Source organism: Pseudomonas sp. HT11, assembly GCF_044875395.1.
GTDB lineage: Bacteria > Pseudomonadota > Gammaproteobacteria > Pseudomonadales > Pseudomonadaceae > Aquipseudomonas.
This window is the reverse complement of sequence record NZ_CP173217.1, coordinates 5,475,486-5,531,410: the sequence shown is the minus strand read 5'-3', so window position 1 is coordinate 5,531,410 and position 55,925 is coordinate 5,475,486. Positions and strand designations below refer to the sequence as shown.

54 protein-coding genes (2 of these 54 cut by a window edge) are annotated in these 55,925 nt (G+C 61.9%); 28 read left to right on the top strand and 26 right to left on the bottom strand.

The features are described 5' to 3' along the window. On the top strand, positions 1–254 hold the final stretch of the coding sequence (locus ABWL43_RS25570) for an LON peptidase substrate-binding domain-containing protein (protein WP_145162492.1). The gene continues 340 nt to the left of window position 1, outside the view; the window shows 254 of its 594 coding nt (coding positions 341–594); the start codon falls outside the window, past its left edge; the stop codon is at positions 252–254. Here ABWL43_RS25570 and ABWL43_RS25565 read toward each other — a convergent pair. Together ABWL43_RS25565 and ABWL43_RS25560 are read right to left on the bottom strand one after the other, a co-directional pair. Continuing rightward, complete coding sequence (locus ABWL43_RS25565; protein ID WP_242201779.1) at positions 248–1,564, bottom strand: bifunctional DedA family/phosphatase PAP2 family protein; 1,317 nt, start codon at positions 1,562–1,564, stop codon at positions 248–250. The genes ABWL43_RS25570 and ABWL43_RS25565 overlap by 7 nt on opposite strands. 178 nt (positions 1,565–1,742) lie before the next feature. Beyond that, positions 1,743–2,426, bottom strand: a complete 684-nt coding sequence (locus ABWL43_RS25560; protein ID WP_404485200.1) for a DNA-3-methyladenine glycosylase — start codon at positions 2,424–2,426, stop codon at positions 1,743–1,745. A 174-nt stretch (positions 2,427–2,600) separates the two neighbouring features. Between ABWL43_RS25560 and ABWL43_RS25555 the strand changes: the two genes are divergently transcribed. The 13 genes from ABWL43_RS25555 (at position 2,601) to ABWL43_RS25495 (ending at position 15,122) form a co-directional block, all read left to right on the top strand. After that, positions 2,601–3,866, top strand: a complete 1,266-nt coding sequence (locus tag ABWL43_RS25555; protein WP_404485197.1) for a glutamate-5-semialdehyde dehydrogenase — start codon at positions 2,601–2,603, stop codon at positions 3,864–3,866. Continuing rightward, a complete protein-coding gene (gene nadD / locus ABWL43_RS25550) occupies positions 3,866–4,510 on the top strand; it encodes a nicotinate-nucleotide adenylyltransferase (protein ID WP_106579377.1) in 645 nt (214 codons plus the stop codon). Before ABWL43_RS25555 ends, nadD begins: the two co-directional genes overlap by 1 nt. 69 nt (positions 4,511–4,579) lie before the next feature. Continuing rightward, complete coding sequence (gene rsfS / locus ABWL43_RS25545) at positions 4,580–5,074, top strand: ribosome silencing factor (protein WP_003215432.1); 495 nt, start codon at positions 4,580–4,582, stop codon at positions 5,072–5,074. Between the two features lie 9 nt (positions 5,075–5,083). Next, positions 5,084–5,551, top strand: coding sequence for a 23S rRNA (pseudouridine(1915)-N(3))-methyltransferase RlmH (gene rlmH / locus ABWL43_RS25540; RefSeq protein ID WP_262208874.1), 468 nt, complete (start codon positions 5,084–5,086; stop codon positions 5,549–5,551). A 15-nt stretch (positions 5,552–5,566) separates the two neighbouring features. Then, positions 5,567–7,465, top strand: a complete 1,899-nt coding sequence (gene mrdA, locus ABWL43_RS25535; protein WP_404485193.1) for a penicillin-binding protein 2 — start codon at positions 5,567–5,569, stop codon at positions 7,463–7,465. 31 nt (positions 7,466–7,496) lie between these two features. Beyond that, complete coding sequence (gene rodA / locus ABWL43_RS25530) at positions 7,497–8,600, top strand: rod shape-determining protein RodA (RefSeq protein WP_057703348.1); 1,104 nt, start codon at positions 7,497–7,499, stop codon at positions 8,598–8,600. 17 nt (positions 8,601–8,617) lie between these two features. Next, positions 8,618–9,628, top strand: a complete 1,011-nt coding sequence (mltB, locus tag ABWL43_RS25525; protein WP_124418530.1) for a lytic murein transglycosylase B — start codon at positions 8,618–8,620, stop codon at positions 9,626–9,628. Beyond that, entirely contained in the window at positions 9,628–10,638 is a 1,011-nt protein-coding gene (locus ABWL43_RS25520; RefSeq protein ID WP_145162474.1) for a septal ring lytic transglycosylase RlpA family protein, read from the top strand. The genes mltB and ABWL43_RS25520 overlap by 1 nt, the downstream gene beginning before the upstream one ends. 178 nt (positions 10,639–10,816) lie before the next feature. Beyond that, entirely contained in the window at positions 10,817–11,974 is a 1,158-nt protein-coding gene (locus ABWL43_RS25515) for a D-alanyl-D-alanine carboxypeptidase family protein (RefSeq protein WP_106579372.1), read from the top strand. Between the two features lie 85 nt (positions 11,975–12,059). Next, positions 12,060–12,341: a DUF493 domain-containing protein gene (locus ABWL43_RS25510; protein ID WP_017136054.1), complete on the top strand. Its 282-nt coding sequence runs from the start codon at positions 12,060–12,062 to the stop codon at positions 12,339–12,341. Further along, positions 12,341–12,988, top strand: coding sequence for a lipoyl(octanoyl) transferase LipB (gene lipB, locus ABWL43_RS25505; RefSeq protein ID WP_106579371.1), 648 nt, complete (start codon positions 12,341–12,343; stop codon positions 12,986–12,988). Before ABWL43_RS25510 ends, lipB begins: the two co-directional genes overlap by 1 nt. A gap of 2 nt (positions 12,989–12,990) precedes the next feature. After that, complete coding sequence (gene lipA, locus ABWL43_RS25500; RefSeq protein WP_090401916.1) at positions 12,991–14,010, top strand: lipoyl synthase; 1,020 nt, start codon at positions 12,991–12,993, stop codon at positions 14,008–14,010. Positions 14,011–14,189: 179 nt separating this feature from the next. Next, positions 14,190–15,122, top strand: coding sequence for an LD-carboxypeptidase (locus ABWL43_RS25495; protein ID WP_404485187.1), 933 nt, complete (start codon positions 14,190–14,192; stop codon positions 15,120–15,122). A 176-nt stretch (positions 15,123–15,298) separates the two neighbouring features. On the opposite strand, the gene ABWL43_RS25490 is transcribed toward ABWL43_RS25495, so the two are convergent. The 5 genes from ABWL43_RS25490 to leuS all read right to left on the bottom strand — a co-directional run bounded on the left by ABWL43_RS25490 (position 15,299) and on the right by leuS (position 21,446). Continuing rightward, positions 15,299–16,624, bottom strand: coding sequence for a lytic murein transglycosylase (locus tag ABWL43_RS25490; RefSeq protein WP_262208881.1), 1,326 nt, complete (start codon positions 16,622–16,624; stop codon positions 15,299–15,301). 61 nt (positions 16,625–16,685) lie between these two features. Continuing rightward, positions 16,686–16,850, bottom strand: a complete 165-nt coding sequence (gene arfA, locus ABWL43_RS25485) for an alternative ribosome rescue factor ArfA (protein ID WP_003176285.1) — start codon at positions 16,848–16,850, stop codon at positions 16,686–16,688. 218 nt (positions 16,851–17,068) lie between these two features. Then, entirely contained in the window at positions 17,069–18,106 is a 1,038-nt protein-coding gene (holA, locus tag ABWL43_RS25480) for a DNA polymerase III subunit delta (RefSeq protein ID WP_145162463.1), read from the bottom strand. A gap of 39 nt (positions 18,107–18,145) precedes the next feature. Beyond that, on the bottom strand, positions 18,146–18,751 hold the full coding sequence (gene lptE / locus ABWL43_RS25475; protein WP_145162460.1) for an LPS assembly lipoprotein LptE: 606 nt from the start codon (positions 18,749–18,751) through the stop codon (positions 18,146–18,148). Positions 18,752–18,839: 88 nt separating this feature from the next. Then, entirely contained in the window at positions 18,840–21,446 is a 2,607-nt protein-coding gene (leuS, locus tag ABWL43_RS25470) for a leucine--tRNA ligase (RefSeq protein ID WP_145162457.1), read from the bottom strand. 262 nt (positions 21,447–21,708) lie between these two features. Between leuS and ABWL43_RS25465 the strand changes: the two genes are divergently transcribed. Together ABWL43_RS25465 and ABWL43_RS25460 are read left to right on the top strand one after the other, a co-directional pair. Continuing rightward, positions 21,709–22,020: a hypothetical protein gene (locus ABWL43_RS25465; protein WP_145162454.1), complete on the top strand. Its 312-nt coding sequence runs from the start codon at positions 21,709–21,711 to the stop codon at positions 22,018–22,020. Between the two features lie 97 nt (positions 22,021–22,117). Beyond that, entirely contained in the window at positions 22,118–22,879 is a 762-nt protein-coding gene (locus ABWL43_RS25460; protein ID WP_404485181.1) for a YdcF family protein, read from the top strand. A gap of 154 nt (positions 22,880–23,033) precedes the next feature. Here ABWL43_RS25460 and lnt read toward each other — a convergent pair whose 3' ends face one another. The 5 genes from lnt to miaB all read right to left on the bottom strand — a co-directional run bounded on the left by lnt (position 23,034) and on the right by miaB (position 28,459). Then, on the bottom strand, positions 23,034–24,557 hold the full coding sequence (gene lnt, locus ABWL43_RS25455; protein ID WP_404485179.1) for an apolipoprotein N-acyltransferase: 1,524 nt from the start codon (positions 24,555–24,557) through the stop codon (positions 23,034–23,036). An 8-nt stretch (positions 24,558–24,565) separates the two neighbouring features. After that, positions 24,566–25,405: an HlyC/CorC family transporter gene (locus tag ABWL43_RS25450; protein WP_015373027.1), complete on the bottom strand. Its 840-nt coding sequence runs from the start codon at positions 25,403–25,405 to the stop codon at positions 24,566–24,568. A 27-nt stretch (positions 25,406–25,432) separates the two neighbouring features. Further along, complete coding sequence (gene ybeY, locus ABWL43_RS25445; RefSeq protein WP_404485175.1) at positions 25,433–25,906, bottom strand: rRNA maturation RNase YbeY; 474 nt, start codon at positions 25,904–25,906, stop codon at positions 25,433–25,435. Beyond that, positions 25,899–26,900 (bottom strand): PhoH family protein, encoded by a 1,002-nt coding sequence (locus ABWL43_RS25440; RefSeq protein ID WP_145162438.1) that lies wholly within the window; start codon positions 26,898–26,900, stop codon positions 25,899–25,901. The genes ybeY and ABWL43_RS25440 overlap by 8 nt, the downstream gene beginning before the upstream one ends. Before the next feature lie 230 nt (positions 26,901–27,130). Beyond that, a complete protein-coding gene (miaB, locus tag ABWL43_RS25435; protein WP_404485172.1) occupies positions 27,131–28,459 on the bottom strand; it encodes a tRNA (N6-isopentenyl adenosine(37)-C2)-methylthiotransferase MiaB in 1,329 nt (442 codons plus the stop codon). Positions 28,460–28,590: 131 nt separating this feature from the next. Between miaB and ABWL43_RS25430 the strand changes: the two genes are divergently transcribed. Continuing rightward, on the top strand, positions 28,591–28,917 hold the full coding sequence (locus tag ABWL43_RS25430; protein WP_003194436.1) for a DUF1820 family protein: 327 nt from the start codon (positions 28,591–28,593) through the stop codon (positions 28,915–28,917). 128 nt (positions 28,918–29,045) lie between these two features. Here the strand turns inward: ABWL43_RS25430 and ABWL43_RS25425 are convergent, their stop codons facing one another. From ABWL43_RS25425 to ABWL43_RS25410, 4 genes are all read right to left on the bottom strand, one after another. After that, positions 29,046–29,600 carry a tetratricopeptide repeat protein gene (locus ABWL43_RS25425; protein ID WP_145162432.1) on the bottom strand — a complete coding sequence of 185 codons (555 nt, stop codon included), beginning with the start codon at positions 29,598–29,600 and terminating at the stop codon, positions 29,046–29,048. A gap of 225 nt (positions 29,601–29,825) precedes the next feature. Then, positions 29,826–31,109, bottom strand: a complete 1,284-nt coding sequence (gene hemL / locus ABWL43_RS25420; RefSeq protein WP_106579359.1) for a glutamate-1-semialdehyde 2,1-aminomutase — start codon at positions 31,107–31,109, stop codon at positions 29,826–29,828. An 11-nt stretch (positions 31,110–31,120) separates the two neighbouring features. Next, positions 31,121–31,750, bottom strand: a complete 630-nt coding sequence (thiE, locus tag ABWL43_RS25415) for a thiamine phosphate synthase (protein WP_404485167.1) — start codon at positions 31,748–31,750, stop codon at positions 31,121–31,123. 19 nt (positions 31,751–31,769) lie between these two features. Next, positions 31,770–32,567 (bottom strand): hydroxymethylpyrimidine/phosphomethylpyrimidine kinase, encoded by a 798-nt coding sequence (locus ABWL43_RS25410; protein WP_404485164.1) that lies wholly within the window; start codon positions 32,565–32,567, stop codon positions 31,770–31,772. A 286-nt stretch (positions 32,568–32,853) separates the two neighbouring features. Here ABWL43_RS25410 and ABWL43_RS25405 point away from each other — a divergent pair, with 286 nt between their 5' ends. The 4 genes from ABWL43_RS25405 (at position 32,854) to ABWL43_RS25390 (ending at position 39,338) form a co-directional block, all read left to right on the top strand. After that, positions 32,854–35,232, top strand: coding sequence for a 7TM diverse intracellular signaling domain-containing protein (locus ABWL43_RS25405; protein WP_404485161.1), 2,379 nt, complete (start codon positions 32,854–32,856; stop codon positions 35,230–35,232). 89 nt (positions 35,233–35,321) lie between these two features. Further along, positions 35,322–36,971 (top strand): acyl-CoA dehydrogenase family protein, encoded by a 1,650-nt coding sequence (locus ABWL43_RS25400; RefSeq protein WP_404485158.1) that lies wholly within the window; start codon positions 35,322–35,324, stop codon positions 36,969–36,971. Between the two features lie 186 nt (positions 36,972–37,157). Further along, the gene (amn, locus tag ABWL43_RS25395) at positions 37,158–38,630 is read left to right on the top strand and encodes an AMP nucleosidase (RefSeq protein WP_178119700.1); all 1,473 of its coding nucleotides are present in this window, start codon (positions 37,158–37,160) and stop codon (positions 38,628–38,630) included. Between the two features lie 72 nt (positions 38,631–38,702). Then, a complete protein-coding gene (locus ABWL43_RS25390) occupies positions 38,703–39,338 on the top strand; it encodes a pseudouridine synthase (protein WP_404485155.1) in 636 nt (211 codons plus the stop codon). Here the strand turns inward: ABWL43_RS25390 and ABWL43_RS25385 are convergent. Next, positions 39,333–39,542, bottom strand: a complete 210-nt coding sequence (locus tag ABWL43_RS25385; protein WP_007975837.1) for a DUF2788 domain-containing protein — start codon at positions 39,540–39,542, stop codon at positions 39,333–39,335. The genes ABWL43_RS25390 and ABWL43_RS25385 overlap by 6 nt on opposite strands. Before the next feature lie 195 nt (positions 39,543–39,737). Further along, complete coding sequence (locus tag ABWL43_RS25380) at positions 39,738–40,217, bottom strand: Lrp/AsnC family transcriptional regulator (RefSeq protein ID WP_003194418.1); 480 nt, start codon at positions 40,215–40,217, stop codon at positions 39,738–39,740. A 442-nt stretch (positions 40,218–40,659) separates the two neighbouring features. Here ABWL43_RS25380 and ABWL43_RS25375 point away from each other — a divergent pair, with 442 nt between their 5' ends. After that, positions 40,660–41,754: a DUF6515 family protein gene (locus ABWL43_RS25375; protein WP_404485151.1), complete on the top strand. Its 1,095-nt coding sequence runs from the start codon at positions 40,660–40,662 to the stop codon at positions 41,752–41,754. Here ABWL43_RS25375 and ABWL43_RS25370 read toward each other — a convergent pair. Both ABWL43_RS25370 and ABWL43_RS25365 read right to left on the bottom strand, forming a co-directional pair. Continuing rightward, positions 41,751–42,644 carry a cation diffusion facilitator family transporter gene (locus tag ABWL43_RS25370; protein ID WP_404485148.1) on the bottom strand — a complete coding sequence of 298 codons (894 nt, stop codon included), beginning with the start codon at positions 42,642–42,644 and terminating at the stop codon, positions 41,751–41,753. The two genes, ABWL43_RS25375 and ABWL43_RS25370, sit on opposite strands and share 4 nt — an antisense overlap. Before the next feature lie 15 nt (positions 42,645–42,659). Further along, positions 42,660–43,079, bottom strand: coding sequence for a polyribonucleotide nucleotidyltransferase (locus ABWL43_RS25365; RefSeq protein WP_106579351.1), 420 nt, complete (start codon positions 43,077–43,079; stop codon positions 42,660–42,662). Positions 43,080–43,333: 254 nt separating this feature from the next. On the opposite strand from ABWL43_RS25365, the gene hrpB reads away from it, so the two are divergent. Beyond that, a complete protein-coding gene (gene hrpB / locus ABWL43_RS25360) occupies positions 43,334–45,841 on the top strand; it encodes an ATP-dependent helicase HrpB (RefSeq protein WP_404485145.1) in 2,508 nt (835 codons plus the stop codon). Between the two features lie 153 nt (positions 45,842–45,994). Here hrpB and ABWL43_RS25355 read toward each other — a convergent pair whose 3' ends face one another. After that, positions 45,995–47,083 (bottom strand): endonuclease/exonuclease/phosphatase family protein, encoded by a 1,089-nt coding sequence (locus tag ABWL43_RS25355; RefSeq protein ID WP_404485144.1) that lies wholly within the window; start codon positions 47,081–47,083, stop codon positions 45,995–45,997. A gap of 39 nt (positions 47,084–47,122) precedes the next feature. Further along, entirely contained in the window at positions 47,123–47,782 is a 660-nt protein-coding gene (locus tag ABWL43_RS25350) for a YciC family protein (protein ID WP_242201810.1), read from the bottom strand. 180 nt (positions 47,783–47,962) lie between these two features. On the opposite strand from ABWL43_RS25350, the gene ABWL43_RS25345 reads away from it, so the two are divergent. The 3 genes from ABWL43_RS25345 to ABWL43_RS25335 all read left to right on the top strand — a co-directional run bounded on the left by ABWL43_RS25345 (position 47,963) and on the right by ABWL43_RS25335 (position 49,976). Beyond that, complete coding sequence (locus tag ABWL43_RS25345; protein ID WP_404485140.1) at positions 47,963–48,730, top strand: DUF2076 domain-containing protein; 768 nt, start codon at positions 47,963–47,965, stop codon at positions 48,728–48,730. Positions 48,731–48,858: 128 nt separating this feature from the next. Then, positions 48,859–49,335, top strand: a complete 477-nt coding sequence (locus ABWL43_RS25340) for an NYN domain-containing protein (RefSeq protein ID WP_119740929.1) — start codon at positions 48,859–48,861, stop codon at positions 49,333–49,335. A 29-nt stretch (positions 49,336–49,364) separates the two neighbouring features. Beyond that, positions 49,365–49,976 carry a PolC-type DNA polymerase III gene (locus tag ABWL43_RS25335; protein ID WP_145162310.1) on the top strand — a complete coding sequence of 204 codons (612 nt, stop codon included), beginning with the start codon at positions 49,365–49,367 and terminating at the stop codon, positions 49,974–49,976. Positions 49,977–50,250: 274 nt separating this feature from the next. Here ABWL43_RS25335 and ABWL43_RS25330 read toward each other — a convergent pair whose 3' ends face one another. Together ABWL43_RS25330 and ABWL43_RS25325 are read right to left on the bottom strand one after the other, a co-directional pair. Further along, positions 50,251–50,559 carry a DUF3077 domain-containing protein gene (locus tag ABWL43_RS25330; protein WP_262206746.1) on the bottom strand — a complete coding sequence of 103 codons (309 nt, stop codon included), beginning with the start codon at positions 50,557–50,559 and terminating at the stop codon, positions 50,251–50,253. 331 nt (positions 50,560–50,890) lie between these two features. Beyond that, complete coding sequence (locus ABWL43_RS25325; protein WP_145162303.1) at positions 50,891–51,343, bottom strand: Lrp/AsnC family transcriptional regulator; 453 nt, start codon at positions 51,341–51,343, stop codon at positions 50,891–50,893. 160 nt (positions 51,344–51,503) lie between these two features. Here ABWL43_RS25325 and yedA point away from each other — a divergent pair, with 160 nt between their 5' ends. Further along, positions 51,504–52,400 (top strand): drug/metabolite exporter YedA, encoded by an 897-nt coding sequence (gene yedA / locus ABWL43_RS25320; protein ID WP_242200337.1) that lies wholly within the window; start codon positions 51,504–51,506, stop codon positions 52,398–52,400. Between the two features lie 48 nt (positions 52,401–52,448). Further along, entirely contained in the window at positions 52,449–53,786 is a 1,338-nt protein-coding gene (locus tag ABWL43_RS25315) for a DEAD/DEAH box helicase (RefSeq protein WP_404485135.1), read from the top strand. 122 nt (positions 53,787–53,908) lie between these two features. On the opposite strand, the gene ABWL43_RS25310 is transcribed toward ABWL43_RS25315, so the two are convergent. Both ABWL43_RS25310 and ABWL43_RS25305 read right to left on the bottom strand, forming a co-directional pair. After that, positions 53,909–55,135: a TIGR03862 family flavoprotein gene (locus tag ABWL43_RS25310; protein ID WP_404485132.1), complete on the bottom strand. Its 1,227-nt coding sequence runs from the start codon at positions 55,133–55,135 to the stop codon at positions 53,909–53,911. Positions 55,136–55,305: 170 nt separating this feature from the next. After that, a protein-coding gene (locus ABWL43_RS25305) for a histone deacetylase (protein ID WP_262206741.1) crosses the window boundary here: on the bottom strand, positions 55,306–55,925 show its 3' portion. It continues 301 nt past the right edge of the window; only the last 620 of its 921 coding nucleotides appear in the window; its start codon lies off the right edge, out of view; its stop codon occupies positions 55,306–55,308.

The following is a 55,925-nucleotide window of genomic DNA, read 5'->3' as shown; positions in this document are numbered from 1 at the left end:
ATCAACCGCTGGAAGAAGAAGACGCCGACCTGCTGGCATTGCTCCAGGCGCTGGCTGAGCATCCGATGGTTGCCTCGCTGGACATGGGCACCCACGCCGATGGCCAGCAAGCCTTGGGTAACCAGCTGGCCTATCTGCTGCCGTTCACCGAGGCCGACAAGATCGACCTGCTGCAACTCGACGACCCGCAGCAACGCCTGGATGCCATCCAGATGTTGCTCGACGAGTTGCAGGGCGAGCTCTTCACTCAGTAGGCGTAGCGCAGCAGGGCGTGCGGGGTGCCGGTCAGGGCGATAAAACTCATGAGCGCCACCAGCACCGGCAGCAGCAGCCACCAGGTCTTGCGCGGCATGGCCGGCAGCGGGCTTTGATACTGGGTGACGGTCAGGCTGAACGCACACACCGTCATCGCCAGCAACGTGCCGGCCAGGATGTCCGTGGGCCAATGCGCGCCGAGATAGACGCGCGACAGCGCAATGAAGGCCGCCGGAATACAGCCCAGCAGCATCCAGGTCAGGCGCAATCTTGTGGGTTGGCCGCGACCGGCCAGTACCGCCAGCGCCAGGAAAAACGCAAATGCGCCGGAGGCGTGGCCGCTGGGCATGCTGAAACTGGTCAGCGGGTCGGTGAGAATTTCCGGCCGGCCACGGGCGAAAAACAGCTTGGTGCCGGTGTTGATCACCGCCGCGCCGGCCAGCGTCGCGCCGACGAACACCGCATGACGCCACTGCCGCGCCAGCAGCAACAAACCGGTGAAGATGGCGCTGGCGACAAACATCTTCCTGAACTCACCCAGCTGGGTAATCCGCACCATCACCTCGTCCAGCCATGGGCTACGGTGTTCCTGCACCAGTGCGCTCAACCCTTGATCAAAGTCATTGAGGTGCGGGTAGCCAATGAACAGGGCGATCAACAGCGTCAGGCTGGCGCAACCCATCCACAAGGTGGCGCGACGATGGCCGCGCAGGCTGCTGTTCAAGCTCAGGCCCAGCAGCACCGCCAGGCAGGCCGCGACGATACCTGCCTGCGGCCAGAAAGCGGCTGGCAGTGGCAGGCGAAAGGCCGCGCCGGTGGCCCAGCCCGGCAGCAGATAGGCCACCGACCAGCCGGCCGCCGCCAACACGCTCACGGCGGCAAAGCGCGGGAAGGGCATGTCGCACATCCCGGCCACCATAGGCAGCATCGGGCGCAACGGGCCGATGAAACGTCCTACCAACAGGCTGGCGATGCCGTACTTGTGGAAGTAGGTTTCTGCGCCGTTCATCCATTCAGGATGGTGGCGCAGGCCGGGCAAGCGTCGGATGTTCTGATGGAAATGTCGGCCCAGGTAGTAGGAAACCCCGTCGCCCAGCAAGCCGCCGAGGAAACCCAGCAACAGGGTTTCACTCAAGGACAGCGCGCCACTGCCGGCGAGCGCCGCAATGGCAAACAGCAGCACAGTGCCCGGCACGATCAGCCCGGCGATGGCCAGGCATTCCACGCACGCGACGATAAACACCGCGACGGCCAGCCATTGCGGGTTCAGGGTCAGCCAGCCGGTAATGCTATCGAGCCATTGGCCCATACAATCAACTCCATATCTGTATTGCGAAACCTGAGACAGTGAAGATCAACTGTGGGAGCGGGCTTGCCTGCGATGGCGGCCTCAAGACGACCATAGAGTCGCCTGGGCCACCGCTATCGCAGGCAAGCCAGCTCCCACATTGGAATTGCTGTGCTGCGGGTTTCTACGTTCAATCAATTCAAACCAAAAAGTAATCGCGGCCTTCGACCTGGCCCCGGCGCAGCGGGTTCCGGGTGCAATAAGGCGCATAGCCGGCATCGACGAAGCGGTACATCAAATGTTCATCGCGCCCGCTGGGGATGCCCAGGCGCGTGGTCTGGATGATCTGCGACGGCGCCTGGCCGACGTCTTCAACGTAGAGCAGTTCCTGGTCAAAACGCTTGGCATCCCACATCGGCACTTTCAATCCCAAGGCTTTGCACAGCAGCGTCTGGCCCGCACAGAGTTTCTGCGCGGGGCGAGGGTGGCCGTTGGCGTCGGGGTTGTTGAGCAGCATCTGCGCCAGACTCGCCGGGCCGGAGATCTCATCGACCCACGGATACGCCGATTTGATCAGCACGGCATTGCCTGGGCCCTGGGCGCTGAAGTTCAGCGAATCGCCGCCACGGGCGTAGTACATGTAGATGTGCCCGCCATCCAGAAACAAAGCCTTACGCTTTTCTGTGTAGCCGAGCGACGCGTGACTGCCTTTTTCGGCCACGTAATAGGCTTCGGTTTCAATAATTCGCGCTGAAAGCCAGATATCGCCCACGCGGTGGCGTATGACTTTTCCGAGTAATTCGCGCGCGAGTAGTTGCGCGTCGCGGTCGAAGAAGCTGTCGGGCAGGGCGCTGGCGGGGAGCAGAGGGGCAAAACTGGACATGGCGATCAGGGTTAATGCGGCTAAATGTGACGGAATAATAACAACTCCCACCTTAATTACCGCTGAACCCCAAGTTTTTACAGTTCATTTCGACCATCCGCCCCTCACCGCTGTCAGTCGGGCGGCGTCACAGCTATAATCTGCCGCTTTCCTCTTTGCCAAGACTCCCTGACCATGACTGAGTCCGTTCTTGACTACATGACCCGCCTGGGTCGCGCTGCCCGGCAGGCCTCGCGGTTGATCGCCCGTGCGAGCACTGCGCAGAAGAACCGTGCCCTGTTGGCCGCCGCCGATGCTCTGGATGCTTCGCGCTCCGAGCTGGCCGCCGCCAATGAACTGGATCTGGCCAATGGCCGCGCCAATGGCCTGGAGCCAGCCCTGCTCGACCGCCTGGCGCTGACCCCGGCGCGTATCGACGACATGATCGAAGGCCTGCGTCAGGTGGCCAAGCTGCCTGACCCCATCGGTGAAATCCGCGACATGCGTTACCTGCCGTCCGGTATCCAGGTCGGCAAAATGCGCGTGCCCCTGGGCGTGATCGGCATCATCTATGAGTCGCGCCCGAACGTGACCATCGACGCCGCGAGCCTGTGCCTCAAGTCGGGCAACGCTACGATCCTGCGTGGCGGTTCCGAGGCGATTAATTCCAACCGCGCCATCGCCACCTGCATTCAGCAGGGCCTGGCCGTGGCCGAGTTGCCGGCTGAAGTGGTGCAAGTGGTGGAAACCACCGACCGCGCCGCCGTTGGCGCGCTGATCACCATGCCGGAATTTGTCGACGTGATCGTGCCGCGCGGTGGCAAGAGCCTGATCGAGCGCGTGAGCCGCGATGCGAAAGTGCCAGTCATCAAGCACCTGGACGGCGTGTGCCACGTGTACATCGACATCGCCGCCGACATCGACAAGGCGATCCGCATCGCCGACAACGCCAAGACCCACCGCTATGCCCCGTGCAACACCATGGAAACCCTGCTGGTGCACGTCGGCATTGCCGATCGCGTGCTGCCGCCGCTGGCTGCCATCTACCGTGACAAGGGCGTGGAACTGCGCGGTTGTGAGCGTACCCGTGCGCTGTTGGGCGCGGACGTGATCGAGGCGACAGAGCAGGACTGGTACACCGAATACACGGCGCCGATCCTGTCGATCCGCATCGTCGACGACCTGGACCAGGCCATCGAGCACATCAATAAATACGGCTCCAAGCACACCGATGCCATTGTTTCCGAGCATTTCAGCGATGCCCGGCGTTTCCTCAACGAAGTGGATTCCGCTTCGGTGATGGTCAACGCCTCGACGCGTTTTGCCGACGGCTTCGAATATGGCCTGGGGGCGGAAATCGGCATCTCCACCGACAAACTCCACGCACGCGGCCCGGTTGGCCTTGAAGGCCTGACCAGCGAGAAGTACGTGGTGTTCGGCGACGGTCACGTGCGCACTTGATGGCTAAACGCATCGGGCTGCTCGGCGGTACCTTCGACCCCGTGCACATCGGCCATTTGCGCAGTGCCCTGGAAGTGGCGGACGCCCTCGCGCTGGATGAGCTGCGGGTGATGCCCAACGCGCGGCCGCCGCATCGCGATACGCCACAGGTATCACCGCAACAACGCCTGGAGATGGTGCGCCTGGCGGTAGACGGCATTGCGCCGCTGGTGGTGGACGACCACGAGCTCAAGCGCGATAAACCGTCCTACACTGTCGATACCCTGGAACTGATGCGTGCCGAGTTGGCCGCAGACGACCAGTTGTTTCTGCTTTTGGGCTGGGACGCATTTTGCGGCCTGCCCTCTTGGCATCGCTGGGAGGAACTCCTCCAGCATTGCCACATCCTGGTTTTGCAACGCCCGGATGCCGACAGCGAACCGCCGGATGCCTTGCGCAACCTGCTGGCCGCGCGGTCGGTAAGTGACCCCTTGGCCCTGACCGGGCCAAACGGGAATATTGCATTCGTCTGGCAGACCCCGCTTGCGGTGTCCGCCACCCAGATCCGTCAACTGCTGGCCAGCGGGAAGTCGGTACGTTTCCTGGTGCCTGACGCGGTCCTGGCCTACATCGATGCGCACGGGCTTTACCGTGCGTCGAACTGAAAAGGCGCGTTTGATCGCACGCACAGTCGTGCAGCAAGCGCCCGAACATACGAGCAAAACGAGTTTTATATGACGAACAAAGACGTAAGCAAAGTTAAGCGCAAAGGCACTTTCAAAAGCGCCCCGCTGCCAGTTGAAGCGCACACCGGCCCTGAGCTGGCTGGCGAAGAGCTGGTAAAAGTGGCCGTTGCCGCTCTGGAAGACGTGAAGGCACAGGACATCCAGGTTCTGGACGTGCGCGACAAGCAGAGCATCACCGATTTCATGATCATCGCCACCGGTACCTCCAACCGCCAGATCGGCGCGATGCTCGACAAGGTTCGCGAAGCCGTCAAAGCCCAAGGCGTGAAGCCGCTGGGTGAAGAAGGCAAGGGCGACAGCGACTGGGTGCTGCTGGATATGGACGACGTGATCGTTCACATGATGACGTCTAACGCCCGTCAGTTCTACGACCTGGAGCGTCTGTGGAAAGGCGCCGAGCAGAGCCGTGCCGCTGATGGCAAGCACCACAGCCCGGAAGTGGGCCACGCGCACTTCGACAAGCTCAACAAAGACCAGGAATAAGGAACGGCTGTGCGCCTGCGTCTGATCGCTGTCGGTTCACGCATGCCCAAGTGGGTGGAAGAAGGTTGGCACGAATATGCCAAGCGTCTGCCCGCTGAGCTGTCGCTGGAACTGGTGGAAATACCGCTCAACACCCGGGGCAAGAATGCCGACGTGGCGCGCTTTATCCGTCAGGAAGGCGAAGCCATGCTGGCCAAGGTCGGCCCCAACGAGCGCATCGTCACCCTCGAGGTGCACGGCAAACCCTGGAGCACCGAGCAATTGGCGGTGGAGCTGGATCGCTGGCGCCTGGATTCGCGCACGGTCAACTTCATGGTCGGCGGCCCCGAAGGGCTGGCGCCGGAAGTCTGTGCGCGGGCGGAGCAGCGCTGGTCGCTGTCAGCGCTGACGCTGCCGCACCCGTTGGTAAGGATTCTGATCGGTGAACAGCTGTATCGCGCCTGGACAGTTCTGTCCGGGCACCCTTACCACAAATAATCTGCGCCCCTGCCGATGACCCAGCCGATCCGCATCAAGGACCACGAGAAAGACGCACGTCTGGTACGCGCGCGGGTCGTGTTCGGCGCCTTTCTGGTGGTGGGGCTGATCGGTGTGCTGATTGCGCGCCTGTATTTCCTGCAGGTGACCCAGTACGACTATCACTCCACGCTGTCGGAAAATAACCGGGTGCATGTGCAGCCGATTCCGCCGACCCGTGGGCTGATTTTCGACCGCAATGGCGTGGTGGTGGCCGATAACCGGCCCAGCTTCAGCCTGAGCATGACCCGCGAGCGTTCCGGTGACTGGCAGCAAATCCTCGACGTGATCGTCGAGGTGCTGCAGCTGACGCCGGAGGACCGGGTGATCTTCGAAAAACGCATGAAGCAGGGGCGCCGGCCATTCGAGCCGGTGCCGATCCTGTTCGAGCTGACCGAAGAGCAGATCGCGCGAATCGCCGTGAACCAGTTCCGCCTGCCCGGTGTGGAAGTGGTGGCGCAGTTGGTGCGGCATTACCCGCAAGGGCCGCACTTTGCCCACTCCGTCGGTTACATGGGGCGCATCAACGAGAAAGAGCTGAAAAGCCTCGATCCGGTGAATTACAGCGGCACCCACCATATTGGTAAAACCGGCATCGAGCGTTTCTACGAGCCGGAACTGCATGGCCAGGTGGGTTACGAGGAAGTCGAGACCAACGCCCGCGGCCGCGTGCTGCGCGTGCTCAAGCGCACCGACCCGGTGCCGGGCAAAGACATCGTGTTGAGCCTGGACATCAAGTTGCAGGAAGCGGCCGAAATGGCCCTCGGCGGCCGTCGTGGTGCCGTGGTGGCACTGGACCCGAGAACCGGCGAAGTGCTGGCGATGGTCAGTCAGCCAAGCTTCGACCCCAACCTGTTCGTCACCGGCATCAGCTTCAAGGCCTACGCCGAGCTGCGTGATTCCATCGACCGACCGCTGTTCAACCGCGTGCTGCGCGGGCTGTATCCGCCGGGCTCGACCATCAAGCCGGCGGTGGCGATTGCCGGCCTGGATTCGGGCGTGGTCACCGCGTCAAGCCGTGTGTTCGACCCGGGCTACTACATGCTGCCCAACTACGATCACAAATACCGTAACTGGAACCGCACCGGTGACGGCTATGTCGACCTGGACACCGCGATCATGCGCTCCAACGACACCTATTTTTACGACCTGGCCCACAAGCTGGGCATCGACCGGCTGTCTGCCTACATGGGCAAGTTTGGCCTGGGTCAGAAAGTCTCCCTGGACATGTTCGAAGAATCCCCCGGCCTGATGCCGTCGCGGGAGTGGAAGCGCGCAACCCGTCGCCAGGCCTGGTTCCCGGGCGAAACCCTGATTCTTGGTATCGGCCAGGGTTACATGCAGGCAACGCCCTTGCAGCTGGCGCAGGCCACGGCGCTGGTTGCCAACAAAGGCATCTGGAACCGTCCGCACCTGGCCAAGACCATCGAAGGCGAGAAGCCTGTGGATGAAAACCCGATTCCCGACATCGTGCTGCGTGACCCGTCCGACTGGACCAAGGTCAACCACGGCATGCAGCAAGTGATGCACGGCGCCCGGGGCACCGCGCGCAAAGCGGCGGCCGGCGCGCAATACCGCATCGCCGGCAAGAGTGGTACCGCGCAGGTGGTCGCGATCAAGCAGGGCGAGAAATACGACCGCTCCAAGGTTCAGGAACGCCACCGCGACCACGCCTTGTTCGTCGGTTTTGCCCCGGCAGACGACCCGAAAATCGTCGTGGCGGTGATGGTCGAAAACGGCGAGTCCGGCTCCGGCGTGGCTGCGCCCGTGGTGCGCCAGATCATGGACGCCTGGCTGTTGGCCGACGACGGCCGGCTCAAGCCCGAATATGGCGGCCCCCCTTCAAGCACCGAGGTTACGGCCCGTGAAGAGTAATTTTGACCGCATCCTCTCCAGCGAGGATGTGATGCGTCGCCGCGCGACGTTATTGCAGCGCATGCACATTGATGGCCCGTTGCTGATCCTGCTGCTGACCTTGGCGGCCGGCAGCCTGTTCGTGCTGTATTCGGCCAGCGGCAAGAACTGGGACCTGCTGATCAAGCAGGCGTCGTCGTTCGGCCTGGGCCTGTTGTCGATGGTGGTGATCGCCCAGCTCGAACCGCGTTTCATGGCGCGCTGGGTGCCGCTTGGTTATGTCGCTGGCGTATTGCTGCTGGTGGTGGTGGACGTGATGGGCCACAACGCCATGGGCGCGACGCGCTGGATCAACATTCCAGGGGTGATTCGCTTCCAGCCGTCGGAATTCATGAAGATTTTGATGCCGGCAACCATCGCCTGGTATTTGTCCAAGCGCACCTTGCCGCCGCAGCTCAAGCACGTGGGCATCAGCCTGATCTTGATTGGCGTGCCGTTCATCCTGATCGTGCGCCAGCCCGACCTCGGCACTTCGCTGCTGATCCTCGCGGGTGGCGCGTTCGTGCTGTTTATGGGCGGCTTGCGCTGGCGCTGGATCCTCAGCGTGCTCGCGGCCGCCATCCCCGTGGCCGTGGCCATGTGGTTCTTCTTTATGCACGACTACCAGAAGCAGCGGATCCTGACGTTCCTCGACCCGGAGAGTGACCCGCTGGGCACTGGCTGGAACATCATCCAGTCCAAGGCCGCCATCGGTTCCGGCGGAGTATTTGGTAAGGGCTGGTTACTGGGCACTCAGTCGCATCTGGACTTTTTGCCCGAAAGCCACACCGACTTCATCATTGCCGTGATGGGCGAAGAGTTCGGCCTGGTAGGCATTTGCGCGCTGTTGCTGATTTATTTGCTGTTGATTGGTCGCGGGCTGGTGATCACCGCGCAGGCGCAGACGCTGTTCGGCAAACTGCTCGCCGGCAGCCTGACCATGACTTTTTTTGTTTACGTTTTCGTCAACATCGGTATGGTCAGTGGCCTGCTGCCGGTGGTTGGGGTGCCGTTGCCGTTCATTAGCTACGGCGGAACTTCGCTGGTGACATTGCTGTCAGCGTTTGGGGTTTTGATGTCGATTCACACGCATCGCAAGTGGATCGCACAGGTTTGAATAAGGTGAAGATGTCAATGCAAGTAATGCGCGGCTGGGCGACTCGGCATGCGTCCTGGATGAGCCTGATTGGGCTGCTGGGCGCGACGCAAGAGGCGCAGGCCGGTGACTACGATGGCTCACCCCAGGTCGCCGAATTTGTCGGTGAAATGACCCGCGACTACGGTTTCGCCGGTGAACAGCTGATGGGCGTGTTCCGCGAAGCCCAGCGCAAGCAGGCGATCCTTGATGCGATCTCGCGTCCCGCCGAGCGCGTGAAACAGTGGAAAGAATACCGCCCGATGTTCCTCACCGACGCCCGCGTGGCGCGGGGTGTGGACTTCTGGCGCCAGCATGAAGCCGCGCTGGCCCGCGCCGAGCAGGAGTACGGCGTGCCGGCCCAGGTTATCGTCGCGATCATCGGCATTGAAACCTTTTACGGGCGTAATACCGGCAGTTACCGGGTGATCGACGCCTTATCTACCCTGGGCTTCGATTACCCGCCGCGCGCCGAGTTCTTCCGCAAGGAGCTGCGCGAATTCCTGCTGCTGGCCCGCGAAGAACAAGTCGACCCGCTGACCCTCAAGGGCTCCTACGCCGGTGCGATGGGCTTGCCGCAGTTCATGCCGAGCAGCTTCCGTGCTTACGCGGTGGATTTCGACGGCGACGGCCACATCAATATCTGGAGCAATCCGGATGACGCCATTGGCAGCGTGGCCAGCTACTTCAAGCGCCATGGCTGGGTGTCCGGCGAGCCGGTGGTGATCCGTGCCGATGTCACCGGGGAGCGCGCCGACGAAGGTTTGACCCAGGGAATCGAGCCGGTCAAGACCGTCGGGGAGTTGCGAGCCCTGGGCTGGTCGAGTCAGAATGCGCCACGCGACGATATGCCGGTGACGGCGTTCCGCCTGGAAGGCGAAAACGGCCCGGAATACTGGATGGGCCTGAAGAATTTTTACGCAATCACGCGTTATAACCGCAGTGTGATGTACGCCATGGCCGTGCATCAGCTGTCAGACATGCTGGTCCAAGCACGGGGCAACAAGTAATGCGGGCATCGCCGTTCAATAAACCGCTCAAGCTGGTGGCGTTTGCCGCGTTGTCCTTGCTGGTTGTCAGTTGCTCTTCCACCACCACCAAAAGCCGCGCGCCGGCGCAGAAGAGCGGTGGCGGTATCGTCCGCGCCCAGCCGGGCCTGGACATCAACCGCGCGCACAAAGACGGCGCGCCGTGGTGGGATGTCGACGTGTCGAAAATCCCGGATGCCACGCCGACCCTGCACACCGGGCCTTACAAGGCCAACCCGTATACCGTGTTGGGCAAGAATTACTTCCCGCTGCAGGATTCCAAGACCTACGTCCAATCGGGCACGGCGTCCTGGTACGGCACCAAGTTCCATGGCCAGAACACCGCCAACGGCGAAGTGTATGACCTGTACGGCATGAGCGCGGCCCACAAGACCCTGCCGCTGCCCAGCTACGTACGCGTGACCAACCTGGACAACAACCGCACGGTGATCCTGCGGGTCAACGACCGTGGGCCGTTCTATTCGGACCGGATCATCGACTTGTCCTACGCCGCCGCGAAGAAACTCGGTTACGCCGAAATCGGCACCGCGCGCGTCAAAGTCGAAGGCATCGACCCGGCGCAGTACTGGGCCCAGCGTGGCAAACCGGCGCCGTTGATGCTCAACGAGCCGCAAACGCCACAGCCGCAAGTGACCGCGTCAACCGGCAAGATCGAACAGTGGACACCGCCACCGGCGCAGCACGCACCGGACACGGTGGTCGTGCCGCACGCAGCACCGGGCGCTTCCACGGTGGGCGGTCAGTACCTGCAGGTCGGCGCTTTCGCCAACCCCGATGCGGCAGAACTGTTAAGGTCCAAGCTGAGCAGCATGGTCAATGCGCCGGTTTTCATCAGCTCCATCGTGCGTAACCAGCAGACCCTGCACCGTGTGCGCATGGGGCCAATTGGTTCGCCAAGTGAAGTGGCGCAAGTACAGAACAGCGTGCGCCTGGCCAACCTGGGGCAACCCAGCGTGGTCACCGCCGAATAAGAAAGATTGATGGCTCAGGCGCGTGCGCGGGTCTGGGCCCTGGTTGTTGGCTCGTTGAACAATAAAAACCCAGGGGCAAGGGGTGAGCGGGCAACCGAACACGTGACAGTCTGGCAGCGGGCTGTCTGAATAGTTTTGCCCGCGAGGGCAAGTTTCCATAAGCAATTTCGAGAGACGGATGAACATCACCACCTTAGCCAAACGCACGTGCCTGCTTCTTTCGCTGATCATCACCCCGGCCGCCTGGGCGGTTGAAATGGTGCCGGCTTCCCCGCAACTGGCCGCCAAGGCCTGGGTCCTCATGGATGCCGCCAGCGGCAACGTGCTGGTCGAGAACAACGGTGACCAGCGCCTGCCTCCCGCGAGCCTGACCAAGCTGATGACGGCGTACATCGCGACCCTGGAAATCCGTCGCGGCCAGATCGGCGAAAACGACCCGGTTACCGTCAGCGAAAACGCCTGGCGTACCGGCGGTTCGCGGATGTTCATCAAGGTGGGTTCGCAGGTGACTGTCAGCGACCTGCTGCACGGCATCATCATCCAGTCCGGTAACGACGCCAGCGTGGCCTTGTCCGAGCACATCGCCGGCAGCGAAGACGCCTTTGCCGACATGATGAACAAGACGGCCGGCGACCTGGGCATGACCAACAGCCACTTCATGAACCCGACCGGTCTGCCGAACCCGGAGCACTACTCGTCGGCTCACGACATGGCGCTGCTGGCGCGCGCGATCATCCGCGTCGACCCGGTGCACTACGCGATCTACTCCCAGAAGGAGTTCTTCTGGAACAACATCAAGCAGCCTAACCGCAACCTGCTGCTGTGGCGCGACAAGACTGTCGATGGCCTGAAAACCGGCCACACCGACGAAGCCGGCTACTGCATGGTGTCGTCTGCTGTACGTGACGGCCAGCGCCTGATCGCCGTGGTCTTCGGTACTAACAGCGAGCAGGCCCGTGCGGCCGAGACGCAAAAGCTGCTGACCTACGGTTTCCGCTTCTTCGAAACCCAGACCTTCTACCAGAAGGGTGCTGAGCTGGCTCAAGCCCCGGTATGGAAAGGCGCTACCCACCAAGTCAAAGCCGGCCTGGCTGATGACCTGACGTTGACCATGCCTAAAGGCCAGCTGAAAAAGCTCGCTGCCAGCATGACCATGAACCCGCAATTGGTTGCGCCAATCGCCAAGGGTGACGTTATCGGTAAAGTCGAAGTGAAGCTGGACGACAAGGTGGTGCACAGCGCCGACCTGATCGCGCTGGACGCCGTCGACGAAGGTGGTATCTTCCGCCGCGTGTGGGATAGCATCCGTCTATTCTTCTACAGCTTGTTCAACTGATAAGTGTGCACCTGCAAAGCCCCGCGTCGACCTGACGCGGGGCTTTGCCCGTCGCCACGGCTTACGCTTACGAGGCCGTTACGCCATGACCGATAAAGAAGTAGAAGTAAAGGCGCCAAAGATCGAATTCCCTAACGTGGACTATCCCGTCAAGGTGATCAGCGATACGGGGGTGGGCAACAAAGACAAGATTCTGGAGATCGTGCGTAAACACGCGACGATCAACGACAACCGTGTGGACGAGCGTTTGAGCTCCAACGGCAAGTACACCACGATCCAGTTGCACATCGTTGCGACCGGTCAAGACCAGCTCTACGACATCAACAGCGAACTGCGGGCCACCGGCTTCGTGCACATGGTGCTGTGATGTCTCAGGTCCTGGGCTTTCGCGAGCTCGGCCAGATGGCCTACGAGCCGGTCTGGCATGCCATGCAGCGCTTCACCAACGAGCGCGGCAGCTCGGCCCCGGATGAAATCTGGCTGGTGGAACACCCGCCGGTATTCACCCAGGGCCAGGCTGGCAAGGCCGAGCATCTGCTGCTGCCGGGGGATATTCCGGTGGTGCAGGTCGACCGAGGTGGTCAAGTGACTTACCATGGGCCGGGTCAGCTTGTTGCTTATCTCTTGCTGGACGTGCGCAAGCTGGGTTTTGGCGTACGTGACCTGGTGAGCCGCATGGAAGCTTGCCTGATCGAGCTGTTGGCCAGTTACGGCGTGAGCGCCGCGGCCAAGCCCGATGCACCCGGTGTGTATGTGGACGGCGCGAAAATCGCCTCCCTCGGTTTACGGATCCGCCACGGTTGTTCCTTTCATGGCCTGGCCTTGAACGTGGACATGGACCTGGCGCCATTCGGGCGCATCAACCCGTGCGGTTATGCAGGGTTGGCGATGACCCAACTGAGCGATCACGCCACACCGATTAAATTTGCCGAGGTAAGTGCCCGGCTGCGTGCGCAGCTCGTCAAACACCTCGACTATGCTGAGCAGACGACCCTTACGGGCGGAATCGACTGATTATGACTACTGATGCAGTGCAAACCATGATCCCGACGCTGGACATCACCGAGCGTCCGGCCCCGCGTGCCAAGGTGGAAGCCGGCGTCAAGCTGCGCGGCGCCGAGAAGGTTGCACGCATCCCGGTCAAGATCATCCCGACCACCGAACTGCCGAAAAAACCTGACTGGATCCGCGTGCGCATCCCGGTTTCGCCGGAAGTCGACCGTATCAAGGCCCTGCTGCGCAAACACAAGCTGCACAGTGTGTGCGAAGAGGCGTCCTGCCCGAACCTGGGCGAATGCTTCTCCGGCGGCACCGCCACCTTCATGATCATGGGTGACATCTGCACCCGTCGTTGCCCGTTCTGCGACGTTGGCCACGGCCGGCCGAAGCCTCTGGACGTCAACGAGCCGGAAAGCCTGGCCATCGCCATCGCCGACCTGAAACTCAAATACGTGGTAATCACCTCGGTAGACCGCGACGACCTGCGTGACGGCGGTGCCCAGCACTTTGCCGACTGCATTCGCGAGATCCGCAAGTTGTCGCCGAACGTGATGCTCGAAACCCTGGTGCCGGACTACCGTGGCCGTATGGACGTCGCGCTGGAAATCACCGCTGCCGAGCCACCGGATGTGTTCAACCACAACCTGGAAACCGTGCCACGCCTGTACAAGGCCGCGCGTCCAGGCTCGGACTACCAGTGGTCGCTGACCCTGCTGCAGAAATTCAAGCAGATGATGCCGCACATCCCGACCAAATCCGGCCTGATGCTGGGCCTGGGCGAGACCGACGAAGAAGTGATCGAAGTCATGAAGCGCATGCGCGAACACGACATCGACATGCTGACCCTCGGCCAGTACCTGCAGCCGTCGCGCAGCCACTTGCCGGTGCAGCGTTTTGTGCACCCGGACACCTTCGCCTGGTTCGCCGAGGAAGGTTACAAAATGGGCTTCAAGAACGTGGCGTCTGGCCCGTTGGTGCGTTCCTCGTACCACGCTGACGAGCAGGCCAAGCTGGTCAAGGCTAGCCTGGTTTCGTAATAACGATGTGCGCAACACCGCAGATCCAATGTGGGAGCGGGCTTATGTAGGAGTGGGCTTGCCCGCGATAGCATCGCCTCGGTTTGATTGAAAACCGAGGTATTTGCGTCGCAGGCAAGCCCGCTCCCACAGCGTCCGGCTCCCACATTTCGTTCCGCGTCATACAGGGAGACCCAGGGATGACAACTCAACTTGCGGCCGCGGTACCTGCACTTCGCCCCGAAGGCATCATCGGCCTGATCGCCCCCGCCGGCCCTGCCGCCCTCGACGTTGAAAAAGCCGGGCAATGGATGCGCGCCCGTGGCCATGAGCTGCGGATTTTCCCAGGTGTATACGAACGCGACGGTTACCTCGCAGGCAGCGATGACGTGCGCCTGCGTGACCTTCATGCTGCCTTCGCCGACCCCGACATCGATGCCATCTTCTGCCTGCGCGGCGGCTATGGCACGCCACGCTTGCTGGATCGTCTGGATTACGACCTGCTGCGCGCCAACCCCAAGCCGTTCGTGGGTTACAGCGACATCACCGCGTTGCACCTGGCGATCAGCCGCTACGCGGGCTTCGTGACTTTCCACGGGCCGATGCTCAACGCCGATTTGCTGGGCGACAAGCAACAGCCCACGGAGTCATCGCTGTTCAGCATGCTGCGCGGTCAGCTTGGCGCCGGCAGTGTAGTGGCGCACCCGGTGGCCTACCCATTGACCACCCTTGAGCCAGGCATCGCCTGTGGACGCTTGCTGGGTGGCAACCTGTCGATGATCGCGGCGGTGATGGGCACGGCTTATGAGATTGACGCCGAAGGCATCATTTTGTTGATCGAAGACGTCAACGAGCCGATCTACCGTATCGACCGCCTGCTGACTCACCTGCGCCTGGCGGGCAAGCTGGAGCAGATTGCCGGTGTGCTGGTGGGCGATGTGGCGGGTGTGGATAAAGCAGCGCTGGAGCGACTGCTGAAGCAGTCCTTCGAACCGTTGTGCATTCCGGTGTTGTCCGGCTGGCGCAGTGGGCACTGCGACCCGAACCTGACGCTGCCGATGGGCGCACTGGTACGGCTGGATGCGGGGGCGCAGCGGGTGGTGTTGGAGCAGGATGTAGTGTTCAAGCCCTGACGTGGTGATAAAGCCACCGCGCGGGCCTTTTTTGTGGCGAGCGGGCTTGCCCCGCGTCGGGCTGCGCAGCAGCCCCAAAACCAGCCACTCAGGCGCAGCTGATACACCGTATTCTGCTTGATCAGGGCCGCTTCGCGGCCCAGCGCGGGGCAAGCCCGCTCGCCACCATTGCAGGTCTATCGGTTCTGCAACGACTCCAGCAACTTCACCGTCGGATACCCATCCGCCGGCCAGCCCAACGACTGCTGCGCTGCGCGGATCGCCTTGCGCGTGTTGGCGCCGATGATGCCGTCTGCATTGCCCGCGTCATACCCTTTGGCGCTCAGCACTGTCTGCAAATCGATGCGCTGGGAGCGGCTCAGTGGCAGCTCATCTTTGGGCCAATCGCCACGAATCACACCACCGCCGCCAAACCGTTCCGACAGCAGGCCAACCGCCAGCGCGTAGGACGACGAGTTGTTGTACTTGAGGATGGCGCGGAAGTTGTCCAGCACCAGAAACGCCGGGCCACGGTAGCCTGCCGGCAGCAACAGGGCGGCGGACAGTTGGTCGACGTTGGGCGGCATGCTCGCGCCAGGTGGCAACTGGATACCGAGTTTCAGCCACTCGGCGACGGTCTTGCGCACGCCGCCGTCTGCCAGGGCGTAATCAAAGTTGGCCGGCAGCTGTTGCACCTCAAAGCCCCACGGCTGGCCTTTTTGCCAGCCAGAGCTTTGCAGGTAGTGCGCCGTGGAGGCGAGGGCGTCGGCCGGGCTGTTCCAGATGTCACGGCGACCGTCACCGTCGAAGTCGACGGCGTGGGTGTTGTAGGTGGTTGGGATAAATTGCGTCTGGCCCATCGCGCCGGCCCAGGAGCCTTTCATCTGGTCGGCCTGGATGTCGCCATGCTGGATGATCTGTAGCGCCGCCAGCAGTTGCGCCTGGGCGAATGCCGGGCGACGGCCTTCGTAGGCCAGGGTTGCCAGGGAGCGGATCACCGAATTATTGCCCTGGAACTGGCCAAAATTGCTTTCCATGCCCCACACCGAAACCAGCGCCTGGCGGTCGACGCCATAGCGTTGTTCGATGCTTTGCAGGATGTCGGCGTACTTGATCAGCAACGCTTGGCCATTGCGTACGCGCACCGGCGAGAGTGCGCCGTCGAGGTATTCCCAAACCGGGCGGGAAAATTCCGGTTGGCTGCGGTCAGCGCGAATCACCGCCATGTCGGGGGTGACGCCGGCAAAGGCGTTGTCGAACACCGCGGGCGTGATCCCGGCTTTCAGGGCGTCCACGCGAAAGGCCGCCTGCCATTCGGCAAAGGTCTGGGTCGGTTGGATATCGAGGTTGTCCACGGCCAACGGCGCAACGACGGCGGGCGCGACGGCCGGCACAGTCTGCAGTTTTGGCAGGGGTTGCGCGTCTGCGGCGGTGGGTTTTTCCGCGCAGGCGACAAGCAGAATGAGGCTGGAGGCAGCGATCAATTGGCGAAGGTGCCAACGACGGGAAAGACTAGAGGGCATGCACAGGTCCAGGGATTACAAATCAGGTACAGACCTTATCATGCCGGAGGGGCGCTTGCCTTCAGGCAGCCAGAAAGTAAGAAGCCTCCCAGCTATTAGACTGGAAGGCTTCGCGGCGGTAGCTGCCTTTGCCCTTGCCGGCGCGTTCCTGACGGCTGCGGAACAGTGGCTGGGCGATGATGGATTTGGCCTTGTTGGGGCCATGCTTGGATGGCTTTTTGCTCATGTCGATACTCTCTGTCGGTGGGATGAAGCGGTGCAAATCATCTGCCGAAGTGACGCCGCTGTAAAGCCCGGCGCGGTGTAGGAAAGGTGCACGATCAAAATGTGGGAGCGGGCTTGCCCGCGAAGGCGGCGTGTCAGTCACTACAAGTGTCAGCTGAACCACCGCATTCGCGGGCAAGCCCGCTCCCACATGGGATCTGTGATGTTTTTGAGAGAAGGTTATTCGGCGGGCAAGGTCAGGCGCTGGCCGGCCATCAACAGCGACAGGCGGCTCAGGCTCATCCACGGCGAACCGGCCGCCTGGCCCTTGATCTGCGCGTCTATTCGTTGCGCTTCCAGCAGCAATTGCGCCCAGCGTTGCGCCGAGTGCCGTTGCAGGGCTTTGCTCATCAGGGGTTTGCGTTTGTCCCAGACCGGTGGCCGCGCCTGGCTGAAGCATTTGTCCAGCGGAGTGCCCTGGCTGTATTGCAGCGAAATATTGGCCAGCACCCGCAACTCACGGGCCAGCGCCCATAGAATCACCGGGGGTTCCACGCCTTCGCCGCGCAGCCCTTCGAGCATGCGCAGGGCGTGGGCGGGTTCACCGTTAAGAATCGCGTCCACAAGCCCGAACACGTCAAAGCGAGCGCTGTCGGCCACTGCGCCTTGTACGGTTTCGACGGTGATTTGCCCGTCTTCGGCCATCAACTTGAGCTTTTCGATCTCCTGGGCGGCAGCAAGCAAGTTGCCTTCGACCCGGGCGGCGATCAGCTCAACAGCGTCTTGCGTCGCTGACAGCCCCGACTGGGACAGGCGCTGACGAATCCACTGCGGCAACTGGTTGCTGTCCACTGGCCAGATCTGGATGAACTGGGTCTGTGGTCCCTCTACCAGCGCCTTGCCCCATTTGGTTTTCTGCGCACTGCCGTCGAGCTTGGGCAAGCTGACCAGCAGCACCGTGTCTTCAGCGGGACGCGAGCAGTATTCCATCAACGCCGCCGCGCCCTTGTCCCCGGGTTTGCCCGAGGGCAGGCGCAATTCCAGCAGGCGTTTTTCGGCGAACAGCGACATGCTCGCACCGGCTTGCAGCAACGTGCCCCAGTCGAAACTGGCGTCGGCGCTGAAGACCTGGCGTTCATCGAAACCCTGCTGGCGCGCGGCGCTGCGAATAGCGTCTGCCGCTTCCTGGCACAACAGCGGGTCATCACCGCTGACGATATAGACAGGCGCGAGGCCACCTTGCAGGTGTTTGGCGAGTTGGGCGGGGGCGAGCTTCATAGGCGGGGCAAACGGGGCGCCAGGGGCGCCCCGTCTGGCTTACTCGACAGGGACTTCAACAGGCGATTGTTTCGGCGTGTTGTCTTCGTACTCTTTTGCGGCTTTCAGGGCGTCGGCGTCAGCCTTGGCCTTGTTGTCGGCGGTTTGCTGCAGAGCGGCCAGTTTTTCCGGCGTCAGCTGTTGCAGACGTACCATCAGGCGCTGGATCAGCTCACGACGCATTTCCTTGCGAACCTGAATGATCTCCGAGTCCGAACCCACCAGGTTGTTGCCGTCGTGGCTCACAACTTTCTGGACTTCGAGCTTGTCGGCCATCAATGACAGGTGGTCACGGCCCTGTACTTCATAGTTGACGGCCGTATTGAGCTCAACGTCCGACGCGCGGCCGGCGCTGGCGTAGCTCAGGCTACGCTGGGATTCCTGCTCGTCCACCAAGACCAGTTTGTAGGTTGCACCGGTGTAGACGTGAACACCGCTGTTTTCCAGGGTCTGGCGCAGCTGAACCACGGTGTCGCCATAGGCGTTGCGGGCGCTGACGTCCAGTTCCTTGATGCTCAGTTCATTGGTGCCGGTGCCGCGCAGCTGGAAGCCGCAAGCGCTCAGCAGCACAGCGAGGCCCATCACCAGCAAATTGCGTTTGATCATTTTGTTGCTCCCCTTGAAACCATGTGGGCCTTATCGAGGCCTTAAAGGTTTGGTTCGGTGCAGGGCCCAAGCCCTGCGCCCGATCCGATTAGCTGGCGACGATGTTGACCAGTTTGCCAGGCACTACGATCACTTTGCGGATCGTCAGGCCTTCGGTAAAGCGCAGCACGTTCTCGTTGACCCGTGCAGCCGCCTCGACGTCTTCACGGCTGGCACTGGCTGGCATATCAATCTGGCCACGCAGTTTGCCGTTGACCTGGATCACCAGCTGCAGCGTGTCCTGCACCAGTGCGCTGTCATCCTGTACCGGCCAACCGGCGTCGATCACCGCGCCACTGTGGCCCAAGCGGCTCCACAGGTCGTGGCTGATGTGCGGCGTGATCGGAGCCAGCAACAGGACGACCGTTTCCAGGCCTTCCTGGACCAGCGCGCGGTCTTGTTCGGTCGCCTGCGGTGCTTTTTCCAGCACGTTCATCAGCGTCATCACCTGAGCGATGGCGGTGTTGAATTTGTGGTTCTGGCCCACGTCCTGGCTGGCCTGGCGAATGGCCAGGTGAGTGCTGCGGCGAATGGCTTTCTGTTCATCGCTCAACGACGCCACGTCCAGCTTGCCCGGCAGGCCCTGGCTGACATGGGCATGCGCCAGGCGCCAGACGCGCTTGAGGAAACGGTGCGAGCCTTCGACGCCGGAGTCGGACCATTCGGCGCTCATGTCGGGCGGCGAGGCGAACATCATGAACAGGCGGCAGGTGTCGGCGCCGAACTGATCGATCATCGACTGTGGGTCGACGCCGTTGTTCTTGGACTTGGCCATCTTCTCGGTGCCACCGATTTCCACCGGCAGGCCGTCGGATTTCAGCTTGGCGCTGATCACCTTGGCTTTGCTGTCACGCTCAAGCTCTACGTCCGCCGGGTTGAACCAGGTGTAGGCGCCATTGGCTTCGCGGCGATAGTAAGTCTCGGCGATCACCATGCCTTGGGTCAGCAGGTTCTTGAACGGCTCGTCGGAGCTGACCAGGCCTTCGTCGCGCATCAGCTTGTGGAAGAACCGCGCGTACAGCAGGTGAAGAATGGCGTGTTCGATGCCGCCGATATACTGATCCACCGGCAACCAGTGGTCGGCCGCGGATTTTTCCACCAGGCCGCCTTCATAGTGCGGCGAGGCGTAGCGAGCGTAGTACCACGAGGACTCGACGAAGGTGTCCATGGTGTCGGTTTCACGCTTGGCCGGTGCACCGCATTTCGGGCAGGCGCACTCGTAGAACTCGGGCATGCGCGCCAACGGCGAACCGGCGCCATCGGGCACTACGTCTTCGGGCAGTACCACCGGCAACTGGTCTTCCGGCACCGGCACGTCACCGCAGGTTTGGCAGTGGATGATCGGAATCGGGCAGCCCCAGTAGCGCTGGCGGCTGATGCCCCAGTCGCGCAGGCGGAACTGGGTGCGCGAGGCTCCGAGGTTTTTCTTGATCAGTGCCACTTCAATGGCGTCGAAGGCACCCTGGAAATCCAGGCCGTCGAACTCGCCGGAGTTGATCAGTTCGCCGTGCTCGCCGTAGGCGTCTTGCCACGGAGCCGGGTTGGTATCACCCGAGCTGGTACGCACGACCGATTTGATCGGCAGGTCGTACTGGGTGGCGAATTCGAAATCGCGCTCGTCGTGAGCCGGCACGGCCATTACTGCGCCATCGCCGTAGTGCATCAGCACGTAGTTGGCGACCCACACTGGCAGTTTTTCACCGGTCAGCGGGTGCTCGACGAACAGGCCGGTTGGCAGGCCTTTTTTCTCCTGGGTGGCGACGTCGGCCTCGGCCACGCTGCCGCCTTTGCATTCGGCGATGAAAGCCTGCAGCTCTGGGTTGTTCTGTGCAGCCTGGGTGGCCAGCGGGTGTTCAGCGGCCACGGCGACGTAGGTCGCGCCCATCAGGGTGTCTGGGCGGGTGGTGAAGACTTTCAGTGCGCCGGCAACGCCAATGGAATCGACGTTGTACGGGAACTGCACTTCCATGCCCTTGGACTTGCCGATCCAGTTGCGCTGCATGGTCTTGACCTGTTCAGGCCAGCCCGGCAGGTCGTCGAGGCTCGACAAGAGTTCATCCGCGTAGGCGGTGATCTTGAAGTAGTACATCGGGATTTCGCGCTTTTCGATCAGCGCGCCGGAGCGCCAGCCGCGACCGTCGATGACCTGCTCGTTGGCCAGTACGGTCTGGTCGACCGGGTCCCAGTTCACGGTGCCGCTTTTCTTGTAGATCACACCTTTTTCGAACAGGCGGGTGAACAGCCATTGTTCCCAACGGTAGTAATCGGGCTTGCAGGTGGTCACCTCGCGCGACCAGTCCACCGCCAGGCCCAGGCTGCGCAGCTGGGTCTTCATGTAGGCGATGTTTTCGTAGGTCCACTTGGCGGGCGCCACGTTGTTTTTCATCGCGGCGTTTTCCGCCGGCATGCCGAAGGCGTCCCAACCCATGGGTTGCAGAACGTTCTTGCCGAGCATGCGCTGGTAGCGCGAAATCACGTCGCCAATGGTGTAGTTACGCACGTGCCCCATGTGTAGCTTGCCGCTGGGGTAAGGGAACATCGATAGGCAGTAGTAAGTCTCCTTGCCTGGCTGTTCACTGACTTCAAAGGACTTTTGCTCGTCCCAGAAGGTTTGGGCGGCATTTTCTATTTCACGGGGCTGATATTGTTCGTGCATGGCTACTTTTGAACTGAATAGGGGTGGCCTAATCCTCTTCGGTGCAACGTTCAGGTTGATCGACACCAAAAAGCGGCGCGTCCGTGCCCAAACCCTGCGGGAAGTGGAGTTACAGGAAGCGCCGTAGCATACATGACCCCACTCTATCGAGGGAAACCCTGATTGCGCAGGCAGGGCCGTCTGTCGCGGCGCCGGGCAGGCGCAGCCACGGGGACTACGCTGTTTATTGGGGAGTGAGTCTTATCTTCAATGAGGTGAGGGGATGGTTGAATCGCAGCGAACTTTAACGAAACCGCAGTTGTACCAAGGACTGATCGACCGTTTGGGTCGGGCATTGGATGCCGCCAGGACCGCAGGCCGATTGCGTGATGAACGGCCTCTGGAATTGGAGTTGCGAGGCTTGAGCCAGGCTGAGCTTGAATTGATCAAGGTTTACCTGGAATTGAATCACCAACGTGCCTCTCAAGGGCCGGCTTCCCCGCCAGCCCAGGCGCCATCACGTTCGGCCAAGGTAATCTGGTTGAAGGATGTGGCGGCCGGTCGCGGCCCCGAAAAGCTTCGGGCCGTTCGGTGAAACATCGCGTTATCCAGTGACCTTCTCGAAATGTGTGGGTAAAGATTGTCGCTAAATCCCGTTGCATCTAGGCTTCGGGCATCTTTGGAGATGCCCGATGCCTTTTCGTTATTTCATTAAACAATTGCTGTTGCCGCCCGGCATTTTTTTGCTGCTGCTGGTGTTTGCCTGGTGGTTTCGTAAAAGCCGTCCGCGCCTGGCCGGGTTTTGCTTTGTGGTGGGGTTGGGCGGGATGTGGCTGATCAGCCTGCCGGTGATGGTGCAATGGGGGGCGCATGCGCTGGAAACCGAGCCACCGTTGGCGCGTGACGCGTGGGCAACGCTGGCGCAGCGCGCCGATGCCATTGTGGTGCTGGGCTCCGGGCGCGAACGCGGTGATCCGGCCTGGGGCAGTGATCAGCCCACCGGCATCGGCCTTGAGCGCCAGCGGTATGCCGCGCGACTGGCCAAGGCCTCCGGGTTGCCGGTATTGACCAGCGGCGGCTTGCACTACGGCACGCCGCCCAGTGAAGCGGAGTTGATGGCCGTGTCGATGCAGGATGACTTCGGCGTGACGGTGCGCTGGAAGGAAGAACGCGGCCGTACTACCTGGGAAAACGCGCAGATGAGTGCCGAGATTCTGCTGCCCCAAGGCATCAAGCGCGTAGTGGTGGTGACTCAGGCCTGGCACATGCCGCGCGCGGTGTGGAGTTTTGAGAAGGCCGGCTTCACTGTGGTGCCGGCGCCGGTGGGGTTTTTGGGCGTGGACAATGCCCGGCCGCTCGGCGGCTGGATGCCCGAGTTTGTGTCGGTGTGGCGCAGCGGGCAGTTGATCAATGAGGTGGTGGGGCAGGTGGGGTATCGGGTGTTTTATCGATAACCCCGTAAATCAACGGTGTGGTGGGCCTATGTGGGAGCGGGCTTGCTCGCGAAAGCGGTGTGTCAGTAAGCATGTTCGTTAGCTGATGCACCCTATTCGCGAGCAAGCCCGCTCCCACACAAGCCAGCTCCCACTTTGATTTTGGGTTTGTCTGTCAGACCGTCTTGGACATCCGCCCCGCCAGCAACGCCCAGCCAAACAGCCCCAGGCACACGATGATCAACGGCCATGAGCGCCATTGCAGGTACGGCGTGAGGTTGTGCATCGGCACCACTTCGCCGTACAGAATCCCGCGCTCGAACTGCGGGATCTGCGCGGTGATCTGCCCGAACGGGTTGATCAGGCCGGTAACGCCGTTGTTGGTCGCCCGAATCATCCAGCGCCCAGCCTCCAATGCGCGCATCTGCGCCATTTGCAGGTGTTGCAGCGGGCCGATGGAGCGGCCAAACCAGGTGTCATTACTGATGGTCAGCAACAGATCGCTCTGGGCCGACAGGCCGGCAGCAAATTCCGGGTACACCACTTCATAGCAAATGAAGGGCGCAATCTGATAGCCCTTGGCCTGCAGCATCGCCTGGTCAGACGGGCCGCGAGCGAAGTCCGACATGGGCAGGTCGAAGAACGCAATCAGCCCGCGCAGCATGTCTTGCAGCGGCACGTATTCGCCAAAGGGCACCAGTTTCTGCTTAAGGTAAGTGCCTTCGCCTTCGCCGACCACGGTGATGCCATTGAAGAAACGCCTCTGGTGGTGCACTTCCTGGCGGATCGGCACGCCGGTGATCAGCGCCGTGTGCCGGTCTGCAGCAAACTTGCCCATCATGCCCAGATAGCCTTCGACGGAATCCTTGAGCACCGGCACGGCGGTTTCCGGCCACACCAGCAGGTCGACACGCTTGGAGCTGAAGCTCATGTCGCGGTACAGCGCCAACTGCGCATTGAGCTGCTCAGGGTCCCACTTCATGCTTTGTTCGACGTTGCCCTGGATCGCTGCCACCGTCAGGGGTGCGCCCGAGGGCGTGGTCCAGGCGTGGTGCTTGAGCGCCAGGCCGATGGCCCAGGGCGCAACCAGCAGAACCAGGCCTGCGCCGATGAACCCGTTGCGCTTGCTCGCCAGCAGGCGTGGCAGGTTGCACAGCACCGCAGCGGTCAGTGCCAGCGCGAAGGAAATCAGCCACATCCCGCCCAGCGGCGCGAGGCCGGTAAGTGGGCCGTCGAGTTGACTGTAGCCAGAGTAGAGCCAGGGGAAACCGGTGAGGAACCAGCCGCGAAACGCCTCCTGGCCGACCCACAACGCAGCAAACGTCAGCGCGTCGGCCACCGGTGCCTCATTACGGCGCAGCCAGCGCGCCCACAGCCAGGCGGGCAGGGCGAAAAACCAGGCGATGGCGGCGGTGAACAGCAGCATCAAAAAGCCAGCCAGCAGCACCGAAGCGCCGCCGAAATGGTGAATGCTGTAGTAGATCCAGCTGGTGCCAGCGCCAAACAGGCCGAAGCCGAAACACCAGCCACGGCCCAGGGCCTGACGTGGCGTCAGCTCGCGCAGGCCGATATAGAACAACCCGACCGCCACCAGTGCAAATGGCCACAGATCGAACGGCGCCAGCGCCAGGGTGGTGATGGCGCCGGCCACCACGGCCAGCAAGTTACCGGGCCAGCCGGGGCGGGTCAGACGGCGCATATCAATCCTTAGCGGGCAATAGGTGTCAGGCGAATCAAATGGATGCGGCGGCTGTCGGCATTCAGGATGCGGAAGCGATAGGCGCCGATCTCGGTGGTCTCGTTACGCTTGGGCAGATGCCCGAACGCGCTCATCACCAGGCCGCCGACGGTGTCGAACTCGTCGTCGGAGAATTCGCTGTCGAAGAACTCGTTGAAGTTCTCGATCGGCGTGAGCGCCTTGACCAGGAAATCACCGCTGGGCAGCGGCTTGATGTAGCTGTCTTCTTCGACGTCGTGCTCGTCTTCGATGTCGCCAACGATCTGTTCCAGCACGTCTTCGATGGTCACCAGACCCGCCACGCCGCCGTATTCGTCGATCACGATGGCCATGTGATTGTGGTTGGCGCGAAATTCACGCAACAGCACATTCAGGCGCTTGGATTCAGGCACGAAGGTGGCCGGACGCAGCAGGTCCTTGATGTTGAAGTTGTCGCCGTTCTCCTTGAGGATCAACGGCAGCAGGTCCTTGGCCAGCAGGACACCCATGACGTCGTCATGGCTTTCACCGATCACCGGGTAGCGCGAGTGCGCCGAGTCGATCACGGCCGGGAGGAATTCCCGAGGGGTCTGGGTCGCCTTGATGCTGATCATCTGCGAACGCGGGACCATGATGTCCCGGACTTGCAGGTCAGCCACCTGGATGGCGCCTTCGACGATGGCCAGCGCTTCGCTGTCCAGCAACTTGTTCTGATGGGCCTCGCGCAGCAGCTCAAGCAGCTCCTGGCGGTTTTTCGGCTCGTGGGCAAAAGCCTGGGTCAATTTACCCAGCCATGACTTCTGCCCGTTGCTCGATCGGTCTTCGCTCATAGCGATTACTCTAAATCCTTTGTTGTTTCAGTGAGGTGTAGTTTCGATTTCGTCGTCTGCATAAGGGTCGCGGTGACCCAATTCAGCAAGCAACGTTTGTTCCAGTGTTTCCATCTCCAGCGCTTCGTCATCGTCTATATGGTCGTAACCCAAGAGATGCAAGCAGCCGTGGATCACTAGATGGGCCCAATGGGCCTCAAGTTCCTTGCCTTGCTCCTTGGCTTCGCGTTCCACCACCTCGACACAGATCACCAGGTCGCCCAGCAGCGGAATATCCAGTAACTCATCCGGCACGTCGGCTGGGAAGGACAGCACGTTGGTCGCGTAATCCTTTTGGCGCCACGTGCGATTCAGTTCGCGGCCTTCGGGCTCGTCCACCAGGCGGATGGTCAGCTCCGAGTCGGCGGTGCGCTGGCGCAGGGCCAGCGTGCACCATTGACGGAACTGTTCTTCGCTGGGGGCGGGCGCGTCGGTGGCCAGCTGCAGGTCAAGCTCAAGCATCGCGGCGAACGTCCTTGGCGGGTGCGTCGTCCTTGTGGTCGAAGCGCTCGTAGGCTTCGACGATGCGCTGCACCAGCGGGTGACGCACCACGTCTTTGGGCATGAAATGCGTAAAGCTGATGCCCGGCACGTCCTTGAGCACTTCGATGACTTGGGCCAGGCCCGACTTGGTGCCCTTGGGCAGGTCGACCTGGGTCACGTCACCGGTGATCACGGCGGTTGAGCCGAAACCGATACGGGTCAGGAACATCTTCATCTGTTCGACGGTGGTGTTCTGGCTTTCGTCGAGGATGATGAAGCTGTTGTTCAGCGTACGGCCACGCATGTAGGCCAGCGGGGCGATCTCGATCACCTGGCGCTCGATCAGTTTGGCCACGTATTCAAAGCCGAGCATCTCGTACAGCGCGTCATAGAGCGGGCGCAGGTACGGGTCGATCTTCTGGGCCAGGTCGCCGGGCAGGAAGCCAAGCTTTTCGCCGGCCTCGACCGCCGGGCGCACCAGCAGGATGCGGCGCACTTGCTCGCGCTCCAAGGCGTCCACCGCACAGGCCACGGCCAGGTAGGTCTTGCCGGTACCGGCGGGGCCGATGCCGAAATTGATGTCGTTACCGAGGATTTCTTTGACGTAGCGCTGCTGATTCAAGCCGCGCGGGCGAATCATGCCTTTTTTGGTGCGCAGGGCCACGCTGGCTTCGGCCACCGGGTTGTTGGCCAAATCTTCCACGGCAGATTCCTGCAGGTACAGGTGCACGGTCTCCGGCGACAGCTCACTACCCTTGGTTTCGCGGTAGAGGCGGCGGAGCAGGTTTTCTGCAGACGTGGTGTGCTGGGGTTCACCAATAAGCTCGAACTGATTGCCGCGGTTGCGGATCTCGATGCTCAGGCGTTGTTCGATCAGGCGCAAGTGCTCGTCGAACTGTCCGCACAGGTTGGCGAAACGGCGAGCCTCAAAAGGCTCGAGAAGAAAACGATGGGGTTCTATGGGTGCGTTCAAGGTCGCTTTTAGCCGCCCTTTGGCTGTTGAGGTGAAAGAGAGGATAACGCCAGTGGCCTACGTGCGAAAGCACTTAAATGGGCTGGTTTGGATCTCAAGAACCCTGAAGATCCACTGTGGGAGCTGGCTTGCCTGCGATAGCGGTGTATCAGCGCCAGTTGTATCGGCTGACTCACCGCTATCGCAGGCAGGCCAGCTCCCACATTTTGATCTACATCAGGTCAGAGCGATCAGTTAACCAACGACCCGCGCAACGAGTGCGGTTGCGCCGCATCAATGTGCACATCCGCAAACTGGCCGATCAGGGTCGGGTTGTCGCAGCGGAAGTTGACGATGCGGTTGTTCTCGGTACGGCCTTGCAGCTCGCCCGGGTCTTTTTTCGAATAGTCGGTGACCAGGATGCGCTGGATCGAGCCGACCATTTGTCGGCTGATTTCGAAACCTTGCTGGTTCAGACGGTGCTGCAGCGCGTTCAAGCGCTCTTTTTTCAGCGCTTCCGGGGTTTCATCCGCCAGGTCGGCAGCCGGGGTGCCCGGTCGCTGGCTGTAGACGAACGAGTAGGAGAAGTCGAAACCGACGTCTTCGATCAGCTTCATGGTCTGCTCGAAATCTTTCTCGGTCTCCCCGGGGAAACCGACGATAAAGTCCGAGCTGATGCAGATACCCGGCACCGCCGCGCGCAGTTTGCGCAGCTTGGATTTGTATTCCAGGGCCGTGTGGTTGCGCTTCATCGCCGACAGAATGCGGTCCGAACCCGATTGCACCGGCAAGTGCAGGTGTTTGACCAACTCCGGCACTTCGGCATGGGCCTGGATCAGGCTGTCGGAGAACTCCAGCGGGTGCGAGGTGGTGTAGCGAATGCGCTCGATGCCATCGACGGCGGCCACCACGCGGATCAACTCTGCCAGGTCGGCCAGGCGGCCGTCATGGGTCAGGCCGCGATAACCGTTGACGTTTTGGCCCAGCAGGGTCACTTCGCGCACACCGTTTTCGGCCAGGTGGATAATTTCCGCCAGCACGTCGTCAAACGGCCGGCTGACTTCTTCACCACGGGTGTAGGGCACCACGCAGAACGTGCAGTACTTGCTGCAACCTTCCATCACCGACACATAAGCGCTTGGGCCGTCGATGCGCGGCTCGGGCAAGTGATCGAATTTTTCGATTTCCGGGAACGACACGTCCACCTGCGGCAGCTTGGTGATACGCGCGGCGTCGATCATTTCCGGCAGGCGGTGCAGGGTCTGCGGGCCGAAGACCACGTCAACATAGGGCGCGCGGTCGCGGATCGCGGCGCCTTCCTGGCTGGCCACGCAGCCGCCAACGGCAATCACCATGTCCGGGTTGGCCAGTTTCAACTCGCGCCAGCGGCCCAGCTGGGAGTACACACGGTCCTGGGCGCGCTCACGAATCGAGCAGGTATTGAGCAGGATGACGTCAGCATCTTCGGCGCGGGCGGTGACTTCCAGGGCCTGATGTTCGCCCAGCAGATCGACCATGCGCGAGCTGTCGTACTCGTTCATCTGGCAACCGTGGGTTTCGATGTAAAGCTTCTTGGCCATGGGAATCGTCAACTGGTGGTAAAGAACCGCGCATTATAGGGGGCATGTCCATTGGTTCCTAGCGTTGTGCATCGGGTGCCATGCTATAGTTCGCGCCCTCTTTTATATCCCCGATGTGTTATTCGCCCACCATGACCAAACGTGAAGCTCCAATCTATAAGGTGATTTTCCTTAACCAGGGCCAGGTGTTCGAAATGTACGCCAAGCAGATCTATCAAAGTGATCTGTGGGGCTTCCTGGAAGTGGAAGAGTTCGTCTTTGGCGAGCGCACCCAGTTGGTCGTCGATCCGGGCGAGGAAAAGCTGAAGGCGCAGTTTGAAGGCGTGGTACGCAGCTTTGTACCGATGCATTCGATTGTGCGCATCGACGAAGTCGAGCGCCTGGGCACGCCAAAGATCAGCGAAGCGCGTGGCACCAGCAATGTCATGCCGTTTCCGATGCCGATGCCTGAGAAGTAGCGCGTTAGATCGAGGTGTGCCCATCGCAGGCAAGCCAGCTCCCACATTCGATTGCATTCCAATCTTGGAGCGCGTTCAAGTGTGGAAGCTGGCTTGTCTGCAATAGCGGTAGAAGGGTTTAGCTGAAATCAGGGAAGGGGCGAGAAGGGCGAGCGCCCATCGGCACTCTGCAATTCCTGCAAGTAATTGCGGAAGATCTGGCCCAGCACCTGGGTCGCCACTTCCAACTCATCACGCTGCATGTGCTCGGCGACTTCGTCGGCGGTGTCCAGCGCGTCTTCAGCGCCGTTGACCGCGGCCATTTTCAGCACGATATAGGCCTGGACGTTATTGGCCGGCACGCCTTCGCCATGGAAAAACATTTTTCCCAGTTCGAATTGCGACTGGGCATGGCCCTGCAACGACGCTTTCTCGAAGTAGCTCAAGGCCTTGTTGAGGTCGCGGGCGGGGTTTTTGTCGTCGTGGTAGTACTCGCCCAACTCGTATTGCGCCTGCGCATCCCCGCCGTCGGCCTGTTTCTGGCACGCGCTCAGGGCTTCGGCCTGGCTGTCTGGCTGGGTATTGAGGGTGCAACGACCCATCGCTGGGATTAACAACGAGTTGCCGCCTGCTTGTGCATGTGCCAGCAGCGGCTGAAGGAGCAACAGGCAGCCCAGAACCAGGGTGCGGCCGGTGCGTTTCATGGGAATCGACTTACCTCTGACGGGGCGCGCGGACCCTCGCGGGTCCAATAAGCGCGCATTATGAAATAAGCAGGCCTCTGCTTACAAAGTCTTTACTCGTTTTTCTGCTGCGTGGGCAAGTTATCTGCCGGATTGCAGGTGATTTCTCGAAAAATGCAGGAAAGCGCTGTAAGCAAAGTAGCAAATTCTGACGTCACCCAAGGCAACGTCAGCTTGATAGGCCTCTTATTTCAGGGCCGCGAAGGCGCGCTCGGCAGCATCCAGGGTCAATTTCAACTCTGCGTCGCCATGGGCGATCGAGGTGAAGCCCGCTTCGAAGGCGCTCGGTGCCAGGTAAACGCCGCCCTCCAGCATCAAGTGGAAGAAGCGCTTGAACAGGTCGGCATCGCTGCCCATCACGTCATCGAAGGTGACGATATCGTCGGCACCGCTGAAGTACAGGCCGAACATGCCACCGGCTTGCGTGGTGACGAACGGGATGCCGGCCGCATCGGCGCGCTGTTGCAGGCCATCGAGCAGGCGCGTGGTGTAGTCGGTCAGCTCGGCGTGAAAGCCCGGGCGGCTGATCAGGCGCAAGGTGGTCAGGCCGGCCGCCATGGCCAATGGGTTACCCGACAAGGTGCCCGCCTGGTACACCGGGCCCAGTGGCGCGATGTGCTGCATGATGTCGCGCTTGCCGCCGAAGCAACCCACCGGCATGCCGCCGCCGATGATCTTGCCGAAGGTGCTCAGGTCGGGCGTGACGCCGTAGTAAGCCTGGGCGCCGCCGAGGGCGACACGGAAACCGGTCATGACTTCGTCGAAAATCAGCACTACGCCGTGCTTGTCGCACTGCTCGCGCAGGCCTTCAAGGAAACCAGGCGCCGGCGGCACGCAGTTCATGTTGCCGGCGACCGGCTCGACGATGATGCACGCCACCTCTTGGCCCACTTCGCTGAGCATCTGCTCGACGGCGGCGATGTCGTTGAATGGCAAGGTCAGGGTGTGCTTGGCGAAGGCCGCCGGTACACCGGCCGAGCTCGGCACGCCCTGGGTCAGCGCGCCGGAACCGGCTTTTACCAGCAGGCTGTCGGAGTGGCCGTGGTAGCAGCCTTCGAACTTGATGATGCTGTCGCGGCCGGTAAAACCACGGGCCAGGCGAATGGCGCTCATGGTGGCCTCGGTGCCTGAGCTGACCATGCGCACCATTTCCATCGACGGCACGATCGAACACACCAAGTCTGCCATCTCGGTTTCCATGGCGGTCGGGGCGCCGTAGGACAGGCCGTGTTGCAACTGCTGGCGCACCGCATCGAGCACGTCCGGGTGGCTGTGGCCGAGGATCATCGGGCCCCAGGAACCCACGTAGTCAACGTAGCGCTTGTCATCTTCGTCGGTGACGTAGGCGCCTTCGGCATGCTTGAAGAACAACGGCGTGCCGCCCACGCTCTTGAACGCACGCACGGGGGAGTTCACACCGCCGGGAATGTGTTTCTGAGCATTGGCAAACAGGGTTTCGGAACGGGACATGGTCGGGCTCTCTAAACTGAAATTTTAAGAATATCGTTGAATGCGCGCGCGCGGCGCGTGACTTCCTGGGTGCTGTCGGCACCGAACAGGCCGTGCACCACGGCGAGCAGGTCGGCACCGTGGGCCACCAGCGGTTCGGCGTTTTCCAGGGTGACGCCGCCGATCACGCAGATCGGCAGATGCAGGCGCGCGCGGGCCTGGGCCAGCATGTCAACGGTGGCGGCGGGTGCGCCGGGCTTGGTGTTGGAATTGAAGAAGCGGCCGAAGGCGACGTAGCTGGCGCCTTCTTTGGCGGCCTGTTCGGCCAGTTCGATCTGGCTGTGGCAGGTGGCGCCGATGATCGCTTTGGAACCGAGCAACGCTCGGGCCGGAGTCAGTGGGCCGTCGGTTTGGCCCAGGTGTACGCCCACGCCCAGGCGCGCGGCCAGTTCGGCGTCGTCATTGATAATGAGCTGGGTCTTGTAGCGCGAGCACAGCTCGCGCAGTTTCTCCGCCTCTCGCAGGCGGCGGGCTTCATCGCTGCTTTTGTCGCGGTACTGCAGCAGGGTCACGCCGCCGTCCAATGCCGCTTCGACGTAGGCGAGAAATTTGCCGGCCAACAGTTGGCTGTCGGTAATGGCATACAGGCCACGTAGTTTCATCGGGCAGGCCTCTTGTGCTTTAAGAGCAGAAATCCAGCGGCAAACGGCGCGGCACGAACTGGCCCTGGCCGAGTTGTTCGGCGTCACGCAAGGTGCGCCAAGTGTAGTTGAGCGCCGACTGCACAGCGCTGACCAGGCCTTCGCCCTGGGCGATGCGACCGGCCAGTGCGCTGGCCAGCGTGCAGCCCGAACCATGATAGCTGCCGGGCAGGCGCTGGCAGGTAAAGGTCTGGCGCGTGCCGTCGCGGCTGTACAGGCGATTGTGCACTTCATGCTCGTCGCCGTGGCCGCCGGTGATCAGCAAGTGCTTGATAAACGGCAGCAGCTTCTCGGCGCATTCGTCCGCGGTGCCTTCAGGCAATTCGGCGAGGATGCGCGCTTCAGGCAAGTTGGGCGTGGCGATCAGCGACAACGGCAGCAGCCGCTCGCGCATCGCGTAGCCGACTTCGTCCTTGCCCAGGCTGCCACCGCCGCCGGCCCGCAGCACCGGGTCGCACACCACCGGCAGGTGCGGGTGCGCCTGCAGCAGTTCGACCACGGTGTCGACCATCGCGGTGGACCCGAGCATGCCAAGCTTGACCCCCGCCACTTCGGAGTCGCCGAGCACGGCATTCGCCTGGGCCAGGACCCACTCGCGGTCGAGCACGCGGAAATCGCTGACATTGACGGTGTTCTGCACGGTCAGGGCGGTGACGGCGGGAGCCGCATGACAGCCTTGGGCGAGCAGGGCTTCGATATCTGCCTGCAGGCCGGCGCCACCACTTGGGTCATGGCCGGAGAGACAGAGGACAACGGGGCGAGAGCTGTAGATATTCATGGTGCGCGAGCTTACCACCAAACGCTTTTTGCGTGGCTGTCTGGCGAGGGTTGAATTTTGCCGCTGTCCAGGCGCATTTATGGCTGATAGCCATTATCGAGTGTTGGGTCATAAATGCTTTGAAAGCCGCGTGCTAGAGCCTTTCAAAAAATTATTTCAATGGTGTCTAATGGCCTCCAGCGGCTATGCTAGAGTGGATCCAAACAACTTACTGTATCGCCGGCATACGTCTTCTCAAAAGGAATGGGGGCTTTTGACATAACCGGACAGGCCACGCTGGGGCTCTATGCGCTATTTGCTGATCTTATTATTGTGCGGGCTGCCGATGCTCGCCGGCGCCGTCGAGTTCAATCAGAGCACTCGAAGCCTGCCGCTGGGCCGGGTCATGCAAGTACTCGAAGACCCTACCGACGCCCTCACCATCGCCCAAGTCAGTTCCCCCGCCTACGCCGCCCAGTTCAAGACCCACGACCAAGCCACCCTCAATGCCGGTTATTCACGCTCGGTGTTCTGGCTCAAGGTCGATCTGCATTACACCGCCACTGACCCTCGCGCGCCGCGTACCTGGTTCCTGGAGCTGGCGTACCCGCCGCTGAACCGCCTGGACCTGTACCAGAACGACGGCACCGGCGGCTACCGACTGACCACCCGCACCGGCAGTGCACTGCCTTTTTCCAGCCGTGAAGTGCGTCAAAGCAATTACCTGTTCAAGCTCAACTTTGTGCCCGACCAGCAGCAAACCGTGTACCTGCGCCTGCAAAGCGAAGGCTCGATCCAGGCGCCGTTGACGCTCTGGGCCGGCACCGCCTACCTGGAAGAACAGCCGCTGCGCTTGTATGTGCTGGGCGCCATCTACGGCGTATTGCTGGGGATGCTGGTCTACAACCTGTTTATCTACCTCAGCGTGCGCGACACCAGCTACCTCTATTACATCCTGTATATCGCCTCGTTCGGCCTGTACCAACTGTCAGTCAATGGCGTGGCCGTGGAGTACTTCTGGCCGAACAACCCGTGGTGGTCGAATGCAGCGGTGCCGTTCCTGATCGGGTCGGCGGCGCTGTTCGGCAGCCTGTTCGCGCGCAGCTTCCTGCACACCGCGCAGCACAGCCGCTGGCTCGACCGGATCTTGCTGGCGCTGGCGACCTGCGGCGCGGTGGTGATGATGCTGGCGCTGCTGACCAGCTATGCGGTGGCCCTGCGCCTGGCCACCGGTCTGGCGCTGGTGTTTACCGTGACCATCTTTGTTGCCGCGATCAAGGCGTGGTATTGCGGCCAGCGCATGGCGCGGTATTTCATCATCGCCTGGTCGGCATTCCTGCTCGGCGGGGTGGTCAACACGATGATGGTGTTGGGCTACCTGCCAAATATGTTCCTCACCATGTACGCCAGCCAGCTCGGTTCTGCGATTGAAGTGGCGCTGCTCTCACTGGCCCTGGCGGACCGCATCAATGGCATGCGTGAGCAGCAGGCGCAAATCCTGTTCGACGCCAGCCAGAAACTCGAAGTGCTCAACCAGCAACTCGCGCGCAGCAATCGCCTGAAAGACGAATTCCTCGCCACCCTGACCCACGAACTGCGCACACCGATGAATGGCGTGATCGGCTCCCTTGAGCTGATGCAAACCGTGCCGCTGGACGATGACCTGGCGCAGTACCAGCAAACCGCCGCCGGCTCGGCGCGGGACATGATGCGCATGGTCAACGGCATCCTCACCCTGACTGAACTGCAAGCCGGGCGCCTGACTGCCCAGCCCCAGGTGTTCAGCCTGCGCGGTGCGCTCGACACCTTGCGTCAGCAGTTCAGCACCGGCGCGCAGAACAAGGGCCTGGAATTTTCCATCGACGTGGCGGACGAGTTGCCGGACCGCGTGATCGGCGATGCCGACAAACTGATCCAGTGCCTGGATTGTCTGCTCGACAACGCGTTCAAGTTCACCCACGAAGGCGCGGTGCGCTTGCGCGTGGTGGGTGTTCCACAAAACGATGGCAGCTTGCGCCTGAGCTTTATCGTCACCGACAGTGGTATCGGCTTCGCTTTCCTCGATGAGGCCACGCTGTATCAGCGCTTCTTCCAACTCGACGGCTCGACCACCCGCGAATACGGCGGCCTGGGCATCGGCCTGGCGATCTGCCGACAGCTGATCGAGCTGCTCGGTGGGCGCCTGACCCATCACTCCGAGCCGCGCAAGGGCAGCCGTTTCCAACTCGAGGTGACGGTAAGCGCGGTGCCGCCCGAGCCCAAAGCGACGCCCCAGGAAACCTTGACGCAGCGCGCGCCCCACGAGTGCGCGGTGCTGCTGGTGGACGACAACAGCGTCGGCCAACTGGCGGTGCGTGGCATGCTGCTCAAGCTGGGCTATCGGGTGAAAACCGTGGACAACGGTTCGTCTGCGCTGGCGATGTTGCAGAGTGAAACGTTTGATGCGGTGCTGCTGGATGTGCCTGAAGGCGGGTTCTCATTGTGCTGTCAGATTCGTGCACTGCCGGGGTGTGGCGAACTGCCGGTGATCGCCCTGAGTACCTCACTGAATGGGACGGACCGTGAGCGCTGCCATGGCATCGGCATCACTGACCGGCTGGCCAAGCCCGTGCGTTTTGAAGCGCTGCAGGCGGTGCTGGAGCGTCGGCTGCTGTGCCCGTTAGAGGGCGAAAGCGCCGGACATTAGGCGCGTATGCCACTTTTTTAAGCCCGGTGACGGTGCTTAACTGAAATTCAGGCCTCAACTGCACGTGGCCTTTTTTCAGGAGGCCCGTCATGAACCTGCATCAGTTCGCCGAAACCCACGACGTCACCAATCAGCCACCGTCCCTGGACGGCACCAACCTGTACCGCATCGACGTGCCCCTGCAAGAGTGGTCGCGCCGCTTTGGCGCCGGCTGGGCCCATGCGCATATCGATGCGTATGGCGCACTGGCGGGCGGGCCGTTGATGGCGGCCGGGTTCCTGGCAAACGAGAACAAGCCGGTGTTCAACAGCCATGACCGCTATGGCCATCGCATCGACTGCGTGGCGTTTCATCCGGCGTACCACGAGCTGATGCGCACCGCCGTCGAGCATGGCCTGCCATCGCTGCCGTGGGCGCACCCACAACCCGGCGCCCATGTGGCGCGCGCCGCCATGACCTACCTGCACAGCCAGGCCGAAGCGGGCACCGGCTGCCCGCTGACCATGACCTTCGCCTGCGTACCGGCCCTGCGCCTGCAACCGGATCTGGCGCAGACCTGGCTGCCGAAAATCCTCAGCACCGAATACGACCCGCGCAATGTCGGCATCGCCCACAAGGCCGGGGCCACCATCGGCATGGCCATGACCGAGAAGCAAGGTGGCACCGACGTGCGCGCCAACACCACCCGCGCGTATCCAGTGGGCGCGGGCGGCCCAGGGCAAGCCTATGAACTGGTGGGGCACAAGTGGTTCTGCTCGGCGCCGATGTGTGATGCGTTCCTCACGCTGGCGCAGACCGACAAAGGGCTGACCTGTTTCCTGCTGCCCCGGCACCGCCCGGATGACACCCGCAACGAGTTCTACATCCAGCGCCTGAAAAACAAACTCGGCAACTGCTCCAACGCCTCCAGCGAAGTGGAGTTTCGGGGCGCGCTGGCCTGGATGATCGGCGAAGAGGGCCGTGGCGTGCCGACCATTATCGAAATGGTCGCCATGACCCGCTTCGACTGCATGGTTGGCTCCAGCGCGCTGATGCGTCAGGCGTTGACCCAGGCCAGTCATCATTGCGCGCACCGCTTGGTAGGTGGCCGTGTGTTGAGTGAGCAGCCGCTGATGCAAAACGTATTGGCTGACCTGGCCCTGGAAAGCGAGGCGTCGCTGGCATTGAGCATGCGCATGGGCCGGGCCCTGGACCATCTGGATAACGAGCAGGAAGCCAAATTTGCCCGGCTGGTGACGGCAGTGGGCAAGTATTGGATCTGCAAGCGCGCGCCAGCAATGATCAACGAGGCGGCCGAGTGCATGGGCGGCGCCGGGTATGTCGAGGACAGCATCCTGCCGCGCTTGTACCGTGAGGCGCCGGTGAATTCAACGTGGGAAGGTTCCGGCAATGTGCAGTGCCTGGACGTGTTGCGGGCGCTGTCGAAAGAGCCGGGCGTGCTGGAGGCGCTGTTTGTCGAACTCGGGGACGGGCATGGCCACACGCAGCTGGCGCGGCATATCGAGCAGCTGAAGTCGGCGTTTATGGACACTCAGGACATCCAGTACCGCGCCCGCCAACTGACCGAGGACATTGCCGTGGCGTTGCAGGCCAAGTTGTTGCTGGAGGTCGGGAACGCGGCGGTCAGTGATGGCTTTATCGTCAGCCGCTTGGGGGAGTCGTCCGGTCGGGTGTATGGCACCTTGCCGCGAGGTGTGGATGTAGAAGCGATCGTCGCCCGCTCAACCCCAACCCCCTGACTACACTCGGTCAAAATGTGGGAGCGGGCTTGCTCGCGAATACGGTTCTTCAGTGACTGAGCAGGTGACTGATACACCGCATTCGCGAGCAAGCCCGCTCCCACATTATTAATCGCATTCCAATCACTACTGTTTCAGTGAGGCCGGGATACAGGCAAGATAAAGGCCTGCAAGTCAGAACACAGGATGCTTACCGTGACCGAAGCTTTTGTTGTCGTTCAAACCGCCGAAGAAGCCGTGGATCGGCTGGCGGCTCTTCACGAGCGTGCTACCGGCGCGCTCAATCAAGCCCTCAAGCAATACCTCAAGGACCGCGTCGAGCCCGACGCCGCGCAACGCGCACTGTTTCGCTATCCAGAACTGCGCCTGACCTACCACTGCCATGGCGAAGTCCCACAGACCACTCGGGCGTACGCCAAGGTTCAGTTGCCGGGGACCTACAGCGTCACCGTCACCCATCCGGGCGCATTCCGTAAGTACCTGCTGGAGCAGCTGGTGCCGCTGATGCACGACTTCACCGTGACGGTGGAAGTCGGCGTGAGCCAACAGAATATTCCGTACCCGTATGTGGTGGAGCAGGGCGACGAACTGGCCGGCTCCGGCGTGACCGCCGCGACCCTGGCGCGGGTGTTCCCCAGCACCGACCTGTCCGCGGCCACCGACGGTATTGCCGATGGCCTTTACGACTGGGAAAACACCGACCCGCTGCCGCTGGCGCTGTTCGATGCCGCCCGCGTGGACTTCTCCCTGCGCCGTCTGGTGCACTACACCGGCAGCGACTGGCGCCATGTGCAGCCGTGGATCCTGCTGACCAACTACCATCGCTATGTTGACCAGTTCATCCTGCATGGCCTGGAGCAATTGCGCAGTGACCCGCGGTTTATCCGCATGGTGCTGCCGGGCAACGTGATCATCGACAAGAGCATGGACCACGGCGAAGCCTCGGCGATTGCGGCGGGCGTGGTCTGGCACCGTTACCAGATGCCGGCCTATCACCTGCAGGCCACTGATGGCCACGGCGTGACCCTGGTGAACATCGGCGTCGGCCCGTCCAACGCCAAGAACATCACCGACCACCTGGCCGTGCTGCGCCCGCATTGCTGGCTGATGATTGGTCACTGCGGCGGCCTGCGCCAATCCCAGACCATTGGCGATTACGTACTGGCCCACGCCTACATGCGCCGCGACGGGATTCTGGACCGCGTAGTGCCGCCGAATATTCCGATCCCGGCCCTGGCCGAAGTGCAGATGGCCCTGCAGCAAGCGGCGGCCAACGTTACCGGCGAAAAAGGCGAGGAGCTGAAAAAGCGCCTGCGCACCGGCACCGTGTTGACCTACGACGACCGCAACTGGGAGCTGCGTTGGGCCCAGGAACGGCCGCTGATCAACCTGTCCCGCGCCGTGGCCGTGGACATGGAAAGCGGCACCATCGCCGCCCAGGGTTATCGTCTGCGGGTGCCATATGGCACGTTGCTGTGCGTCTCGGACAAACCCCTGCACAGCGAGATCAAGCTGCCAGGTTCGGCCAACGCGTTCTATGAGCGTGCGGTCAGCCAGCACTTGAAGATCGGCATCGAGGCGGTGGATCTGCTGCGCACCGAACTCAACTCGCTGCACTCGCGCAAATTGCGCAGCTTCGACGAGCCGCCGTTCCGCTAAGCGGTTGGGATGGTCATTTAGCGGTCAGGCCACTAGCATTGTCGGTCCTGACCGTTAGATGTTCCTTTTGCCATGTCCCGTCCCACCCGTCCCGACTCGCGCCGCCCTGGCGTGAAACCTGCGTATTGCGCTCCCCGGCGTGTCGCCAAGGCGCCACCGGCCGAGCCGAAACTGATCCTGTTCAATAAACCCTTCGACGTGCTGACCCAGTTCAGCGACGAAGGCGGGCGCGCGACCCTCAAGGATTTTATCGACATCCCCGGTATCTACCCGGCTGGCCGCCTGGACCGTGACAGCGAAGGCCTGCTGCTGCTGACCAACGATGGCCAACTGCAGGCTCGGATTGCCGACCCCAAGCACAAGCTGGCGAAAACCTACTGGGTGCAAGTCGAAGGCGAACCGACCGAAGAGCAATTGCAGCGCCTGCGCGACGGCGTGGAGCTTAATGACGGCATGACCTTGCCCGCGCAAGCCCGGCAGTTGGACGAACCTGAATTATGGCCACGCAATCCGCCGGTGCGTTTTCGCAAGAGCGTGCCCACGCACTGGCTGGAGCTGGTGATTCGTGAAGGGCGTAACCGCCAGGTACGGCGCATGACCGCTGCGGTGGGCCTGCCGACCTTGCGTCTGGTGCGCGTGCGCATTGGTGACTGGTCGATTGATGGCCTGGACCAAGGCCAATGGAAGGAAGTGCCGGCGCGTTTATAAGGCGCCGGATTCGATCAGGCCGATCACCACGCTCTTGATAATGAACGCGGCCACGCCCAGGCCCAGTACGAAGAACAGAATGAACGAGCCAAAGCGCCCGGCTTTGGATTTCTTCGCCAAGTCCCAAACGATAAAGCCCATGAAAATGATCAGAATGGTGACCAGGCCAGTCATCATCCATTCTTCAAACACGGCGGGGTCGATGTTGTTCATGTGGGAATTTTCCGACAGGGCAGGCGGGAAGTATAAAGCAGGGCATCAGGCGCAACATTGACCTGAGTCTTGACGCGGTCAATGTGGGAGCTGGCTTGCCCGCGATAGCATCACCTGGGGCTGGCTGATACACCGAGTGGCCTGTATCGCAGGCAAGCCAGCTCCCACATTTGATCTTCTGCGACCTTAAGTGCGCAGGTGGGTCAGCGGCAATTCGGTGCTGTTGAGTACCTGATTGAGCACAAAGCTCGACCGCACGCTGGTCACGCCTTCAATGCGGGTCAGGTGGCCCAGCAGCAGTTTCTGGTAGTGATCCATGTCTGGCACCACCACTTTCAACTGATAGTCCGCATCCATGCCAGTGACCAAACTGCATTCCAGCACTTGCGGCAGGGTGCGAATCGCCGCTTCGAAATTCTCGAAACGCTCGGGTGTGTGGCGGTCCATGCCGATCAGCACATAGGCCGTTAGGCTCAGGCCGAGCATCTTGCGATCGAGCAAGGCGACCTGGCGCGCGATGTAGCCATCGTCTTCAAGCTGCTTGACCCGGCGCGAGCAGGGCGAAGGCGACAAGCCGATACGCTCGGCCAACTCCTGGTTGGAGATCCTCGCGTCGCGCTGCAATTCCGCCAAAATACTCAGGTCGTATCGGTCAAGCTTGCTCATTGGGTTGGCCTTTGTCGTAACTATTGCGGCGAATTATCTATGAAGGGTTAAAAATTGCGCAAGCACTGTTTATTGACGCAATCTTCGCAATCATCTGTCGGCGCGACGGGCCTATGATTACCAACAGAATCACCGCCTGGACAACAGTCCACTGCAGCCCGCCCAATCAGGCCCGCTGCGGCCGCCGCCCCAGCAGGGTTGAGTCGGCCTCCAGGCTGCACACTGTCCACAAGACGGCGTGAGGTGAGCCAACGTCAAAAGCGTTGAGCACGGACGAAATTCTCAAGGGGCGGCCGACGGGTCATCCCTTTTTCTTTGCGCGCGTTTTTACCCGAAAAAATACTTCTCGTGACTGATAACCTGTCTCAGAACCGGGCGAGGCTTTTCCAGTCTCATCTATGAGGCCGGACGTTCTAGGCCCTTATCCGCAGTGAGGAATAGCATGAAGCGCATCTGGCGTATGGCAGGTGTAGGTTTGCTGATGATGACCGTTGGCTCGCAAGTAATGGCCGACGACCCGCGCTCTGAAGGGGGCGGTCAGCATGAAAGAGGTCCCGAAGGCGGACGGCAAGGCAACGAACAGCCGCGACCGCAAAATAACCAACAACGCCCGCAGAACAATCAACCGCGCCCGGAAATCAACCAGCCGCGCCCGCAGAACCCGCGTGTCGAGAACAATCAGCCTCGGCCGCAAAACCAGCATTTTGATCGCGCCGAACAACAGCAGCACGGCGGTGGGCAATGGCAAGGTCGCCCGCAAGGTGCCGAACAGCCTCGGCCAGCGCCACAGCCCGCGAATAACCTGCCGATTCAGGGGCGCCCGGACACGGTTCGGCAAACCCAGGAGCCGCGCCAGGGTCACTATCAGGACATCCCGCGCCGTAACGATGGCAACCAGCATTGGCAGGCCGGCAATGGCCCCGGGCGTCCAGGTGGCGGGTTCAATAATGGTCACCCCAACGACAACCGCTGGCCGGGTCGCCCCAGTGGGCACGGCACTGGTTGGGGCCCTGGCCCGCAATATCGCCCCGGCTATACGGTGGATCGGTTCCCCGACCGCAACTACCGCGTGCCTTACCGTGGCCAGGATTATTTCTTCTCCGGCGGCTACTGGTATCGCCCGCAGGGCCCGCGTTATGTCGTGGTGACGCCGCCGTACGGCATTCGCGTGCAATACCTGCCGGACTATGCGCGCGAAGTGTGGGTGGGGAGTGCGCTGTTCTTCCTCGCAGCGGGTTCGTACTACACCTACGAAAGCGCCACCCAGCAGTACGTGGTGGTGCAGCCGCCGACAGAAGTGCCGGCACCGCAACCCGCGCCGCAGGGCAATGGCTACGACGTGGTGGCCTACCCGGCCAACGGCCAGTCACCGGCGCAAGTGCAGCAGGACGGCTACGACTGTTATCGCTGGGCAGTGCAACAAAGCGGTTTCGACCCACGGACCGTCACTTACGCCCCAGACCCCGCGGTGGTGCAAACCTACCGCCAAGCCCAGGGCAACTGCCTCACCAGCCGCGGGTATCAGGTGCAGTACTAGGCCTTATTGCCCGTGACCACTTCCCGCGGGTCGGCGTGCACCAGCACTTCGGCGCGCGGGTAGGCCTTGTGAATGGCATCGGCGGCCTGGTCGCTGATGCCGTGGGCAACCGACAACGATAATTCCCCCGGCAACTCCAGATGCAGTTGCACAAACCAGTGGCTGCCGGAAATCCGCGTGCGCAAATCATGTGCACCCAACACGCCTGGCACACCGCGCGCCAGTTCCAGCATGTGCTGGCTCACATCGGCTGGCAGTTCCTCGTCCATCAACACCGCAAAGCTTTCACGGGCGATCTGGATGGCGCTCCACAAAATGTACGCGGCGATGCCCAGGCCGAACCACGCATCGACCTGATTGAAGCCGAACCCCGCCAACACCAACGCCACCAGAATGCTGCCATTGAGCATCAAGTCCGAACGGTAGTGCAGCGAGTCCGCGCGCACGGCGTTGGAGCCGGTTTCGCGGATCACCCGGTGTTGCAGCATCAGCAGCGCCACCGTCATCACCAGCGAAAACACGATGACCCCGATGCTCAGCCAAGGCGCGCCGACCGGTTCCGGATGGTGCAAACGCTGGTACGCCTGGAACGCGATCAGCACCGCACTGCCGGCAATAAACAATGCCTGGGCCATGCCCGACAGCGACTCCGCCTTGCCATGCCCATAACGGTGATCATCATCGGCCGGGCGCAGCGCGTAATGCACTGCCAGCAGGTTGAGCAACGAGGTCACGCCATCAAGCAGCGAGTCGGTCAACCCGGCGAGCATGCTCACCGAGCCACTGAACCACCAGGCAATGGCCTTGGTAATAATCAGCGCACAGGCCACGCCCACCGACGCGCGGGTGGCCAGGCGCAAGAGCCTTGCGTGTTCGGGACTGCTGGTCATAAGCGGGTCGAGTCCTTAAGCGGCGGGCTGCAGGCCCAGGGAGGCGAGTTGTTGCACGCTGCCCTTGAACTGGATCATGCGCGGGTCATCGAGCGGCAGGGTGCGGCCGGTTTCCTTCTGGATGATGGTTTGCAGCTTGGCGTTATCGACCTTGCCGTCGGCGCCGATGGCTTCGTGCAGTTTCTCGGGGGCGACTTGAGCCGTTTTGCCGGGCTCGAAGTAAATCGCGCCGGTGGCGAAGTCCACGCCGAATGCGATCAGGCCGGGGATCACATAGAACAGCAGGCCCACGGCGTCGAGCACGGCAATCGCCGGGTCGATCTTGCCGTCGATCTGGCCACGGCGGTCCGGGTAGAAAATCGAACCGCAGGCGGTCAGTTGGCTCAGCAGGGTGACGGCGAGGACACCGCCGATGACACGGGAAGCGATACGCATGAAAAGTCTCCTGAACACGGTTGAAAGATGACTATAAGCCAGATCCATCAGACGACGATGATCCAATGTGGGAGCTGGCTTGCCTGCGATAGCGGTGGATCAGTGACACATGCCGAGCTGACCCACCGCTATCGCAGGCAAGCCAGCTCCTACATTTACCTGTATTCCAATTAAGGAAGAACGAGGTGTCTTTGAGACCAGCACCGGCATCCGGCAGTTCGCCGTTATACTCGCCGCTCTGCTTTGGAGCCAGTATGAATTCGTTGCCGATCGATGATGTTTTACCCGCCCTGCGTGACGCCTTGGCGATTCGCCATGAAGCCGTGCTGGAAGCGCCGCCCGGCGCCGGTAAAACTACCCGCGTGCCCTTGGCCTTGTTGAACGAGCCATGGCTGGCCGGGCAGACCATCCTGATGCTCGAACCCCGGCGCCTGGCCGCGCGCGCCGCCGCCGAACGCCTGGCCAGTGAGCTGGGCGAAAAGGTCGGCGAAACCGTCGGCTATCGCATTCGCCTCGACAGCAAAGTCGGCCCCAATACACGCATCGAAGTGGTCACCGAAGGCATCCTCACCCGCCGCTTGCAGGACGACCCGGCGCTGGAAGGCGTGGGCCTGCTGATCTTTGACGAATTCCACGAGCGCAGCCTCGACGCCGACCTCGCGCTGGCCCTGAGCCTGAATGGCCGCGCTCTGTTTCGCGACGAACAACCGCTGAAAATCCTGCTGATGTCCGCCACCCTCGAAGGCGAACGCCTGTCCGGCCTGCTGGATGACGCGCCGATCCTGCGCAGCGAAGGGCGTATGTTCCCGGTGCAGATGCGCTGGGGCCGCCCGTACCAGGCCGGTGAATTCATCGAGCCGCGTGTGGTGCAGACCGTCCTTGAAGCCGTGCATGACGAGACCGGCAGCATTCTCGTCTTTCTGCCGGGGCAGGCCGAGATTCGCCGGGTTAATCAACAACTGGCCGACGCTTTGGGTGATCGCCCGGATGTGCTGCTGTGCCCGCTGCATGGCGAGCTTGACCTCAACGCCCAACGCGCCGCCATTGACCCGGCGCCCGCCGGCAAACGCAAAGTGGTGCTGGCCACCAACATCGCCGAGACCAGCCTGACCATCAACGGTGTGCGCGTGGTGATCGACGCCGGGCTGGCGCGGGTCCCGCGTTTCGACCCCGGCAGCGGCATGACCCGCCTCGACACCCAACGCATCTCCCGCGCCAGCGCCACCCAGCGGGCCGGCCGGGCAGGGCGCCTGGAGCCGGGCGTGTGTTATCGGCTGTGGTCCGAAGACCAGCATGAAGGCCTGGCGGCGTATGGCAGTGCGGAAATCCTTGCCGCCGACCTTGCCGGGCTGGCCTTGCAACTGGCGCGTTGGGGCGTCACGCCCACGCAACTGGTGTGGCTGGATGTGCCGCCGACTGCCGCGTACGCCCAGGCTCAGGATTTGCTGGTGCGTCTGGGCGCATTGAACGACGACAAACTCACCGCCCATGGCCAGAAGATGGCCGAGTTGCCCGCGCATCCGCGTATCGCCCACCTGTTGCTGCGCGGTCAGGACCTGGGGCTGGCGGCCACGGCGTGTGACGTCGCCGCGCTGTTGGGCGAGCGTGACATCTTGCGCGGCGCCGGTGCCGATTTGCACAGCCGGCTGGCGCTGATGTCCGGCGAGGAGCGTGCGCGAGTTACCCAAGGCGGCGTGCAGCGCGCCAAGCAACTTGCCCGGCAATACCGCAGCTATTTAAGAGGCCAGGCGACTCAGGCCGTGCCCGATCCCGATCACCCGCGCTGGCTCGGCGCCTTGCTGGCGCTGGCCTACCCGGACCGCGTCGCCCAGCAACGTCGCCCCGGCGGCGCCGAATACCGCCTGGCCAATGGCCGTGCCGCGCTGTTCGCCGAGGCCGACAGCCTGATGAAACAAGCGTGGCTGGTGATCGCCGACCTCGGCAGCCGTCAGGGCCAGCGCGAAGAGCGCATCTACCTCGCGGCCGACTTCGATCCGGCGCTGTTCGACACAGTGCTTGCCGAGCAAGTGCGCAACGTCGACCAGCTCGATTGGGACGAGCGCGAAGGCGTGCTGCGCGCGGAGCGCCAGCGCAAAGTCGGCGAACTGGTGCTCAGTCGCGAACCGCTGAGCGGTCTGGACGAGGCCGCGCGCAGCCAGGCGCTGGTCAACCTCGTGCGCCGCAAAGGCCTGGAGCTGCTGCCGTGGACGCCTGAACTGCGCCAATGGCAGGCCCGCGTCATGCTGCTGCGTCAGCTGGACGCCGGCAAAACCAGTGAGTGGCCGGATATCAGCGACAAGGCTTTGCTCGCCAGCCTGGAGCATTGGCTGATGCCGTACTTGGGCAAAGTCTCGCGCCTGAGCCACTTCGCCAACCTGGATATCTCCAGTTTCCTGCACAACCTGTTGCCCTGGCCGCTGCCCCAGCGCCTGGACGAGCTGGCGCCGCAGCACGTGAAGGTGCCCTCGGGATCCTCGGTGCGTTTGGACTACAGCGAACAGCCGCCGATTCTGGCGGTGCGCTTGCAGGAATTGTTCGGGCTGGCGGACACGCCGCGTATTGCCGGTGGGCGCCAGGCGGTCAAGCTGCACCTGCTGTCCCCGGCGCGCCGGCCGGTGCAGGTGACCCAGGATCTGGCGAACTTCTGGCGCAGCACGTATGCCGAGGTGAAAAAGGATTTGAAGGGGCGGTACCCGAAGCATTACTGGCCGGATGACCCGTTAGTGGCCGAACCCACCGCCCGGATCAAACCGCGCAAGTAAAGCTTGTGGAGATCAAATTTGGGAGCGGGATGGTGTGGGAGCTGGCTTGCCTGCGATGCAGACGACTCGGTGTACCTGTTTCACCGAGGCGATGCTATCGCGGGCAAGCCAGCTCCCACAAAAGCCCACACACATTGAGTGTTGTGGTGTGGGTTATTGCGCGGCCGGGAGCAGGAACCGGGCGATCACTGGTAGGTGGTTGGAGATACGCAGTGTGTCTTCTTGCCGTACTTTGGCCTCTATCCGCTTGATCCTTGGGCTGTAGAACAAATAATCCAACGTCCGATCCGGCCCATCCACACTTGGGTCATTGGGGAAGTGCGTAAGCCACTTCGCCCGGTCAATCCCACTGGATTCACTGTTACTGGGGATCATCGGGTATTTATCCCACAGCAGATGCAGCTCGCTGTCCGGCGAATACTGCCCGCGCTTATCGGCCTCCAGGCGCAGGAATTGCCCCAGTGGCAGCAAGTTGAAGTCCCCACCGATCAGCCATGGCGTGCCACGCCCTTCGAATTTATCCAGCAGCTTCACGGTGGCTTTAGCCTGCTCCTGTACCGCCGACCGCCCAGGCATATCGCCATCCAGCCGGGTGTTGAGCACGGCCAATTGGCCACCATCGCTCAACGGCAAGTAGGTCAGCAATAAGGCGGGTTTGGGTTGGAACTGGCGGCTGATGATGTTGGCTGGGGACACCGGCAGTTGCAGGCGTTCGGCGTGTTCGATCTGGTAGCGGCTGAGCGTCACCAGCTTGCGGCCGACGCTGCCGAAGATATGCAGGTTGGGCACAAAGTCGGCTTTCCAATCGAAGGCCTGGGTGCTGCACGGGTAGAGATCGACCAGGCGTTCCTGCAACAGTGCGATCTGGTCCTGGTAATGGGAGGGCTTGGCGTTTTCGTCGAGTTCCTGCAGCAGCAGGATGTCGGGTTGTTCGTCGCGGATCACCCGCGCCACTTCGTCGAGGCTGGAGGCCATGTCTTCCACGGTAGGGCGATCATCCGGGCCGTTGCCGTCGGCGGTGTCGTACCAGAACACATAGTTCTTGCCCGCCAGGTATTGCACATTCCAGGTCATGACCTTCAACGCCTGCCCGGGCAGCAGCGTTGGCGCCCGCGGCGCGACGCAGCTGACGGGCAGGGTTTGTTTGTCGGCAGGGCGCCAGGTCAGGCTGTAGATCAGGGCGGCGAGCAGGCCCGCGATAATCAGCAGGCTCAACAGGGTGATGCGCAATAAACGGGTCATCGGCTCGGCTTATGGCGTTTCAGGAGTGGCAGGAGCATATCACCGCGCGTCGGCATCGCCACCGATCAGCATGAATAAACGGAACAGCACCACGCTGGTAAACAGTTGCAAAAAGCTTTGGGCGCTGTCGAGCACGGTGGCGAGCATTGGGCTCGGGCTGGGGTAGACGGCATCAGTGGCTTCCTTGAGCAGCAACAGCGGCGTCATCACACACAGCAGGCATACCAGGATTCGCCAAAAATGCCCGCGAGTCAGGCGCAAACTTTCCTGCATCGCCCCCAGCGCCGACAGGCCGCGCAGCACCAGCAGGTACTCGGCAAAACCGAGCACGACCATCAGCCACAGGCCGGGTAGGTAAAACAGTGACAGGCCCAGCCAGACCAGCAATGTACTTATCGCGGTCAGCACGGCGAAGCGTGGCCACAGGGTCAAGGCCGTCGCCCACAAGTCTTTAGTACGCGGCGAGTCGCCACGCGTGCGGGCATCCAGAAACAAAATCAAGGCGCCGACGTACAGCGGGTACATCACTAACCCCACCACAATGCTGTAGGCGCGCGAAGCGTCCGGCGCCAGCGTGTGCTCGATTACCTGTTGCAGCAGGGCTTCGAGGATCACCAGGGGCAGGCACAGCTGCACGATGGCGCCCAGGTTGCGCTGAGTAAAACGGAAGGAGTCGCGCAATACGTCTAACGGATTCATCAGGTTCATCACAGACCGAAAAGCAAGGCCCACACTTTAACCGATCATGACGAGAGGTAAGCAAACGTAAACCTTGCGTAAAGACCATTGAAACGTCTGGTAACAGCCCCATAACTAGTGCGTAGCTCGCCTGATCACAGGCGGGCCCATGATTTTTACCGGCAATCTAACGAGGTCGCCATGAACAGCGAAGAGCAAACCCTGATCGATGGACTGTTTTCACGGCTGCAGCAAGCCGAAACGGACTCAGCCCCCCGCGACGCCCTGGCCGAAGCGCGGATCAAGGAGCACATGACTCGCCAACCGGCCGCCGGGTATTACATGACCCAGTCGATCCTGGTGCAAGAACACGCGATCAAGAGCCTCGACGCGCAGAACAAGCAACAGGCCCAGCAGATCCAGCAATTGCAGGATGAGTTGCAGCAGGCCAAGGCTCAGGCAGCACAGCCGGCGCCGAGCAGTGGCGGTTTTCTGTCGAGCATCTTTGGCGGCGGCTCCCGTGACCCGCAACCCACAAAAAGTGCGCCGGCGGCTTCCGGTGGCGGCTGGCGTGAGCCTGGGCGGCCTTCGTTCGGCCAGCCTGCGCCCCAGCAAAACTACGGCGCGCCGCAGCAAAACTATCAACAGCCACAACAAGCGCCCGCAGCACCGATTGGCAGCGGCTTCCTTGGCGGGGCGTTGAAAACCGCTGCCGGTGTGGCCGGTGGTGTGATGCTCGCCGAAGGCATCAGCAGCTTGTTCAGCCACAACTCGCAACAGCCGCAAGTGGTGGAAGAAATCATCCGCGAAGAACCGGCGCCCGCCAGTGATAACGGCAATTGGGGCAACGACGACCAGAAGTTTGCTGGCAATGACAGTTGGGGCAGCGACAACGCCTCGGACAGCTTCGCCGACAGCGACTACAGCGATGATTCTTCCTCGTTTGGCGACGACGATTCCTTCGTCTGACCCGCCTTCAACCGGGGCGCTTCGTCGCCCCGGGCTGATTTTTCGCTGAAACTTTCCCATGGCTGGCATACTGGCGCCTTTGCGGGCTCTCACGTCCGAGGTCCAAGTGGCATCCATGAGGAAGTGCGGTGAAGAAAATTGCGGTGTTCGCCGATGTACAAAACCTCTACTACACCGTGCGCCAGGCCTACGGTTGCCACTTCAATTACGCCGCCCTGTGGGCTGACATCAGCGCGCGCGGGCAGATCGTCGAAGCCTATGCGTACGCCATCGACCGTGGCGACAGCAAGCAGCAGCAATTCCAGCAGATCCTGCGCAACCTGGGCTTTACGGTAAAACTCAAACCCTACATCCAACGCAGCGACGGCTCGGCCAAGGGCGATTGGGACGTGGGCATCACCCTCGACATCATGGACGCCGCCGACCACGTCGACGAAGTGGTGCTGGCCTCCGGCGACGGCGATTTCGACATGCTGCTCGAACGCATCATCCAAAAGCATGGCGTCGAAGCCGTGGCCTATGGCGTCCCGGGGCTGACGGCCAACTCGCTGATCCGCGCCGCCAGCCGCTACGTGCCGATCGAAGGCGCGCTGCTGCTTAAATAAGTCAATTGTCAGACGGAGTTGGAACAGGTTTGGAACGTATAGCGGTCATCGACTTTGAAACCACCGGCATCACCCCGAGCAGCCACTGCCGGGCCACGGAAATCGCGGTGGTCATCCTTGAGCGCGGCCAGATCGTGGACCGCTACCAGAGCCTGATGAATGCCGGCGTGCGCGTGCCGGGCTTTATCGAACAACTCACCGGCATCAGCAACGCCATGCTGCGCAGCGCGCCACCGGCGGAGCGGGTGATGAACGAAGTGAATGAATTTGTCGGCACCACGCCACTGCTGGCGCACAACGCCGCGTTTGACCAGAAGTTCTGGGACTTCGAACTGGGCCTGATCCGTCGCACCCGCCTGCAAAAATTCGCCTGCTCGCTGCTGCTGGCCCGCCGCCTCATGCCGTCGGCGCCGAACCACAAACTCGGCACCCTCAACAGCTACGCCCAACTGCCCCACACCGGCAAGGCTCACCGGGCGATGGCGGATGCCGAAATGGCAGCTAACTTGACGGCGCACCTGGCCGAGCAATTGCGCGGTACGCATGGGTTGCGCGAACTGTCCCACGACCTGCTGTGCACCTTGCAGAAAGTGCCGGCGGCGAAGATCAATGAGCATCTGAAGAAGCATCGCGGGTTCTGAACCCTGCGCAGATCTCATGTGGGCGGAGGACTAATTGTGGAGAGCGGGCCTATTGTGAGTAGCGGGCTTGTTGTGAGGAGCGGGCTTCTGTGGCGAGCGGGCTTGCCCCGCGTTGGGCTGCGCAGCAGCCCCAAACCCTGACACCCAGTTCCAACTGACAGAACGCGGCGACTTCATTAGGGCCGCTTCGCAGCCCAACGCGGGGCAAGCCCGCTCGCCACAGAAGCCCGCTCGCCACAATAAGCCCATTTGCCCCTAAAGCTCGCTTGTCAGGCTACCGAGGCTGCACGCATTCCAACGCCCGACCCACCACCTCCTTTGCCATCCCCACCAAATGCATCACCGCCCGCTGCTGCACACTGAGCGTCTCGCCCGACACCAGCGCCGTCTCCACCGCGCAATGCAGCAAATCCGCCGCATGGGCGAGGGCGTCTTCGAAGCTCAGGTTGTCATTCAGCACAAAGTTGGGCGCATCCGGGGCGCAGGCGTTGAGGTAGTAGTCGATGGCTCGTCGGTTGAGCAGGGCGTCTTCGCTGAGGAAGTTTGTATGGTTATCAGTTGAAGCAGAGGTTGTTTTGACCATGTTGAGTCTCCGGGACTTGTAACTCTCTCCTTCGTCAATTTCGGCTTGCACTTCCGGTCACCGAAGGGCCGATGACGTGGGGAAGACTAGCGGCTGAATTTAGCTGGAACAAGGCATGAAATGTCGCTCGGAAACGTCCTTCAAAAGAATGGGAAGCGGTGACACAACTGACGCCATCGCAGGCAAGCCAGCTCCCACAGTAAATTTCCTGTTTGTTCGTTCCCACGCTCCGCGTGGTAACGCATCCTGTGACGCTCCGCGTCACGACCTCAAGAGCGGACGCAGAGCACCCTTGGCGGCACTCCCACGCAGAGCGTGGGAACGATCGGTGTCAGGTGGCTTTCCCTTCCAACTGCCCCAACGGTACCCGCCGCGCTATCGCGCTCGACAAAATGATCGAGGTTTTGCTGAACCCGAACTTCGCCACTCGGTTGATCAGGTTCTCCAGCTCCGGCATCGAGCCCACCGCGGCCTGCATGATCACGCACGGGTCGCCTGTCACGCGGTGGCATTCGGTCAGTTCGGGTATTTCCGCCAAGGCGTCGTAGACCTTTTGGCTGCCATTGTTGGTCAGGCGCAGCTCTATCGTGCATTGAATCGGCAGGCCGATTTTGGACAGGTCGACCTTGGCCTGATACCCGGTGATCACCCCGCTGGCTTCCAGCTTGGCCACGCGTTCAGCCACAGCAGGGGCGGAGAGGTTTACGGTGCGGGCCAACTGCGCATAGGAGGCGCGGCCATCTTCGAGCAGGGCGCTGAGGAGCATGCGGTCGTATTTATCCATGATAAGGCTCCGGTGATGCGTGGCTTTCGAATGCACGGGTTATAGCCTTCATAACCATGTTTTGAAAAGTGTATGGGCGCTTTAAACAGGTTTTGTAACTTATGTTCGGCGTGCTGCCTTTTTAGAATAAGCCTCCAATATTCTGCCGCAGAGCTACCCAATGCCTGGCCCACGTCGCTTTCCCTTACCGTTGATTGCCGCTTTTTTTGCGCTGTATGTGATCTGGGGTTCTACCTACTTGGTGATTCGAATCGGCGTGGAGTACTGGCCGCCGTTGATGCTGGGCGGGATTCGATTCCTGGTGGCGGGGTTGGTGATGTATGGCTATTTGCGCTGGCGCGGGGCGCCTGCGCCGACGTGGGTGCAGTGGAAGGCGGCGGCCAAGATCGGCGTTTTGCTGCTGACCTTTGGTAATGGTGCGGTGACGGTTGCCGAGCACACCGGCGTTGCTTCCGGCGTGGCCGCGTTGGCGGTGGCGACGGTGCCGTTGTTCACGTTGCTGTGTGGGTATTTCTGGGGCGCGCGTAATACCCGCCTCGAATGGGCCGGGGTGGTGCTGGGGATTATCGGCATCGCCATGCTCAACATGGGCTCCAACCTGCAATCGAGCCCCACCGGCGCCATGTTGCTGCTGTTCGCCGCTGCCTCCTGGGCCTTCGGCTCAGTGTGGAGCCGGCACTTACCGCTACCTGCCGGCGCCATGGCCAGTGCGGCCGAGATGATCATCGCCGGTGCCCTGCTGCTGGTGGGCAGTGCGCTGACCGGTGAGCGCCTGCATGCCGTGCCGCCGATTGAAGGCTGGCTGGCCTTGGCTTATTTGGCCGTGTTCGGCTCGATCATCGCCTTCAATGCCTATATGTACCTGCTCAAACACGTGCGCCCGGCGGCGGCGACCAGTTATGCCTACGTGAACCCGGCCGTCGCGGTGTTGTTGGGTATTGTCTTCGTCGGCGAGACCATCGGCATGGAGGAAGCCTTGGCGATGCTGGTGATCATCAGCGCGGTGTTGCTGATCAGCCTGCCCCAGTGGCGAAAGCCCAAGCCGGAAATAAGGTAAACTGCCGCGCATTACGCCCTTGCGCTGAATTTTTCCTACGGTAAACACATGACTTTCGCCACCCTTGGCCTGATCGAACCCTTGCTGCGCGCCCTTGAGACGCTTGGCTACCAGACCCCGACGCCGGTGCAGGCGCAAGCCATTCCGGCGGTGCTGGCCGGTCGCGACCTGATGGCCGCGGCCCAGACCGGCACCGGCAAGACCGCAGGTTTCGCCTTGCCGCTGCTGCAACTGCTGACCATGGAAGGGCCGAAAGTCGCCGCCAACTCGGCGCGTGCGCTGATCCTGTGCCCGACCCGCGAGCTGGCCGAGCAGGTTCACGCCAGCGTCGCCGAGTACGCCCAACACCTGCCGCTGACCACCTACGCGGTCTACGGCGGCGTGAGCATCAACCCGCAGATGATGAAGCTGCGCAAGGGCGTCGACATTCTGGTCGCTACCCCTGGCCGCCTGATCGACTTGTTCCGCCAGAACGCGCTGAAGCTCAACCAGCTGCAAACCCTGGTGCTGGATGAAGCCGACCGCATGCTCGATCTGGGCTTCTCCGAAGAGCTGGCGAACATCTACCGCATGCTGCCGAAAAAGCGCCAGACTTTACTGTTCTCCGCGACCTTCTCCGATGAAATCCGCTCGCTCGCCGGGCAGATGCTCAACGACCCGCTGAGCATTGAAGTGAGCCCGCGCAACGTCGCCGCCAACACCGTGAAGCAGTGGGTGGTGCCGGTGGACAAGAAGCGCAAGCCGGAGCTGTTTGTGCACCTGATGCGCAAAGGCCGCTGGAAGCAGGTGCTGGTGTTTGCCAAGACCCGTAACGGCGTGGATGCGCTGGTGGATAAGTTGCAGGGCCTGGGCATCAATGCCGACGGCATCCACGGCGACAAACCGCAAGCAACCCGCCAGCGTGCGCTGGATCGTTTCAAATCCAGCGACGTGCAGATTCTGGTGGCCACCGACGTGGCAGCCCGTGGCCTGGACATCGAAGACTTGCCGCTGGTGGTCAACTTTGATCTGCCAATCGTGGCCGAAGACTACATTCACCGTATTGGTCGCACCGGCCGTGCGGGCAACACCGGTGAGGCGATTTCGCTGGTGTGTGCCGATGAGGTGAACATGCTGTCGGCCATCGAGATGCTCACGCGTCAGACCCTGACCCGCAAAACGGAGCCGGATTTCGAACCTGAGCACCGCGTGCCGGATACCGACGCCAGTGGGCAAGTGGTGAAGAAACCGAAAAAGCCGAAGAAACCCAAGGCGTCGGGCGGTGGCGGCGGTAAACGTAATTTGGGTAAGTGGGTGGACAGCGGGGACGTAGCGCCGGCTGAACCGTCGATCAAGCCAGTGCGCAAAGTGCCGGTGTTCAACACCGGGCCGCGCAAGAAGAAGTGATTTTGCGGCGCTGCTGATGGCCTCATCGCAGGCAAGCCAGCTCCCACCTTTTGAATGTATTCACAGCTCAAAATGTGGGAGCTGGCTTGCCTGCGAGGGCGGCTCTGAATTCACCGCCGATTTCAGCGCCTAAGCCACTCCAGCATGCCCCGCGCCGCTGCCCGCCCACTGGCGAAGCACCCCGTCAGCAAATAGCCGCCCGTCGGCGCTTCCCAATCGAGCATCTCCCCGGCGCAAAACACGCCCGGCAATTGCTTGAGCATCAACCGCTCATCCAGCGCCTCAAACGGCACACCACCCGCCGTACTGATGGCTTCATCCATCGGCCGGGTTTTCACCAGCGTCAGCGGCAATGCCTTGATATCCACCGCCAGCTGCGCCGGATCATGAAAGTGTTCCGCAGGTGCCAACTCACGCAACAGCGCCGCCTTGACCCCATCCAAGCCCAACTGACTGTGCAAATGTTTGCTCATCGAGCGCGAACCACGCGGCTTGGCCAGTGCAGCTTGCACCTTGTCCAGCGGCTTGCTCGGCAGCAGGTCGATATGCACCGTGGCAAAGCCATCGCGATTGATCGCTTCACGAATCGGCGCCGAGAGCGCGTAGATCAAGCTGCCCTCGATGCCCATGGCGGTGACCACGCATTCGCCCAACCGAGGCTTGTCATCCGCCACGCCGATGGCGACGTTTTTCAACGGCGCGCCGGCGAATTTGCTCACCATCAATTCGCTCCAGGCCGACACCTCGAAGCCGCAATTGCTCGGTTGCAGCGGCGTGTAAGGCACGCCTTTGTCTTCCAGCAACGTGAGCCAGGCGCCATCGGAGCCCAGGCGCGACCAGCTGCCGCCGCCCAAGGCCAGCAACACCGCATCGCTGTGGACAGTTTTTTCGCCGTCCGGGCTGTGGATAAGTAGACCGCCGTCGGCCGTCCAGCCCAGCCAGCGATGCCGAGTGTGGATAACCACGCCTTGATCGCGCAGGCGTTTGAGCCAGGCGCGCAGCAGCGGGGCGGCTTTCATGTCGGTAGGAAACACGCGGCCGGAAGTGCCGACAAAGGTTTGTATGCCCAGCCCATGAATCCACTCGCACAACGCCTCGGCACCAAACGCTCGCAGCAGCGGCGCCATGTCTGGCGCGCGTTCGGCGTAGCGCGACAGGAACGCCGGGTACGCCTCGGAGTGGGTGATGTTCATGCCGCCCACGCCCGCGAGCAGAAACTTGCGGCCCACCGATGGCATGCCGTCATACAGGTCTACCCGCACGCCCGCCTGGCTCAAGACTTCAGCGGCCATCAGCCCGGCTGGGCCGCCGCCGATAAGAGTGACGTGTCGAGAAGGGAGCTGAGGCATGGGCAAGGCTACGGTCGCTGAATAGGCCGAGCATTCTACCCGACGGCAGCGTGGCTGCCTGATCAAAAAACGTACACTTTCCTACAGGCCATACGGCTGTTCGCTTTCAGGCGCTTACGCTCAAGTTATCCACAGGCCGTTCCACAGGCATTGTGGGTAACGCTCACACTTCAATGACAGCCTGATGACGTCCACACCCGCTGAGCGCTGTGGTGCAGGATGCCATGGCGGCGGGCCAGGGCCGGGCGGTCTTTGCTGTAGCCGCCACCGATCACGCCCATCACCGGGATGTCGCGGCCCAGGCAGTGGCGCATCACGCTTTCATCACGGGCGGCGACGCCTGCGTCTGTCAGCTTGAGGTAACCGAGGGCGTCGTCTTTGTGCACATCGACACCGGCGTCGTACAGCACCAGGTCAGGCTGATAGAGCGGCAGCAAGTAGTTGAGCGCATCGTCCACCACCTTGAGGTAATCGGCGTCGCCCATGCCCATGGGCAGCGGGATGTCCCAGTCGCTCTGGGCCTTGCGTGCGGGGAAGTTCTTTTCGCAATGCAGCGACACGGTGATGGCATCCGGCGTGTCGTGGAGGATGCGTGCAGTGCCGTCGCCCTGGTGTACGTCGCAGTCGAAGATCAGCACGCGGTTGACCCGGCCGCTGGCCAGCAGGTAATGGCTGATCACCGCCAGGTCATTGAAGATGCAAAAGCCGGCCGGGTAATCGTAATGGGCGTGGTGGGTGCCGCCCGCCAGGTGGCAGGCCAGGCCGTGTTGCAGCGCTTGTTCGGCCGCGA

Coding starts and splice junctions, on each gene's coding strand:
- hrpB (WP_404485145.1), top strand. CDS start 43,334: ATGAATTCGTTGCCGATCGATGATGTTTTACCCGCCCTGCGTGACGCC.
- ABWL43_RS25405 (WP_404485161.1), top strand. CDS start 32,854: ATGCGCTATTTGCTGATCTTATTATTGTGCGGGCTGCCGATGCTCGCC.
- miaB (WP_404485172.1), bottom strand. CDS start 28,459: ATGGCCAAGAAGCTTTACATCGAAACCCACGGTTGCCAGATGAACGAG.
- ABWL43_RS25355 (WP_404485144.1), bottom strand. CDS start 47,083: ATGACCCGTTTATTGCGCATCACCCTGTTGAGCCTGCTGATTATCGCG.
- mrdA (WP_404485193.1), top strand. CDS start 5,567: ATGACCCAGCCGATCCGCATCAAGGACCACGAGAAAGACGCACGTCTG.
- ABWL43_RS25370 (WP_404485148.1), bottom strand. CDS start 42,644: ATGACCAGCAGTCCCGAACACGCAAGGCTCTTGCGCCTGGCCACCCGC.
- ybeY (WP_404485175.1), bottom strand. CDS start 25,906: ATGCTTGAGCTTGACCTGCAGCTGGCCACCGACGCGCCCGCCCCCAGC.
- ABWL43_RS25450 (WP_015373027.1), bottom strand. CDS start 25,405: ATGAGCGAAGACCGATCGAGCAACGGGCAGAAGTCATGGCTGGGTAAA.
- ABWL43_RS25555 (WP_404485197.1), top strand. CDS start 2,601: ATGACTGAGTCCGTTCTTGACTACATGACCCGCCTGGGTCGCGCTGCC.
- rodA (WP_057703348.1), top strand. CDS start 7,497: ATGCGTCGCCGCGCGACGTTATTGCAGCGCATGCACATTGATGGCCCG.
- ABWL43_RS25375 (WP_404485151.1), top strand. CDS start 40,660: ATGAAGCGCATCTGGCGTATGGCAGGTGTAGGTTTGCTGATGATGACC.
- yedA (WP_242200337.1), top strand. CDS start 51,504: ATGCCTGGCCCACGTCGCTTTCCCTTACCGTTGATTGCCGCTTTTTTT.
- leuS (WP_145162457.1), bottom strand. CDS start 21,446: ATGCACGAACAATATCAGCCCCGTGAAATAGAAAATGCCGCCCAAACC.
- ABWL43_RS25515 (WP_106579372.1), top strand. CDS start 10,817: ATGAACATCACCACCTTAGCCAAACGCACGTGCCTGCTTCTTTCGCTG.
- ABWL43_RS25365 (WP_106579351.1), bottom strand. CDS start 43,079: ATGCGTATCGCTTCCCGTGTCATCGGCGGTGTCCTCGCCGTCACCCTG.
- ABWL43_RS25520 (WP_145162474.1), top strand. CDS start 9,628: ATGCGGGCATCGCCGTTCAATAAACCGCTCAAGCTGGTGGCGTTTGCC.
- ABWL43_RS25390 (WP_404485155.1), top strand. CDS start 38,703: ATGTCCCGTCCCACCCGTCCCGACTCGCGCCGCCCTGGCGTGAAACCT.
- ABWL43_RS25565 (WP_242201779.1), bottom strand. CDS start 1,564: ATGGGCCAATGGCTCGATAGCATTACCGGCTGGCTGACCCTGAACCCG.
- ABWL43_RS25490 (WP_262208881.1), bottom strand. CDS start 16,624: ATGCCCTCTAGTCTTTCCCGTCGTTGGCACCTTCGCCAATTGATCGCT.
- rsfS (WP_003215432.1), top strand. CDS start 4,580: ATGACGAACAAAGACGTAAGCAAAGTTAAGCGCAAAGGCACTTTCAAA.
- nadD (WP_106579377.1), top strand. CDS start 3,866: ATGGCTAAACGCATCGGGCTGCTCGGCGGTACCTTCGACCCCGTGCAC.
- ABWL43_RS25465 (WP_145162454.1), top strand. CDS start 21,709: ATGGTTGAATCGCAGCGAACTTTAACGAAACCGCAGTTGTACCAAGGA.
- ABWL43_RS25310 (WP_404485132.1), bottom strand. CDS start 55,135: ATGCCTCAGCTCCCTTCTCGACACGTCACTCTTATCGGCGGCGGCCCA.
- hemL (WP_106579359.1), bottom strand. CDS start 31,109: ATGTCCCGTTCCGAAACCCTGTTTGCCAATGCTCAGAAACACATTCCC.
- mltB (WP_124418530.1), top strand. CDS start 8,618: ATGCAAGTAATGCGCGGCTGGGCGACTCGGCATGCGTCCTGGATGAGC.
- lipA (WP_090401916.1), top strand. CDS start 12,991: ATGACTACTGATGCAGTGCAAACCATGATCCCGACGCTGGACATCACC.
- ABWL43_RS25330 (WP_262206746.1), bottom strand. CDS start 50,559: ATGGTCAAAACAACCTCTGCTTCAACTGATAACCATACAAACTTCCTC.
- ABWL43_RS25350 (WP_242201810.1), bottom strand. CDS start 47,782: ATGAATCCGTTAGACGTATTGCGCGACTCCTTCCGTTTTACTCAGCGC.
- ABWL43_RS25400 (WP_404485158.1), top strand. CDS start 35,322: ATGAACCTGCATCAGTTCGCCGAAACCCACGACGTCACCAATCAGCCA.
- thiE (WP_404485167.1), bottom strand. CDS start 31,750: ATGAAACTACGTGGCCTGTATGCCATTACCGACAGCCAACTGTTGGCC.
- ABWL43_RS25430 (WP_003194436.1), top strand. CDS start 28,591: ATGACCAAACGTGAAGCTCCAATCTATAAGGTGATTTTCCTTAACCAG.
- ABWL43_RS25315 (WP_404485135.1), top strand. CDS start 52,449: ATGACTTTCGCCACCCTTGGCCTGATCGAACCCTTGCTGCGCGCCCTT.
- lipB (WP_106579371.1), top strand. CDS start 12,341: ATGTCTCAGGTCCTGGGCTTTCGCGAGCTCGGCCAGATGGCCTACGAG.
- ABWL43_RS25410 (WP_404485164.1), bottom strand. CDS start 32,567: ATGAATATCTACAGCTCTCGCCCCGTTGTCCTCTGTCTCTCCGGCCAT.
- ABWL43_RS25510 (WP_017136054.1), top strand. CDS start 12,060: ATGACCGATAAAGAAGTAGAAGTAAAGGCGCCAAAGATCGAATTCCCT.
- ABWL43_RS25560 (WP_404485200.1), bottom strand. CDS start 2,426: ATGTCCAGTTTTGCCCCTCTGCTCCCCGCCAGCGCCCTGCCCGACAGC.
- ABWL43_RS25495 (WP_404485187.1), top strand. CDS start 14,190: ATGACAACTCAACTTGCGGCCGCGGTACCTGCACTTCGCCCCGAAGGC.
- lptE (WP_145162460.1), bottom strand. CDS start 18,751: ATGATCAAACGCAATTTGCTGGTGATGGGCCTCGCTGTGCTGCTGAGC.
- ABWL43_RS25380 (WP_003194418.1), bottom strand. CDS start 40,217: ATGAGCAAGCTTGACCGATACGACCTGAGTATTTTGGCGGAATTGCAG.
- ABWL43_RS25325 (WP_145162303.1), bottom strand. CDS start 51,343: ATGGATAAATACGACCGCATGCTCCTCAGCGCCCTGCTCGAAGATGGC.
- lnt (WP_404485179.1), bottom strand. CDS start 24,557: ATGCGCCGTCTGACCCGCCCCGGCTGGCCCGGTAACTTGCTGGCCGTG.
- ABWL43_RS25460 (WP_404485181.1), top strand. CDS start 22,118: ATGCCTTTTCGTTATTTCATTAAACAATTGCTGTTGCCGCCCGGCATT.
- holA (WP_145162463.1), bottom strand. CDS start 18,106: ATGAAGCTCGCCCCCGCCCAACTCGCCAAACACCTGCAAGGTGGCCTC.
- ABWL43_RS25345 (WP_404485140.1), top strand. CDS start 47,963: ATGAACAGCGAAGAGCAAACCCTGATCGATGGACTGTTTTCACGGCTG.
- amn (WP_178119700.1), top strand. CDS start 37,158: ATGCTTACCGTGACCGAAGCTTTTGTTGTCGTTCAAACCGCCGAAGAA.
- ABWL43_RS25425 (WP_145162432.1), bottom strand. CDS start 29,600: ATGAAACGCACCGGCCGCACCCTGGTTCTGGGCTGCCTGTTGCTCCTT.
- arfA (WP_003176285.1), bottom strand. CDS start 16,850: ATGAGCAAAAAGCCATCCAAGCATGGCCCCAACAAGGCCAAATCCATC.